This is a genomic window from Mesorhizobium sp. M0626 (genome assembly GCF_040320665.1).
Lineage (GTDB): Bacteria > Pseudomonadota > Alphaproteobacteria > Rhizobiales > Rhizobiaceae > Mesorhizobium.
Genome location: NZ_JAMYQD010000002.1, coordinates 282,142 through 337,164, shown reverse-complemented (window position 1 = coordinate 337,164; position 55,023 = coordinate 282,142). Strand labels below are relative to the sequence as shown.

54 protein-coding genes, 1 other RNA gene and 2 pseudogenes (2 of these 57 cut by a window edge) are annotated in these 55,023 nt (G+C 63.1%); 37 read left to right on the top strand and 20 right to left on the bottom strand.

The window, feature by feature from the left end; all coding sequences use genetic code 11:
- Positions 1-176: the end of a helix-turn-helix transcriptional regulator gene (locus tag NKI37_RS03705; RefSeq protein WP_023697054.1), read on the top strand. 697 nt of this gene lie to the left of the window's left edge; 176 of the gene's 873 nt are visible here — the last part of the coding sequence; its start codon lies off the left edge, out of view; the stop codon is at positions 174-176.
- A gap of 9 nt (positions 177-185) precedes the next feature.
- On the opposite strand, the gene NKI37_RS03700 is transcribed toward NKI37_RS03705, so the two are convergent.
- Positions 186-815, bottom strand: a complete 630-nt coding sequence (locus NKI37_RS03700) for a TetR family transcriptional regulator C-terminal domain-containing protein (protein WP_023705585.1) — start codon at positions 813-815, stop codon at positions 186-188.
- Positions 816-1,070: 255 nt separating this feature from the next.
- Between NKI37_RS03700 and aptA the strand changes: the two genes are divergently transcribed.
- The 7 genes from aptA (at position 1,071) to NKI37_RS03665 (ending at position 7,209) form a co-directional block, all read left to right on the top strand.
- Complete coding sequence (gene aptA, locus NKI37_RS03695) at positions 1,071-2,399, top strand: omega-aminotransferase AptA (protein ID WP_023687994.1); 1,329 nt, start codon at positions 1,071-1,073, stop codon at positions 2,397-2,399.
- A gap of 112 nt (positions 2,400-2,511) precedes the next feature.
- A complete protein-coding gene (locus tag NKI37_RS03690; RefSeq protein WP_352794372.1) occupies positions 2,512-2,958 on the top strand; it encodes an endonuclease domain-containing protein in 447 nt (148 codons plus the stop codon).
- 3 nt (positions 2,959-2,961) lie between these two features.
- On the top strand, positions 2,962-4,212 hold the full coding sequence (locus tag NKI37_RS03685) for a Zn-dependent hydrolase (RefSeq protein WP_023690832.1): 1,251 nt from the start codon (positions 2,962-2,964) through the stop codon (positions 4,210-4,212).
- A gap of 307 nt (positions 4,213-4,519) precedes the next feature.
- Entirely contained in the window at positions 4,520-4,897 is a 378-nt protein-coding gene (locus tag NKI37_RS03680) for an endonuclease domain-containing protein (RefSeq protein ID WP_352790682.1), read from the top strand.
- Positions 4,898-4,983: 86 nt separating this feature from the next.
- The gene (gene hydA / locus NKI37_RS03675) at positions 4,984-6,435 is read left to right on the top strand and encodes a dihydropyrimidinase (protein WP_023699634.1); all 1,452 of its coding nucleotides are present in this window, start codon (positions 4,984-4,986) and stop codon (positions 6,433-6,435) included.
- Positions 6,432-6,809 (top strand): hypothetical protein, encoded by a 378-nt coding sequence (locus NKI37_RS03670; protein WP_352790680.1) that lies wholly within the window; start codon positions 6,432-6,434, stop codon positions 6,807-6,809. The genes hydA and NKI37_RS03670 overlap by 4 nt, the downstream gene beginning before the upstream one ends.
- 16 nt (positions 6,810-6,825) lie before the next feature.
- A complete protein-coding gene (locus NKI37_RS03665) occupies positions 6,826-7,209 on the top strand; it encodes a hypothetical protein (protein WP_027050643.1) in 384 nt (127 codons plus the stop codon).
- 17 nt (positions 7,210-7,226) lie between these two features.
- Here NKI37_RS03665 and NKI37_RS03660 read toward each other — a convergent pair whose 3' ends face one another.
- A complete protein-coding gene (locus tag NKI37_RS03660) occupies positions 7,227-7,631 on the bottom strand; it encodes a cupin domain-containing protein (RefSeq protein WP_502896397.1) in 405 nt (134 codons plus the stop codon).
- A 110-nt stretch (positions 7,632-7,741) separates the two neighbouring features.
- Between NKI37_RS03660 and NKI37_RS03655 the strand changes: the two genes are divergently transcribed.
- The 5 genes and pseudogenes from NKI37_RS03655 to NKI37_RS03635 all read left to right on the top strand — a co-directional run bounded on the left by NKI37_RS03655 (position 7,742) and on the right by NKI37_RS03635 (position 12,099).
- The gene (locus NKI37_RS03655) at positions 7,742-8,533 is read left to right on the top strand and encodes an ABC transporter ATP-binding protein (protein WP_023733095.1); all 792 of its coding nucleotides are present in this window, start codon (positions 7,742-7,744) and stop codon (positions 8,531-8,533) included.
- Positions 8,523-9,059: an endonuclease domain-containing protein gene (locus NKI37_RS03650; RefSeq protein WP_023815590.1), complete on the top strand. Its 537-nt coding sequence runs from the start codon at positions 8,523-8,525 to the stop codon at positions 9,057-9,059. Before NKI37_RS03655 ends, NKI37_RS03650 begins: the two co-directional genes overlap by 11 nt.
- Positions 9,060-9,938, top strand: a pseudogene (locus tag NKI37_RS03645) (ABC transporter permease).
- On the top strand, positions 9,935-11,089 hold the full coding sequence (locus NKI37_RS03640) for an ABC transporter permease (RefSeq protein ID WP_352790673.1): 1,155 nt from the start codon (positions 9,935-9,937) through the stop codon (positions 11,087-11,089). The pseudogene NKI37_RS03645 and the gene NKI37_RS03640 overlap by 4 nt, the downstream one beginning before the upstream one ends.
- Before the next feature lie 38 nt (positions 11,090-11,127).
- Positions 11,128-12,099, top strand: a complete 972-nt coding sequence (locus NKI37_RS03635; protein ID WP_352790671.1) for an ABC transporter substrate-binding protein — start codon at positions 11,128-11,130, stop codon at positions 12,097-12,099.
- Positions 12,100-12,147: 48 nt separating this feature from the next.
- On the opposite strand, the gene NKI37_RS03630 is transcribed toward NKI37_RS03635, so the two are convergent.
- The gene (locus NKI37_RS03630; RefSeq protein ID WP_023668224.1) at positions 12,148-12,606 is read right to left on the bottom strand and encodes an Lrp/AsnC family transcriptional regulator; all 459 of its coding nucleotides are present in this window, start codon (positions 12,604-12,606) and stop codon (positions 12,148-12,150) included.
- A gap of 123 nt (positions 12,607-12,729) precedes the next feature.
- Between NKI37_RS03630 and NKI37_RS03625 the strand changes: the two genes are divergently transcribed.
- On the top strand, positions 12,730-14,013 hold the full coding sequence (locus tag NKI37_RS03625; RefSeq protein ID WP_023668225.1) for a cystathionine gamma-synthase family protein: 1,284 nt from the start codon (positions 12,730-12,732) through the stop codon (positions 14,011-14,013).
- Between the two features lie 246 nt (positions 14,014-14,259).
- Here NKI37_RS03625 and NKI37_RS03620 read toward each other — a convergent pair whose 3' ends face one another.
- The 3 genes from NKI37_RS03620 to NKI37_RS03610 form a co-directional block, all read right to left on the bottom strand.
- Positions 14,260-15,909, bottom strand: a complete 1,650-nt coding sequence (locus NKI37_RS03620; protein ID WP_023714796.1) for a thiamine pyrophosphate-binding protein — start codon at positions 15,907-15,909, stop codon at positions 14,260-14,262.
- A complete protein-coding gene (locus tag NKI37_RS03615) occupies positions 15,906-17,081 on the bottom strand; it encodes a CaiB/BaiF CoA transferase family protein (protein ID WP_023668227.1) in 1,176 nt (391 codons plus the stop codon). Before NKI37_RS03615 ends, NKI37_RS03620 begins: the two co-directional genes overlap by 4 nt.
- Before the next feature lie 82 nt (positions 17,082-17,163).
- Positions 17,164-18,096, bottom strand: coding sequence for an alpha/beta fold hydrolase (locus tag NKI37_RS03610; RefSeq protein WP_023735983.1), 933 nt, complete (start codon positions 18,094-18,096; stop codon positions 17,164-17,166).
- 140 nt (positions 18,097-18,236) lie between these two features.
- On the opposite strand from NKI37_RS03610, the gene NKI37_RS03605 reads away from it, so the two are divergent.
- From NKI37_RS03605 to NKI37_RS03590, 4 genes are all read left to right on the top strand, one after another.
- Positions 18,237-19,127 carry an alpha/beta fold hydrolase gene (locus NKI37_RS03605; protein ID WP_023735982.1) on the top strand — a complete coding sequence of 297 codons (891 nt, stop codon included), beginning with the start codon at positions 18,237-18,239 and terminating at the stop codon, positions 19,125-19,127.
- Positions 19,124-19,573, top strand: coding sequence for a MarR family winged helix-turn-helix transcriptional regulator (locus NKI37_RS03600; RefSeq protein ID WP_023714791.1), 450 nt, complete (start codon positions 19,124-19,126; stop codon positions 19,571-19,573). Before NKI37_RS03605 ends, NKI37_RS03600 begins: the two co-directional genes overlap by 4 nt.
- A 98-nt stretch (positions 19,574-19,671) precedes the next feature.
- Positions 19,672-20,685 carry a ribonuclease T2 family protein gene (locus NKI37_RS03595; RefSeq protein WP_023714790.1) on the top strand — a complete coding sequence of 338 codons (1,014 nt, stop codon included), beginning with the start codon at positions 19,672-19,674 and terminating at the stop codon, positions 20,683-20,685.
- Between the two features lie 70 nt (positions 20,686-20,755).
- Positions 20,756-21,370 (top strand): hypothetical protein, encoded by a 615-nt coding sequence (locus tag NKI37_RS03590; protein WP_031194875.1) that lies wholly within the window; start codon positions 20,756-20,758, stop codon positions 21,368-21,370.
- A gap of 5 nt (positions 21,371-21,375) precedes the next feature.
- Here the strand turns inward: NKI37_RS03590 and NKI37_RS03585 are convergent, their stop codons facing one another.
- Positions 21,376-22,662, bottom strand: a complete 1,287-nt coding sequence (locus NKI37_RS03585) for a GGDEF domain-containing protein (protein WP_352595291.1) — start codon at positions 22,660-22,662, stop codon at positions 21,376-21,378.
- 234 nt (positions 22,663-22,896) lie between these two features.
- Between NKI37_RS03585 and ettA the strand changes: the two genes are divergently transcribed.
- From ettA to NKI37_RS03570, 3 genes are all read left to right on the top strand, one after another.
- Complete coding sequence (gene ettA, locus NKI37_RS03580; protein WP_352790668.1) at positions 22,897-24,546, top strand: energy-dependent translational throttle protein EttA; 1,650 nt, start codon at positions 22,897-22,899, stop codon at positions 24,544-24,546.
- 49 nt (positions 24,547-24,595) lie between these two features.
- Positions 24,596-25,366 carry a trans-aconitate 2-methyltransferase gene (gene tam / locus NKI37_RS03575; RefSeq protein WP_023712413.1) on the top strand — a complete coding sequence of 257 codons (771 nt, stop codon included), beginning with the start codon at positions 24,596-24,598 and terminating at the stop codon, positions 25,364-25,366.
- 131 nt (positions 25,367-25,497) lie between these two features.
- Entirely contained in the window at positions 25,498-26,619 is a 1,122-nt protein-coding gene (locus NKI37_RS03570; protein ID WP_023668239.1) for a beta-ketoacyl-ACP synthase III, read from the top strand.
- On the opposite strand, the gene NKI37_RS03565 is transcribed toward NKI37_RS03570, so the two are convergent.
- The gene (locus NKI37_RS03565; RefSeq protein WP_023697037.1) at positions 26,620-27,186 is read right to left on the bottom strand and encodes a methyltransferase family protein; all 567 of its coding nucleotides are present in this window, start codon (positions 27,184-27,186) and stop codon (positions 26,620-26,622) included. It abuts the gene before it with no gap.
- A gap of 196 nt (positions 27,187-27,382) precedes the next feature.
- Here NKI37_RS03565 and NKI37_RS03560 point away from each other — a divergent pair, with 196 nt between their 5' ends.
- Complete coding sequence (locus tag NKI37_RS03560) at positions 27,383-27,994, top strand: MOSC domain-containing protein (RefSeq protein WP_023697036.1); 612 nt, start codon at positions 27,383-27,385, stop codon at positions 27,992-27,994.
- A gap of 59 nt (positions 27,995-28,053) precedes the next feature.
- Here the strand turns inward: NKI37_RS03560 and NKI37_RS03555 are convergent, their stop codons facing one another.
- Positions 28,054-28,896: an SDR family oxidoreductase gene (locus NKI37_RS03555; protein WP_023697035.1), complete on the bottom strand. Its 843-nt coding sequence runs from the start codon at positions 28,894-28,896 to the stop codon at positions 28,054-28,056.
- 145 nt (positions 28,897-29,041) lie between these two features.
- The gene (locus NKI37_RS03550; protein WP_023668243.1) at positions 29,042-30,004 is read right to left on the bottom strand and encodes a D-amino acid aminotransferase; all 963 of its coding nucleotides are present in this window, start codon (positions 30,002-30,004) and stop codon (positions 29,042-29,044) included.
- Between the two features lie 152 nt (positions 30,005-30,156).
- Here NKI37_RS03550 and NKI37_RS03545 point away from each other — a divergent pair, with 152 nt between their 5' ends.
- Positions 30,157-30,663, top strand: a complete 507-nt coding sequence (locus NKI37_RS03545) for a hypothetical protein (RefSeq protein WP_352790666.1) — start codon at positions 30,157-30,159, stop codon at positions 30,661-30,663.
- Positions 30,664-30,669: 6 nt separating this feature from the next.
- Here NKI37_RS03545 and NKI37_RS03540 read toward each other — a convergent pair whose 3' ends face one another.
- Both NKI37_RS03540 and tsaA read right to left on the bottom strand, forming a co-directional pair.
- On the bottom strand, positions 30,670-30,984 hold the full coding sequence (locus NKI37_RS03540; RefSeq protein ID WP_023668245.1) for a DUF2293 domain-containing protein: 315 nt from the start codon (positions 30,982-30,984) through the stop codon (positions 30,670-30,672).
- The gene (tsaA, locus tag NKI37_RS03535) at positions 30,981-31,487 is read right to left on the bottom strand and encodes a tRNA (N6-threonylcarbamoyladenosine(37)-N6)-methyltransferase TrmO (protein ID WP_352463551.1); all 507 of its coding nucleotides are present in this window, start codon (positions 31,485-31,487) and stop codon (positions 30,981-30,983) included. Before tsaA ends, NKI37_RS03540 begins: the two co-directional genes overlap by 4 nt.
- A gap of 167 nt (positions 31,488-31,654) precedes the next feature.
- On the opposite strand from tsaA, the gene NKI37_RS03530 reads away from it, so the two are divergent.
- A complete protein-coding gene (locus tag NKI37_RS03530) occupies positions 31,655-32,677 on the top strand; it encodes an ArsR/SmtB family transcription factor (protein ID WP_352463550.1) in 1,023 nt (340 codons plus the stop codon).
- On the top strand, positions 32,677-33,594 hold the full coding sequence (gene metF / locus NKI37_RS03525; RefSeq protein ID WP_352790663.1) for a methylenetetrahydrofolate reductase [NAD(P)H]: 918 nt from the start codon (positions 32,677-32,679) through the stop codon (positions 33,592-33,594). Before NKI37_RS03530 ends, metF begins: the two co-directional genes overlap by 1 nt.
- A 449-nt stretch (positions 33,595-34,043) precedes the next feature.
- Here the strand turns inward: metF and NKI37_RS03520 are convergent, their stop codons facing one another.
- Complete coding sequence (locus tag NKI37_RS03520) at positions 34,044-34,961, bottom strand: DMT family transporter (RefSeq protein WP_352790661.1); 918 nt, start codon at positions 34,959-34,961, stop codon at positions 34,044-34,046.
- Positions 34,962-35,172: 211 nt separating this feature from the next.
- Between NKI37_RS03520 and NKI37_RS03515 the strand changes: the two genes are divergently transcribed.
- A complete protein-coding gene (locus NKI37_RS03515; protein ID WP_023668250.1) occupies positions 35,173-36,393 on the top strand; it encodes an alanine racemase in 1,221 nt (406 codons plus the stop codon).
- Here the strand turns inward: NKI37_RS03515 and NKI37_RS03510 are convergent.
- Entirely contained in the window at positions 36,390-37,121 is a 732-nt protein-coding gene (locus tag NKI37_RS03510) for an SDR family oxidoreductase (protein ID WP_023668251.1), read from the bottom strand. The genes NKI37_RS03515 and NKI37_RS03510 overlap by 4 nt on opposite strands.
- A gap of 131 nt (positions 37,122-37,252) precedes the next feature.
- Here NKI37_RS03510 and NKI37_RS03505 point away from each other — a divergent pair, with 131 nt between their 5' ends.
- Complete coding sequence (locus tag NKI37_RS03505) at positions 37,253-38,152, top strand: LysR family transcriptional regulator (protein WP_352790660.1); 900 nt, start codon at positions 37,253-37,255, stop codon at positions 38,150-38,152.
- A 25-nt stretch (positions 38,153-38,177) separates the two neighbouring features.
- Here the strand turns inward: NKI37_RS03505 and NKI37_RS03500 are convergent, their stop codons facing one another.
- A complete protein-coding gene (locus NKI37_RS03500) occupies positions 38,178-39,407 on the bottom strand; it encodes a lytic murein transglycosylase (RefSeq protein ID WP_352790658.1) in 1,230 nt (409 codons plus the stop codon).
- A 32-nt stretch (positions 39,408-39,439) separates the two neighbouring features.
- Entirely contained in the window at positions 39,440-40,237 is a 798-nt protein-coding gene (locus NKI37_RS03495) for a glycoside hydrolase family 25 protein (protein WP_502896396.1), read from the bottom strand.
- Positions 40,238-40,520: 283 nt separating this feature from the next.
- Between NKI37_RS03495 and NKI37_RS03490 the strand changes: the two genes are divergently transcribed.
- Entirely contained in the window at positions 40,521-41,900 is a 1,380-nt protein-coding gene (locus tag NKI37_RS03490) for a serine hydrolase domain-containing protein (protein WP_352446332.1), read from the top strand.
- A gap of 123 nt (positions 41,901-42,023) precedes the next feature.
- Here NKI37_RS03490 and NKI37_RS03485 read toward each other — a convergent pair.
- From NKI37_RS03485 to NKI37_RS03475, 3 genes and pseudogenes are all read right to left on the bottom strand, one after another.
- Positions 42,024-42,680, bottom strand: a pseudogene (locus tag NKI37_RS03485) (class I SAM-dependent methyltransferase); the annotation flags it as partial.
- On the bottom strand, positions 42,677-43,975 hold the full coding sequence (locus tag NKI37_RS03480; protein ID WP_352446331.1) for a BtaA family protein: 1,299 nt from the start codon (positions 43,973-43,975) through the stop codon (positions 42,677-42,679). The gene NKI37_RS03480 and the pseudogene NKI37_RS03485, both read right to left, overlap by 4 nt.
- A gap of 31 nt (positions 43,976-44,006) precedes the next feature.
- Entirely contained in the window at positions 44,007-47,966 is a 3,960-nt protein-coding gene (locus NKI37_RS03475; RefSeq protein ID WP_352794370.1) for a hydantoinase B/oxoprolinase family protein, read from the bottom strand.
- Between the two features lie 177 nt (positions 47,967-48,143).
- On the opposite strand from NKI37_RS03475, the gene NKI37_RS03470 reads away from it, so the two are divergent.
- From NKI37_RS03470 to NKI37_RS03440, 7 genes are all read left to right on the top strand, one after another.
- Positions 48,144-48,341, top strand: a complete 198-nt coding sequence (locus NKI37_RS03470) for a hypothetical protein (protein WP_023668260.1) — start codon at positions 48,144-48,146, stop codon at positions 48,339-48,341.
- A 209-nt stretch (positions 48,342-48,550) separates the two neighbouring features.
- Entirely contained in the window at positions 48,551-49,270 is a 720-nt protein-coding gene (locus NKI37_RS03465; RefSeq protein WP_352790973.1) for a TerB family tellurite resistance protein, read from the top strand.
- A complete protein-coding gene (locus NKI37_RS03460; RefSeq protein ID WP_023682147.1) occupies positions 49,267-50,034 on the top strand; it encodes an N-acetylmuramoyl-L-alanine amidase in 768 nt (255 codons plus the stop codon). Before NKI37_RS03465 ends, NKI37_RS03460 begins: the two co-directional genes overlap by 4 nt.
- A gap of 184 nt (positions 50,035-50,218) precedes the next feature.
- On the top strand, positions 50,219-50,923 hold the full coding sequence (locus NKI37_RS03455; protein ID WP_023682146.1) for a lytic transglycosylase domain-containing protein: 705 nt from the start codon (positions 50,219-50,221) through the stop codon (positions 50,921-50,923).
- A gap of 50 nt (positions 50,924-50,973) precedes the next feature.
- Positions 50,974-51,371: RNase P RNA component class A (gene rnpB / locus NKI37_RS03450), an RNA gene on the top strand.
- A 178-nt stretch (positions 51,372-51,549) separates the two neighbouring features.
- On the top strand, positions 51,550-51,834 hold the full coding sequence (locus NKI37_RS03445; protein WP_023668264.1) for a type II toxin-antitoxin system ParD family antitoxin: 285 nt from the start codon (positions 51,550-51,552) through the stop codon (positions 51,832-51,834).
- A complete protein-coding gene (locus NKI37_RS03440; protein ID WP_023668265.1) occupies positions 51,831-52,124 on the top strand; it encodes a type II toxin-antitoxin system RelE/ParE family toxin in 294 nt (97 codons plus the stop codon). Before NKI37_RS03445 ends, NKI37_RS03440 begins: the two co-directional genes overlap by 4 nt.
- Before the next feature lie 8 nt (positions 52,125-52,132).
- Here the strand turns inward: NKI37_RS03440 and NKI37_RS03435 are convergent, their stop codons facing one another.
- Positions 52,133-53,248, bottom strand: coding sequence for a cystathionine gamma-lyase (locus NKI37_RS03435; RefSeq protein WP_027050624.1), 1,116 nt, complete (start codon positions 53,246-53,248; stop codon positions 52,133-52,135).
- Between the two features lie 402 nt (positions 53,249-53,650).
- On the opposite strand from NKI37_RS03435, the gene mraZ reads away from it, so the two are divergent.
- A complete protein-coding gene (mraZ, locus tag NKI37_RS03430; protein ID WP_023815575.1) occupies positions 53,651-54,124 on the top strand; it encodes a division/cell wall cluster transcriptional repressor MraZ in 474 nt (157 codons plus the stop codon).
- On the top strand, positions 54,121-55,023 hold the 5' portion of the coding sequence (gene rsmH / locus NKI37_RS03425; RefSeq protein ID WP_023682143.1) for a 16S rRNA (cytosine(1402)-N(4))-methyltransferase RsmH. The gene runs 114 nt beyond the window's last position; 903 of the gene's 1,017 nt are visible here — the first part of the coding sequence; its start codon is at positions 54,121-54,123; the stop codon falls past the right edge of the window. The genes mraZ and rsmH overlap by 4 nt, the downstream gene beginning before the upstream one ends.

Here is a 55,023-nt window from a genome sequence, read left to right as displayed (position 1 = left end):
TGAAACATGTCCGACATCCGAGCGCCGGCGCCATGACGTTCGAGCATATGAGCCTGTCGATCGACGACGGCTCGGACATGAAGCTGATCGTCTACACGCCGCTGGCCGAACAGAATTCGATCGAGAAGCTGCAGAATTTGCTTGAGGCGATGCCGGCGGAGCGCCGCAGCGCCTGACGCCCAAGGTCAGCCCTTCGGCTTCAGCCCATCAATGAACAACTGCTCCAGAAACCGCGCCGCATCCTCGAAGCGGCCGTCGCTGCCGCGGTCGGGCCCGAGCACCGCGCGGACCTGGACATCGAAATCGGCATAGTGCTGCGTCGTCGCCCAGATCGAAAAGATCAGGTGCCAGGGATCGGTGCGGGCGATTTTTCCGGCGCGCATCCAGCCCTTGATGACGTTGGCCTTCTCGTCGACCAGCGTTTTCAGCTCACCCGCCAGCAGCGGCATGATGCGCGGCGCGCCTTGCAGGATCTCGTTGGCGAACAGCCGGCTCTCCCTGGGAAAATCACGCGCCATTTCGAGCTTGCGCCGGATGTAGCTCCTGAGCTCGGTCAGGGGGTCGCCGATGTCGTCGAGTTCACGTAGCGGCGCCAGCCAGGTCGCCAGCAGCCGCTCCATCAGCGTTTCGTGGATGTCTTCCTTGCGGCGGAAATAATAGAGCAGGTTCGGCTTCGACATCCCCGCGGCCTCGGCGATCTGGTCGATGGTCGAGCCGCGAAAGCCGTTGGTGGAGAAGACTTCGAGCGCTGCTTCCAGGATCAGTTCGCGCTTTTCCTGCTGGATGCGGGTGCGGCGAGGGGCTGAGCCTTCCATGGCGCCGCTCACCCCTGCAAGCCTTGGCCGAGCGGGTCATCTGGACCAATTCTCTGGACCAGTTTTTCTCTTACCCGTGGAGCGCACTTCGCAGGCCGCATTTCCGCTAGTAATCCCTTGACCGCCGACAGGGCGGTGCTAACGTTTGTCCAATCGGTCAAAAATTTGCGTAGCATGAAAACGCAGCAAAGACCAAGCTTTGGAAAGACCAAGCGTTAGCCGCACCGAAACAGGTTACAAGGGGAAGTCTTGGTCATGTCCAACCGGCTGAAAGTCACGCCGAACGATCTCAGCGCATTCTGGATGCCGTTCACGGCAAACCGGCAGTTCAAACAGGCGCCGCGCATGTTCGTGTCCGCCAAGGACATGCACTACACCACCAGCGACGGCCGCAAGGTGCTCGACGGCACCGCGGGCCTCTGGTGCGTCAATGCCGGCCATTGCCGTCCCAAGATCACCGAGGCGATCCAGCATCAGGCCGCCGAACTCGACTATGCGCCGGCCTTCCAGATGGGTCACCCGATCGTGTTCGAACTGGCCAACCGCCTGGTCGACCTCGCGCCCAAGGGCATGGACCATGTCTTCTTCACCAATTCCGGTTCGGAATCGGTGGAAACCGCGCTGAAGATGGCGATCGCCTATCACCGTGTGAAGGGCGAGGGCGCGCGCACCCGCCTGATCGGCCGCGAACGCGGCTATCACGGCGTCAATTTCGGCGGCATTTCGGTCGGCGGCATCGTCACCAACCGCAAGATGTTCGGCACGCTGCTCGGCGGCGTCGACCACATGCCGCACACGCATCTGCCGGAAAAGAACGCCTTCTCCAAGGGCGTGCCGGAATATGGCGCCGAACTCGCCAACGAGCTGGAGCGCATCGTTGCCCTGCATGACGCCTCGACCATCGCCGCCGTCATCGTCGAACCGGTCGCCGGCTCCACCGGCGTCATCCTGCCGCCGAAGGGCTATCTGCAGAAGCTGCGCGAGATCTGCACCAAGCACGGCATTTTGCTGATCTTCGACGAGGTCATCACCGGTTTCGGCCGTCTCGGCGCGCCGTTCGCAGCGGATTATTTCGGCGTCACGCCCGACATCATGACCACCGCCAAGGGCGTCTCCAACGGCGTCATCCCGATGGGCGCGGTGTTCGTGAAGAAGGAAATCCACGACGCCTTCATGACCGGCCCCGAGCACATGATCGAGTTCTTCCACGGCTACACCTATTCGGGCAATCCGATTGCGTGCGCCGCGGCACTCGGCACGCTCGACACCTACAAGGAAGAGGGCCTGCTCACCCGCGGCGAGGAACTAGCGCCGTACTGGGAAGATGCGCTGCATTCGCTGAAGGGCGAGCCGCATGTCATCGACATCAGGAACATCGGCCTGATCGGCGCGATCGAACTGGCGCCGATCGCAGGCAGCCCGACCAAGCGGGCCTTCTCGGCCTTCGTAAAGGCGTTCGAGCGCGGCGCGCTGATCCGCACCACCGGCGACATCATCGCGCTGTCGCCGCCACTGATCATCACCAAGGGCCAGATCAACGAATTGATCGACCATGTCAGAGAAGTGCTGAGGGCGATCGATTGACAAACCGGGCGCGGATAGCCCTCCCCCTCGAGGGGAGGGTGGCCGCGAAGCGGTCGGGTGGGGTCGGTGCGACCGGACGCCGACCTGCTCTTTTGTTCCGAGGCCGCTCCTGATGCCCCGTACCCGCGTGAGCTTCGAAATGCGCCAAAAGGCGCGAGCGCTTCGAATTCACGCGACCAAGGGAGAATCGCTGCTGTGGTATGAACTGCGGGACCTGAAATCAGCCGGCATCAAGTTTCGCCGTCAGTGCCCGATTGGCCCGTACATCGTGGATTTTGCCTGCTTGGCGATGAAGCTGATCGTTGAGGTCGATGGCGACATGCACGAACACGACAGGGGTAGTCGGCACGATGCCGTTCGCGATGCTTATCTGCGATCGCTCGGATTTGAAGTCTTCCGTGTTGACGAGCCCGATGTCATAAACAGCGCTTGGCACGTCGCGCAGGTGGTCAAAGAGAAGGTCGCGCGCGTCGCGGGCGACCCCACCCGACCGCTTCGCGGCCACCCTCCCCTCGAGGGGGAGGGGGACGCCGCCGCCCCGCAACCGATGAGGTTTTAGAGCATGGCCGCCCCAGGCGAGAATCTGCGAATCAATTCAGACCGTTTGTGGGATTCCATCATGGAGATGGCGAAGATCGGCCCCGGTATTGCCGGCGGCAACAATCGCCAGACCGTGACCGACGAGGACGGCGAGGGACGGCATCTGTTCAAGCGCTGGTGCGAGGCGGCCGGGCTCGAAATGGGGCTCGACGAAATGGGCACCATGTTTGCCCGCCGGGAAGGCGCTGATCCCAGCCTGCCGCCGGTTTATGTCGGCAGCCATCTCGACACGCAGCCGACCGGCGGCAAATATGACGGCGTGCTCGGCGTGCTCGGCGGGCTGGAGATTATTCGCTCGCTTAACGATCTCGGCATCCAGACCAGGCATCCAATCGTCGTTACCAACTGGACCAATGAGGAAGGCTCGCGCTTTGCCCCGGCTATGATGGCGTCCGGCGTGTTCGCCGGTGTGCTCGATCAGGCGGACGTGTATCAGCACACTGATAAACAGGGCAGGAAATTTGGCGAGGAGCTGGAGCGCATCGGCTGGAAAGGCACCGAGAAAGTCGGTGATCGCAAGATCCACGCCTTCTTCGAACTGCATATTGAGCAGGGGCCGATCCTCGAGGACGAAGGCATCGACATTGGCGTCGTCACCCACGGCCAGGGCCTGAAATGGCTGCAGGTAACGCTGACCGGCAAGGAGGCGCATACCGGCTCGACCCCGATGCCCAAGCGCCGTAATGCCGGGCTCGGCATGGCTCGGGTCATCGAACTGGTGCACGAGATCGCCATGGACTACCAGCCCGACGCCGTCGGCGCGGTCGGCCACATGGAGGTGTTTCCGAACTCGCGCAACATCATCGCCGGGCGCACCGTCTTCACTATCGACATCCGCTCGCCCGAGAAGGAAGTGCTGGACGCGATGGATGGGCGCATACGCGAAGGCATCGACACAATCTGTGAGGCGCTCGACATCCAGTACAAGGTCGAGCAGGTCGGCGCTTTCGATCCGGTCACCTTCGATGCCGGCTGCGTCAAGGCGATCCGCGACGCCGCCGATCGGCTCGGCTATTCCCACCGCAACATCGTCTCCGGCGCCGGCCACGACGCCTGCTGGATCAACCGCGTTGCGCCGACCGCCATGGTGATGTGCCCCTGCGTTGACGGGTTGTCACACAACGAGGCTGAGGAAATCACCAAGGAATGGGCCGGCGCCGGCGCCGACGTGCTGTTCCATGCGGTGGTAGAGACAGCGGGGATCGTGGCGTGAGAGGTCGGCGCTGCACCCCCACCCCTAACCCCTCCCCACAAGGGGGAGGGGGACTCCCGCAGGCGCTGAACTCAGCTAACCACCGGGGTTCAACACTGAATATGAGGCGCGCGCCAGCGTTCCCTCCCCCTTGTGGGGAGGGCAGGGTGGGGGTCTTCTTCGCAAGAATCTTATATGCGGCGGCCCTGCCACGAGCGGGTATCGGACTAGCATCGCCGCCGCCATTGTCTTTGGCAGCTTGCTTTGACGATTGGACTATGAGAGCGCAACGCCAAGCCTCCCTCCCCCTTGTGGGGAGGGATTGAGGGTGGGGGTACTCTTGGCACCAACCTCTATCGGCCCGGCAGCCATCAAACGTGCCAGAGCTTTGCGGCGGAACATGACGGACGGCGAGCGCAAGCTCTGGTCCGAGTTGAAGGAATTCCGCCGGCTCTATGGGCTGCACGTGAGGAAGCAGGCGCCAATCGGGCCTTACATCGTCGACTTCGTTCTTCATGAAAAGAACCTCGTCATCGAGGTGGACGGAGAGCATCACTTCACGCCGGAGCGAATGGAGAAGGATCAAAAACGCGATGCATGGTTTGGTCGAGAGGGTTATCGTGTGCTGCGATTTTCTACCGGAGACCTAGCGAATTCTTTCGATGGTTGCATCGAGGAGATATTGCGGAAAGTTGGAGTGATGTAGCTGCGGTTCAAGGCTCCTCGATTCTGACCGATATGAATCAAGCAAAGCGCTCACAAGAAGCGCGAAGAGAACAAGGGAACACGACAATGACCAAAGTCATCCGAAACGGCACCATCGTCACCGCCGACCGCACCTGGAAGGCCGATGTGCTGATGCAGCACGGCAAGATCGTCGCCATCGGCTCGAACCTGCATGGCGACCATGAGTTCGACGCCAGCGGCTGTTACGTCATGCCGGGCGGCATCGATCCGCACACCCATCTCGAAATGCCGTTCATGGGCACCTATTCGGCCGACGATTTCGAGTCCGGGACGCGTGCGGCCCTTTCCGGTGGCACCACGATGGTGGTCGATTTCTGCCTGCCGGCGCCGCAGCAGTCGCTGCTGGAAGCGTTGCAGATGTGGGACAACAAGACCTCGAAGGCTGCCTGCGACTACTCCTTCCACATGGCGATCACCTGGTGGGGCAAGCAGGTGTTCGACGAGATGGCCACCGTCGTCGACAGAGGCATTACCTCGTTCAAGCATTTCATGGCCTACAAGGGCGCGCTGATGGTGGACGACGACGAGATGTACGCGTCGTTCCAGCGCTGCGCCGATCTCGGCGCGCTGCCGCTTGTTCATGCCGAGAATGGCGACGTGGTTGCGGCGCTGTCGCAAAAGCTGCTCGCCGCCGGCAATAATGGCCCCGAGGGACACGCCTATTCGCGGCCGCCGGAAGTGGAGGGCGAGGCGACCAACCGCGCCATCATGATCGCCGACATGGCCGGCGTGCCGCTCTATGTCGTGCATGTGTCCTGCGAGCAGAGCCACGAAGCCATCCGCCGCGCCCGCCAGAAGGGCATTCGGGTTTTCGGCGAGCCGCTGATCCAGCATCTGACGCTGGATGAAAGCGAGTATTTCGACAAGGATTGGGACCATGCGGCGCGCCGCGTCATGAGTCCGCCCTTCCGCAACAAGCTGCACCAGGATTCGCTGTGGGCCGGCCTGCAGGCGGGATCGCTGCAGGTGGTGGCGACCGACCACTGCGCCTTCACCACCAAGCAGAAGCGCAACGGCGTCGGCGATTTCACCAAGATCCCGAACGGCACTGGCGGGCTTGAAGACCGCTTGCCCGTGCTGTGGACGACGGGCGTCAACACCGGGCGGCTGACGATGAACGAGTTCGTCGCGGTGACTTCGACCAACATCGCCAAGATCCTCAACATGTATCCTAGGAAGGGCGCCATCGTCGAAGGCGCGGACGCCGACATCGTGGTGTGGGACCCCAGCGCCAAGAAGACCATCACCTCGAAGAAGCAGCAATCGGTGATCGACTACAACGTCTTCGAAGGTTTTGAGGTGACCGGCCTGCCGCGCTTCGTCTTTTCGCGCGGCGAATTGTCGGTCGAGGAAGCGGAGGTCAAGGCCAAGCCCGGCCATGGCGAATTCGTCGCCCGCGAGCCGAACGCGGCGGTCAACCGGGCTCTGTCGACCTGGAAGGACATTACCGCGCCGCGCAAGGTGGAACGCACCGGCATTCCGGCGACAGGCGTTTGACGTTGCGGAGCCCGGGGGCGCTCATTTCACTGGTCGTGGCGATGGTGGTCGCTGGTCCGGCAACAGGGGCCGAGAGGCTGGCCGGCTTCTGGGGCAACGATGCCGGTTGTGTCTTTGCAAAGGCCGGCTTTCAGGGCCGCGACGATTATATCGTGCTGACCGCCGAAGGCATCGAGACCTATGGCAGCGGCTGCCGGTTCGCGCAGCAATTGACGTGGGCGCCGGGCACGCAATCGCTTGATGCGACCTGTTCCGCCGAAGGCGAGGCGGGGACGACGGCTGAAACCGTTGTGGTCACCAACAAGGGCGAGGGTGGGTTCTTCGTGACCATTCCCGGTCTTGAAGAAATGGGGCCGTTGCAACCGTGTTCGTGACGTTGGAGCTGGGGGAATGAGCGCGCGCGGTTTGGGGCCGTCTGTTGCGATGATAGTCGTTCTGGCTGCGGGTCAGGCCCTTGCGGCAGGCATCGACCTGACGAAACCCTATGGGGACAAATATGGCTGCATCAACCGCAACGGCCAGGAAGTCGCCGCCGATCGGATGCTGCTTTTGACCGACGAGGCATTGGTCACCGCCGCCAGCGCCTGCACCTTCACGGAGAAGCAGGCGCAGGCTGATGGGTCGCTGGTGGTGACGGCAACATGCGAGGCGGAAGGCGAAGAAGGACAGGAGCCGACCAAATTCACCATCAAGCGCAGCGCCAAGAACGCCAAGAAGCTGACGGTCGCCGACGACGACGGCAATGTCATGGGCGAAGTGGCGCGGTGCAAATGACGGCAGTCCCGTCAGCGTCAGGCCACCAGCGCATCCAGTTCCGGCAACAGGACGACGCTTTCCTTTTCATTGGGATCGGTGCGGGCGATGACGGCCGAGGACGGGGCGTTGCTCAGATTGGCCGGCAGATGCGGTACGCCGGCCGGGATGTAGAAGAGGTCGCCGGCCTTGACGACGATGTGGTTGTCGAGCCTGTCGCCATACCATGTGTGGACCTCGCCCGAGAGCACATAGATCGCCGTCTCATGGCTTTCATGCAGATGCGCCTTGGCGCGGGCGCCAGGCGGCAGGGTGAGCAGATGCATGCAGATGCCGGACGAGCCGACCGTCTCGGCTGCAATGCCGGCAAAATAGGTCAATCCCTGCTTGCCTTCATAAGTGCTTTCAGGACGGATAAGGTGACAAGTGGGTTTGGGCGACATCGGCAAGGCTCCGGGCGTCGATTGGGTGGGATTGGACGAGTGGAAAGCAACATCAACGCGAATGCAACGGCATTTCATCCTGGGCGGCCGCGAGAAGCAGGCAGCAAGCGATGACGGGACGATCGCCAGCCGTCGTCTCGGCAAGCAAACTTGGCCTTACCTTTCAGACCAATGACGGTCCGGTAGAGGCGCTCTCCAATGTCGACCTGACCATCGGCAAGGGTGAGTTCGTCTCCTTCATCGGCCCATCGGGCTGCGGCAAGACCACCTTGCTGCGCGTCATCGCCGATCTGGAGAAACCGACATCGGGCACGATCTCGGTCAACGGCATGACGCCGGAACAGGCGCGCGAGAAACGCGCTTATGGCTACGTCTTCCAGGCGGCAGCCCTTTTCCCGTGGCGCACGATCGAGCGTAACGTGGCGCTGCCGCTGGAGGTCATCGGCCTTTCGAGAGCGGAGCAGGCCGAGCGCATCAAGCGCACGATGGAGCTCGTCAACCTCTCCGGCTTCGAGAAGAAATACCCTTGGCAGCTTTCCGGCGGCATGCAGCAGCGCGCTTCGATCGCCCGCGCGCTCGCCTTCGACGCCGACCTGTTGCTGATGGACGAGCCCTTCGGCGCGCTGGACGAGATCGTGCGCGATCATCTCAATGAACAGCTTCTGGAATTGTGGGCGCGCACCAACAAGACGATCTGCTTCGTCACCCATTCCATCCCCGAGGCGGTGTATCTGTCGACGCGCATCGTCGTCATGTCGCCGCGCCCAGGTCGGGTTACCGACATCATCGAATCGACGCTGCCAAAGGAGCGGCCACTGGACATCCGCGAGACGCCGGAATTTTTGGCGATCGCGGCCAGGGTACGCGATGGCTTGAGGGCAGGGCACAGCTATGATGATTGAGGGGGCGAACGACCGGCTGGCTCCTCTCCCCAACGGGGAGAGGGTGGCCGGAGCGAAGCGGAGGTCGGGTGAGGGGGCGGCGCCGACGGATCCGACCAAGAGAAATGTCGGGGCAACCGCTCGCGCCCGAAAGCTGCGGTTTGACGAGACCGAAGCTGAATACCGGCTTTGGGGGGAATTGAGAGGACGTCATCTCAACGGCTACAAATTTGTGCGGCAAGTGCCGCTCGGACCTTTCATCGCGGACTTCGTCTGCCGCGAGCAGGGGCTGATTGTCGAACTTGATGGCAGCCAACACGCGGAATCACTGACCGATCCCGCCAGGACAGCCTGGCTGAACGGACAAGGTTATTCGGTTCTGCGCTTCTGGAATCACGAAGTTTTGGCTGAGCGCCGAGCGGTCCTGGATACGATCTTGGCTTGTCTCGACGGAAAGATTTCTACCCCCTCACCCGACCTCCGCTTCGCTCCGGCCACCCTCTCCCCGTTGGGGAGAGGAGGGCGCCCCGCTGGCGAGGCGCGATAGATGGACACCTTCCGCGAAAAATTCATCCCCGTGACCTCCGTCCTCCTGGGCGTGGTGGTGCTCTGGTATGTCTTCGCCGTCATCCTAAACGCGCCCTTCCAGCGCGACCTCGACCGGCGCGCCGGGGAAACCCACGACACCGTCGAATTCATCGGCTAGACGCTGTCGCAGCCCAAGCCGACGCTGCCGGCGCCGCATCAGGTGGCGGTGAACTTCTTCGAGAACACCTTCCTGCGGCCCATCACATCGAGCCGAAGCCTCGTCTACAATGCTTGGGTGACCCTGTCGTCGACGTTGCTCGGCTTTGCCTTCGGCACGGCGCTCGGCATCGTCATCGCGGTTGGCATCGTGCATGTGGCGACGCTCGACCGCAGCCTGATGCCGTGGATCATCGCCTCCCAGACGATTCCCATTCTGGCGGTGGCGCCGATGATCATCGTCGTGCTGGGGGCGATCGGCATCAGCGGTCTGATCCCAAAGGCGATGATCTCGACCTACCTGTCGTTCTTCCCGGTGACGGTTGGCATGGTGAAGGGCCTGCGCTCGCCCGAACTCATGCATCTCGACCTGATGCACACCTACAATGCCAGTGTCTCGCAGACCTTCTGGAAGCTGCGGGTGCCGGCCTCGGTGCCGTTCCTGTTCACCTCGATGAAGGTGGCGGTGGCGGCGAGCCTGGTCGGCGCCATTGTCGGCGAACTGCCGACCGGTGCTGTCGCCGGCATCGGCGCCAAGCTTTTGGCAGGCGCCTATTACAGCCAGTCCATCGACATCTGGTCCGCCCTTGTGGCGGGCTCGGTGGTGGCGGCCCTTCTGGTCATGGTGGTCGGCATAGCCGGGAGCCTGGTTGACCGCGCGATGGGCGGGAGGCCGGCATGAACTGGCTGAAGCCCTCCTGGCAAGCCGTGCTGGCCATTGCGCTGTGTCTTGTAGCCCTGTCGCTCGGCGCGATGTCGAAGCCGGAAGCGGCCACCCTTGCAGACCCGACGGCAAGCTTCGACTACCCCTATTTCGGTATAAAGACCCCGATGATCGGCCTGGCCGTGCTGGCGGGGCTGATCTCGATGATCAGAATTTCGCCGCTGGCCGAGGCTGCGGTGCTGTTCATCGGCGCTCATCTCGTCGCCTGGATGCTGATCTCGGGCATTACAGGTTTCGAAGGCACGGCATTGGCGCCGTATTTCCTGCTGCTCGCCGCTGCCTGGCTGCTGGCCTGGCGCTGTGTGGCGGTGCTGTCGGGGCTTCGCCCGATGGCAAAAGGGGCGCGGATGGCGCTGCGCCTCATCATCCCGGCGATCTTCGGCGCCTGGATCCTGATCATATGGGAAGCGGTGACGCGTGGCGCCGGCATTCCCTTCATCCTTTTGCCGCCGCCGAGCGCCATCGGTGTGCGCATCGCCAGTTCCCTGCCGGTGCTCGGCGCCGATATCAGGCAGACCATCTTCAAGGCGGTGATCTTCGGTTATGTCATCGGCAGCGGCGCCGGCTTCCTGGTGGCGATTGCGGCCGACCGCGTGCCGTTCCTGCGCCGCGGTCTGCTGCCGATCGGCAATATGGTCTCGGCGCTGCCGATCATCGGTGTGGCGCCGATCATGGTGATGTGGTTCGGCTTCGACTGGCCGTCCAAGGCCGCGGTCGTCATCATCATGACCTTCTTCCCAATGCTGGTGAACACGGTTGCCGGTCTTGCCGCCTCCGGCCATATGGAGCGCGACCTGATGCGCACCTATGCGTCGGGCTACTGGCCAACACTCTTGAAGCTCCGGCTGCCGGCGGCAGCGCCCTTCATCTTCAACGCGCTGAAGATCAACTCGACGCTGGCGCTGATCGGCGCCATCGTCGCCGAGTTCTTCGGCACGCCTGTGGTCGGCATGGGCTTTCGCATCTCGACCGAGGTCGGGCGGATGAACATCGATATGGTCTGGGCCGAAATCGCAGTTGCAGCACTGGCGGGTTCGGTCTTTTATGGCGTGGTCGCTCTCGTCGAGAGAGCCGTCACGTTTTGGCATCCCTCTGTCCGTGGTGGATAGGGCGGTGGGTTCGGGTGTTAACTTCAGAGGGTAAAAACATGAAAAGACTGATCATTCCGATGCTGGCCGGCGCGATGTCGCTGGCCGCGTTCCAGGCAATGGCCGCCGACAAGGTGACCTTGCAGCTGAAATGGGTCACGCAGGCGCAGTTTGCCGGCTACTATGTCGCCAAGGCCAAGGGTTTTTATGAAGCAGAAGGCCTCGACGTCGACATCAAGCCGGGCGGTCCCGATATCGCACCCGAGCAGGTGATCGCCGGCGGTGGCGCCGACGTCATCGTCGACTGGATGGGCGGGGCGCTCGCCGCGCGCGAAAAGGGCGTGCCGCTGGTCAACATCGCCCAGCCGTTCAAGAAGGCCGGCATGGAGCTGGTCTGCCCGAAGGATGGCCCGATCAAGACCGAAGCCGATTTCAAGGGTCACACGCTCGGCGTCTGGTTCTTCGGCAACGAATATCCTTTCTACGCCTGGATGAACAAGCTCGGCCTGAAGACCGAAGGCGGCCCGGATGGCGTCACGGTTTTGAAGCAGAGCTTCGACGTGCAGCCGCTGATCCAGAAGCAGGCGGATTGCATTTCGGTCATGACCTACAACGAGTACTGGCAGCTGATCGATGCCGGCTACAAGCCGGACCAGCTCACCGTGTTCAACTACTCGGCGATGGGCAACGACCTGCTTGAGGACGGGCTCTATGCCTCGGAAGACAAGCTCAAGAATCCGGCTTTCGAAGACAAGATGGTGCGTTTCGTGCGCGCCTCGATGAAGGGCTGGAAATATGCCATCGACAACAATGACGAGGCCGCGGGCATTGTCATGGACGGCGGTGGCCAGGACGAAAACCACCAGAAGCGGATGATGAGCGAAGTCGCCAAGCTGATCGACAATGCCGACGGCAAGCTCGACCCGGCGACCTACGAGCGCACCGCCAAGGCGCTGCTCGACCAGAAGATCATCACCAAGGCGCCGACCGGCGCCTACACCACGGCCATCACCGACAAGGCGATCAAATAAGCCTGGCCAGGCAATTTCGACCTCGAGAGCGGCGCCTTTGACCAAATGTCAGAGGCGCCGTTCCTTTATGGTGTTCATGACGAAGCTGGTCTCGATCGAAGCGACGCATTTCAGCCGCGCGATCTTTTCCTTGATGAAGCGCTCGTACTGTTCGAGGCTGCCGGTCACCACCTTCAGCACATAGTCGCGCGCCCCGGTGACGAGGTGGCATTCCAGCACCTCTTCCCACCCGCGGATGGCGTCCTCGAACATGACGATCTCGTCCTCGTTCTGGCGGCTGAGCCGGACGGTGGCGATGGCGACCATGTTCCACCCGAAGGCGGCCGGGTCGACCAGCGTGGTATAGCCCCTGATGATGCCGGCCTCCTCCAGCCGGCGTACCCTCCTCAAACATGGCGACGGCGACAGGCCGATGCGCTCCGCCAGCTCATTGTTGGTGATGCGGGCGTCGGCCTGCAGCTCGCGCAGGATCTTGCGGTCGAAATCGTCGGCTATCTTCTGTTGCACTTTTGCTCTCGCTCGGCAATTTGTTGCCGGAATGCAGCCATGCGAGGCCGAAAATAGCAAGGACTGGTGGACCGGGATCGCATAAATTGCTGGACGAGACTCCTCCAGAACGCAGGAAAAGCCATGACCGCGCCGCGCCCGTCGAAAACCCACATCGGCAACCACAAGCTCCATCCGGAAACGTTGATGTTGAGCTATGGCTTCGATCCGCAACTGTCGGAAGGCGCCGTCAAGCCGCCGGTGTTCCTGACCTCGACCTTCGTGTTCAAATCGGCGGAGGAGGGACGCGACTTCTTCGACTACACATCCGGCCGCAAGGAGCCGCCGAGCGGCACGGCGTCCGGCCTGGTCTATTCGCGCTTCAATCATCCCAACTCGGAGATCGTCGAGGACCGGCTGGCGGTCTATGAGGGAACGGACGCCTGCATCCTGTTCTCGTCGGGCATGTCGGCGATCGCCACGACGCTGCTCGCCTATGCCCGGCCGGGCGATGTCATCCTGCATTCGCAGCCGCTTTACGGCGGCACCGAGACGCTTTTGACGCGCACGCTGTCCGGCTTCGGCATCGGCGCTGTCGGCTTCGCCGACGGCGTCGACGACAAGGCGGTGCGGGCCGCTGCTGATGCAGCGGTGGCGAAGGGGCGTGTCTCGGTCATTCTCATCGAAACGCCGTCGAATCCGACCAACAGCCTGGTCGACATCGCACTGATCCGGAAGTTTGCCGACGAGATCGGCGCAAGCCAAGGATCAACGCCGATCATCGTCTGCGACAACACGCTGCTCGGCCCGGTGTTCCAGCGACCGATCGAACATGGCGCGGATGTCTCCGTCTATTCGCTGACCAAATATGTCGGCGGCCATTCCGACCTGATCGCCGGTGCGGCGATGGGCAGCAAGGCGGTGACCAAGCCGATCAAGGCGCTGCGCGGCGCCATCGGCACGCAACTCGACCCGCATTCCTGCTGGATGCTCGGCCGCTCGCTGGAGACGCTGTCCATCCGCATGGAGCGCGCCAACGACAATGCGCGGCTCGTGGCCGAATTCCTGCGCGATCACGCCAAGGTCGAGAAGGTGCATTACCTGCCGTTCCTGGGCGAGGATACGGCAGCGGGACGGGCCTACAAGGCGCAATGCAGCGGCGCCGGGTCGACATTTTCTTTCGATATCAAAGGCGGAGAGAAGGCGGCCTTCGCATTTCTCAACGGGCTGCAAATATTCAAGCTGGCGGTGAGCCTCGGCGGCACGGAGTCACTCGCCAGCCACCCGGCGGCGATGACGCACTCCGGCATTCCCTTCGACGTGCGCCAGCGCATTGGCGTGCTGGAGACCACGGTCAGGCTGTCGATCGGCGTCGAGCATCCGGACGATCTTATCGCCGACCTGACGCAGGCGCTGGCAGCGGTCTGATAGCTCGCTTGTAGATATCAGGAAAGGGGCGATCGTCTTGGCAGCGTCGGCGGGACAGCACCCCCCTCTGTCCTGCCGGACATCTCCCCCTCAAGGGGGGAGATCAGCAGCTCTGACCATAGCGCCCTGTCTGCAACGCTGCAGATTGGCGAAGGGCGACATGACATCCAATCTCCCCCCTTGAGGGGGAGATGTCCGGCAGGACAGAGGGGGGTGTGACGGAACTCGGCTTTCGCTGCTAACTTCTCAGCTCTTGTCGCGGATCTGCGTCATCGTCCGCGTCGGCGTGATCGCCTCGGGGTCGAGCCTGATTTCGACGATCGCCGGCTTGCCGCTGGCGCGGGCACGCTCGAAGGCAGGGGCAAAATCTGCCGTGTTCTCGACCGTCTCGCCGTGGCCGCCATAGGCGCGGGCAAGAGCGGCAAAGTCAGGGTTCTTCAGATCGGTGGCGACGACACGGCCGGGATAGTCGCGCTCCTGGTGCATGCGGATGGTGCCGTAGATGCCGTTGTTCACGACGATAACGATGATCGGCAGGTCGTATTGCACGGCGGTAGCGAATTCCTGTCCGTTCATCAGGAAGCAGCCGTCGCCGGCAAAGGCGATCACGGTGCGGTCGGGATGGAGCGCCTTGGCGGCGACCGCAGCCGGGGTGCCGTAACCCATCGAACCGGAGGTCGGCGCGCCTTGGGTGGCGAAGCGGCGGAAGCGGTGGAAGCGGTGCACCCAGGTGGCGTAATTGCCGGCGCCGTTGGTGAAAATGGCGTCATCGGGCAAAATCTTTTCCAGATAGTTCATGATCGGCCCCATCTGGACCGGGCCGGGGCCGGTCTCAGGCGGCGTCGACCAGTCGAGGTAGGCAGCGTGTGCTTTCGCTGTCTCATCCGCCCAGGCTGGCGTGGAGGTTGGCTTGCGCTTGGCAAAAGCCTCGACGAAGGCCGAAGGCGAAGCGTTGATCGCCAGGGTCGGCCGGTAGACGCGGCCGAGTTCGCCGGCATCGGCATGGACATGGACCAGCGTCTGGTCGGGGTAAGGGCTCTTCAGCAACGTATAGTCGGAGGACGGCATCTCGCCCATGCGGCCGCCGATCAGCAGCACCAGGTCGGCCTGCTTGATGGCGGTGGCCAGCTTCGGGTTGATGCCGATGCCGACATCGCCGGCATAGTTCGGGTGCAGATGGTCGAACAGCATCTGGCGGCGGAAGGAGCAGCCGACCGGCAGCGACCAGGCCTCGGCAATGGTGCGCATACGTGCCACCGCTTCCTCGTCCCAGCGTGTGCCGCCGAGGATGACGAAGGGACGCTTGGCTTTGGCCAGAAGCTTTTCCAAAGCATCGAGTTCGGCTTCGCCGGGCCGGGTTTCGACCGGCGTGTGCGGCAAGGCCGCGGGCGCGTCGACAAGACTGGTCAGCATGTCCTCCGGCAGCGAGACGACGACGGGGCCGGGGCGGCCCGATGTCGCGACAGCAAAGGCGCGGGTGACGAGTTCGGGGATGCGCGCGGCATCGTCGATCTCCACCACCCATTTGGCGATGTCGCCGAAGAAGCGCTTGTAGTTGACCTCCTGGAAAGCCTCGCGCTCCTTGGCGTGGCTGGCGACCTGGCCGATGAACAGGATGACGGGTATCGAATCCTGCATGGCAATGTGAATGCCGGCCGACGCATTGGTGGCGCCGGGGCCGCGGGTGACGAAGCAGATGCCGGGCTGGCCGGTCAGCCGCCCCTGGCAGTCGGCCATCATGGCGGCGCCGCCTTCCTGTCGGCAGACAATGGTGCGGATGGGCGAGTCATGCAATGCGTCGAGCACCGCGAGATAGGATTCGCCGGGCACGCAGAAGATGCGGTCGGTGCCGTTCGCCTCGAGTGCGTCGACAATCAGTTGTCCACCGGTCTTCATCGTCCAGACTTCTCCAGTTCGGCAAGAATTTCTTCGGTATGTTCGCCAAGGCGTGGCGAAGGGCGTTCATAGACCAGCGGTGTGCCGGACATCACCATCGGCGCGCGCACCGAGGGCAGACGATTGCCATGGCCATCGTCGAGGTCGAGGCGCATGCCGCGTGCGATCGTCTGCGGGTCGGCAAACATCTGGCCGATATTGTTGATCGGGCTCGCCGGCACGCTTGCCGCTTCGAGCTTGGCCAGCAACGGGTCTCGGTCCCAGTTCTTCAGCGTCTCGATCATGTGCTCGCGCAATTTCACCCGGTTGGCGACGCGGGCCGGATTGGTGGCGAAATCGGGATTCGCTGAGAGATGGTCGAGTCCGACGGCGGCGCAGAATTTGGCGAACTGGCCGTCATTGCCGACCGCCAGGATGATATGGCCGTCCCTGACCGGGACAACCTCATAGGGCGCAATGTTCATATGCGCATTGCCCATCTGCACCGGCGCCTTGCCGGAGACGAGATAGTTGAGGTTCTGGTTGCCGAGTGCGGAAATCTGCGTGTCGAACAGCGCCATGTCGATATGCTGTCCCTGGCCGGTCTTTTCGGCATGGCGAAGCGCTGCCTGGATGGCGATCACCGAATAGAGGCCGGTGAAGATGTCCGATATGGCGACGCCGGCTTTTTGCGGCTCGCGCCCGACCTCGCCGGTGATCGACATCATGCCGGCCATGGCCTGGATGATGAAATCATAGCCGGCGCGGGGTGCGTAAGGCCCATCCTGGCCGAAGCCGGTGATCGAGCAGTAGACGAGCTTTGGATTGATCGCCTTCAGGCTCTCGTAATCGAGCCCGTATTTCTTGAGGCCGCCGAGCTTGAAGTTCTCGATCAGAATGTCGGCCGTGGCAACCAGCCGGCGCACCGTCTCGGCCCCTTCGGGCGTCGAGAAATCGACGGCGATGGAGCGCTTGCCGCGATTGCAGGAGTGGTAATAGGCGGCCGACAGGTTCTCGCCATCATGGCTCATGACGAAGGGAGGACCCCATTTGCGGGTATCGTCGCCGCCATCGGGGCTCTCGACCTTGATGACATCGGCGCCGAGATCGGCCAGCAATTGTCCTGCCCAGGGGCCGGCCAGGATGCGGGCGAGTTCGACGACGCGGACGCCTTTCAGCGGAGGTTCAGCCATAAATCACCAAAAACGGGTCGGAACCGCAGCCTCTATCAACCCGGGATGCCGCTGTCACGGGCCTTGCGGTGGGCCAGCGATGTCAGCGTTTGAGCACGCTATCGGCCCAGGCAGCGAAATCGTCCATGACGACATCGCGGTTCACCTCGTTCAAGCTTTCGTGGCGGGTGTCGGCGTAAACCTTTGAAACCAGATTCGAAAAGCCCATCGCACGCATGCGCTTGGCGAGATGGTCGATGCCCTTGCCATAGTCGGAGGCCGGATCCTTCTCGCCGCCGACGATGCTGACGGGCAGGTCGCGCCTGATGCCGGCAAAGCCCGCATCCTTGCCGCCTTTCTGCGCCATCTCCACGACATCGCGCCACATCGAGATCGAGGCATCCCAGCCGCACAGCGGGTCGGCAATGTACTTGGCCACTTCAGCCTCGTCGCGCGACAGCCAGTCGAACGGCGTCTTGTGGTTGGGCACCGCCTTGCCCCAGGCCTGGAAGGTCAGTTTGGGCAAGACGCGTGAGGGGACATCGGAGCCGAGCCTGAAGCGCTCATAAGCGAGGATGGCGAGCGCAAGCCGGCCGAGCAAGCCTTGTGAGAAATTGCCGTTCCAGATCGCCGCGGCGTGGACGCGCGGCGAGTGCGCCAGCAGGTAGTTGAGCGCCACCGACGCACCCATCGAATGGCCGAACAGGATGACGGGCAGGCCGGGCTGCTCCCTTGCGATCAAATCGTGGACGGCATCGACATCGGCGATCACCTTGGCCGGGCCGCCTGTGCCGGCGAACCTGCCGAGCGGGGCATCGGGCGCCTTGGTCGCGCCATGGCCGCGATGGTCGTGGACGTAGACATGAAAGCCGCGGGTGCTGAGGTAATCGGCGAAGCGGGCATAGCGCGCCGCATGTTCGGCCAGGCCGTGATTGACCTGGACTACCGCGCGTGGAGAGCCCCCCGCGTGCTTCACATAGAGGTTGAGCGTGGCCCCGGTCGGAGAGGCCAGCGTCGTCTGCTTGTCAAATGCCATGTCTCGCTCCTCGGCGACTGTTGGGCGACGGCGGGACCGACGTCAAGGGGAGGTCGAAATCAGCCGGGGTCACTATTGACAGCTTGCTGTCAATTTGGTTATATGACAGCATACTGTCAAATTACATCGGGAACATGAGTATGAAAACCGTTTCGACCGTTTCGCGCCGCGCGTTTCTGCTGGCGAGCCTTTCATCCGCAATGCTCCTGCCCGGCATTGCTTCCAGCCAGACCAGGGAGATGACCATGAAGACCTCAACCATTGCCGGCCCGCAGGGCCAGCTTGCCGGCTACGACATCAAATCCGGCGACGGCCTGCCGATCCTGTTCGCGCATGGCGACTGCAGCCGCGCCACACAGTGGAACCGGGTGATGCAGCTCACCGCAGGTGGCCGTGAGGCGGTCGCCTTCGATTTTCGCGGCCATGGCGCATCGGCGCCTGCAGCTGATGCCGACTACGGCTATGACGGCCGTGCCGACGATATTGGTGCGGTGGCCGATGCGTTCGGCCTGAAGCGGTTTGTCCTCGTTGCACATAGCGGCGGCAGTGGGGCCGCGCTCGCCTATGCCGCCGGCCATGCCGACCGTGTTGCCGGCATCCTGCTGGTCGATCCGGCGACCGATCCGCGCGCCCTGCCCAAAGAGATTCGCGACGGGTTCGTGCGCGATCTGGCGGGGCCAAACGGCGGCGATGTCCTGAGCGCTTATTACACCTCGATCGCCGGCTCCAACCCAGATGTCCGCAAACAGGTCATCGCCGATGCGGCGGTGGTCGATCCGGCGGCTCGGGCAGGCGTCGGCAAGGCGCTGGCGGAATGGAATCCCGAACCGACGCTCGACGCCTATCACGGGCCGATCTTCGTGCTGGCCACGGAGGCCAATGACAATGCGGCGGCCCTGTTTCGGCTGCGCAGCGGAATTGGCCACAGAACCGTCGCCGGTTCCGGCCATTGGGTGATGCTTGACAAGCCGGAGGCGGTGGCTGAAGCCGTCAACACTTTCGTTTCCACCATCGAGGCCGGCCAGAAATGACAAGCAGGACCGAAGCCGGAGATGTGCTCACCGAACTGGTGCTTGCCGTGTTCCGGCTGAATGGCGGGTTTCTCGACGCGGCCGACCGGCTGGCGGAGCCTGCCGGGTTGACGGCGGCGCGCTGGCAGGTTCTGGGCGCGGTGCTGAAGGAGCCGAAATCGGTGGCCGACATTGCCCGCCACATGGGGCTTGCCCGCCAGAGCGTGCAGCGCCTTGCCGACATTCTGGCCGCCGAAGGGCTCGCCGCCTATGCGGACAACCCGGCGCACCGCCGCGCCAAGCTCCTGGCGATGACCGATGCGGGCCGGGCCGCGATCAGGGATATCGGCACGCGCCAGCATGTCTGGGCCAACCGCATCAGCGAGGGCATCGAGCCTCGCGTGCTTGAGACCGCGCTTGATCTGCTGCGTATGTTGACGAAGCGGGTCGAGGAGGGCGGGGTCTGATCGACCGAGCGATTGTTTTTTGCGGCGGACGAAAGAAATCGTAATTCTGACATGTCACACGTTTCTAGCTTGCGCTATGAAACGCTAGGAGTGCTGGAATGCGGATATCGGCGATATGGGGTGCGGTGTTGGTGGCGCTGGCCGGTGTCGGCCTAGCGCGCGCCGATGTGAAGATGAGCGGCTCCTTCGTGGCCGATGCTGCCTGTCCAGCAACGCAGGCAATCAAGAGCGGCAAGAACCCCGGCAATATCGCGACAACGGCTGGACAGAGCTACGACCTCCTGGCCGGCAACAAGGATGCGCCGACGCATTACCTCATCCGCGTGCCGGGCGCCGATCCTGAGCGTCGCTGGGTCAAGATCAGCTGCGGTCATGTCACCGGCGGCAGCGCAGCCGCCCAGCCGGCCGCGCCCGCCGATCAGGGCAAGCCTGCGGCGCCGGCTTCAGGAAAACCCGAATATGTTTTCGCGCTGAGCTGGCAGCCGGCCTTCTGCGAAACCAAGTCGAGCAAGCCCGAATGCCAGGCGCAGACGGCGGGCGGCTTCGACGCGTCGCATTTCACATTGCATGGGCTCTGGCCGCAGCCGAACGGCAATTTCTATTGCCAGGTGCCGGCGAGCGACAAGGCCAATGACAATCCGGCCCATTGGGCAGACCTGCCGCCGGTCGATCTCGATGCCGCTACGCGCGCCGAGCTCGACCAGGTTATGCCGGGCACCGCCTCCAAGCTCGAACGGCATGAATGGATCAAGCACGGCACCTGCTACGGCAAGAGCCAGCAGGAGTATTTTGCCGAGGCGCTGAACCTGATGCGGGCGGTGAATGCCTCGCCGGTGCGCGAGCTCTTCACCAGGAATGTCGGCAAGCAGCTGACTTCGGACCAGATCCGCAGCGCCTTCGACAGCGCCTTCGGCGCCGGGTCGGGCGCGCGGGTGCGTGTCTCCTGCCTGGTCGATCCGTCGAGCGGCAGGCGGCTGATCGGCGAGCTGACGCTCGGCCTGACCGGCCCGATCGGCCCCGACAGTTCGCTGAGCACTCTCATGCTCGCCTCGGCGCCGACGACCAAGGCGGGCTGTCCGAAGGGCTCGGTCGATGCGGCCGGGTTCCAGTAGGATATCCGTCTGTCGCTTGGCAGTGACGCGGTGATATGGTCTGGATGTGTTTCATTCGGCGGGGGTGGCGATGAGTGGCATGACATCAGGCGCGCTGGCGCGGCTGGCTTTCTGGGCCAGGGGGATGACCGCCATTAAAGACGGCCGCATGGAATGGCCGGGCTTTTCCTATACCGATGCCGAGTGGGCGCGCATGCGCGTGCTTGCCGCGCCGATCGGGGCAAGCCGCTACCAGCTGTTCACTTGGGTCAATGCCGCGATCTTCATCGCCATTGCCGCGCTCGGCATCGTCTGTGTCTTCCTGCCGCTGGCGACACTTTTGTTTCCGGTGCCGGCCGACACCAGCGCGCTCAAATTCTCGGCTCTGCTGGCGGCGTGTGCCTTCCTCATAATCGGGCTCGGCTTGCCGATCTCCATGCGCCTGTCGAGCGCGTTGGCCATCTCTCGGGAGATGCGCGCCGGTCTTGTCGGCGAAGCCGGTGACGAAGCGCTGGCAGCAAAAGTGTCTTGGCAGATCAACCGCATCATGCTGGTCATGTGCGGCCTGCTGGTGCCCGGCATTCTGTTGTTCATCGCTTATGACATCGATGCCAGTCCGATCATCACCGTGCTGAAATGGCTGGCCATCGCGCTGATAGCCGTTTCAGTTGCGGTCGGCGCGTTGCAGCAGCGCAAGCGGAGCTGACAGCCTTATCCGCTGACGCCACGCGTGGGCAATGTCCACGCAGTTAGGTCTTCGGCATCGTCATGCGCTTCGCCGACGACGCGGTCACGCCCGGTGGACTTGGCCCTGTAGAGACGCTCGTCGGCAAGGGCGAAGAGATCGGCAAGCGAGCCTACGGTCTCATCGACAGTGGCGATGCCGGCGCTGACGCTGATGTCGAACCGGTTTACGCACGCTTTGACGGCCTGGCGGAGGTTTTCTCCGAGCAACCTGGCGACCGCATGCGGCTGCGAGCAAAGGATGGCGAACTCCTCGCCGCCGATCCTGAAAACCTGATCGTGTGCGCCGGCCGCCTGGGTCAGCACCTGGGCGATCGATCTCAGCACCCTGTCGCCCTCGGCATGGCCGAAGCGATCGTTGATCGACTTGAAATGGTCGACGTCGACGATCAGCAGGCTGAGCGGTTGGGCCGTGCGCAGGCTGACGGCAACCAGACGTTCGCCGTCGCTGTCAAAGCGTCCCCTGTGCAACAGGCCGGTGAGGCCGTCGCGGCCGACATGTTCGACCAGGGCTTCGTAGCGCTCGCGATAGGTCAAGGTGTCGAAGACGTCGGACAGCCCGCGCGGTGCCACGACCTGACGCGTTTCGAACCATCTGAGGTAGGCGACAAGCATGGCGCTGTAGGCAAAAGCGGCACCCATCTTCGCGAACCAGCCGCCGAAGAAGACCGCGATCGGTGCGCCGGCGACGAAATGCAGGGCGGTGAAAAATCCGGCCTGGTCGAAGGTGAGCACGCAGGCGACGCAAATCAGGATGCGGGAGAACGGCGCCTTGCGCAGATAACGCCCGAGCTTTTCGTAAAGCAGGATGATCAGGATGGCGTCGATGAAGAGCAGCGTCGTGCCCCATACCATCAACCAGCCCATCTGGTCGATGAAGCCGATATCGGGAAGCTTGCCGTCGGAAAGAGCTGAAATATCGTGCAGGCGCAGGATCAGGACCAGCCCGATCATCAAGGCGTTGCCGAGCAGCAGGCCATAGATCGGCTGGCGCACCGTGGCCGCATCTTCCTTCATGTAGAGCAGAAGCAGCATCACCAGCTTGCCGGAGAACAGCACCGCCGAGCCTGGCGAGACCATGCCGAAGGGCAGGGCGACATAGAAGACGCTGGCGAGATAGGTTTCGAGGAAATGCATGGCGCCCAGCGCGCAGACGAAGACGCCGAGGCCGATGCGATCCCTGAAGCGGAACAGCGTGACCATGACGCTGAAGTAGACGACCGCTTCGGCAAGGAGCAGGAAACTGTTCAGCACTACCTTCGGTCCGATCTTTACTTTCGATCGCGACAGGCCAGCGATCAATCCTGTTTTGACGCTGAAGGGTTAACCGGGGATTTCAACGCTCCCTACAACCGGCGGAAAACTTAACGTGCGGTGTACACCCGGCTTGAAATGGCAAAAGCGATTGCCGTTCGGCCCGGCATCGCCTACATAGCGGCCAACCTCCATTCAATCCGACATTTCGGTCAATCATCAAGGAAAGCGCGCGTGGCACGCCAGTTCATCTATCACATGGCCGGCCTCAACAAGGCCTATGGCACCAAGAAGGTGCTTGAGAATGTCCATCTCTCCTTCTATCCCGACGCCAAGATCGGCATCCTCGGCCCCAACGGCTCGGGTAAGTCGACGATCCTCAAGATCATGGCCGGGCTCGACAAGGAGTGGAACGGCGAAGCCTGGCTCGCCGAAGGCGCCACCGTCGGCTATCTCGCGCAGGAGCCGGCGCTCGATGCCAACAAGACGGTGTTCGAGAACATCATGGAAGGTGTCGCCGCCAAGACCGCCATCATCGAGCGCTACAACGAATTGATGATGAACTACTCCGACGAGACGGCTGACGAGTCGGCCAAGCTCCAGGACGAGATGGACCGGCTCAATTTGTGGGATCTCGAACAGCAGGTCGAGATGGCGATGGAAGCGCTGGGCTGCCCGCCCAAGGATTCCGAGGTCACCAAGCTTTCGGGCGGTGAGCGCCGCCGCGTCGCGCTCTGCCAGCTGCTGCTGCGTCAGCCCGACCTCTTGCTGCTCGACGAACCGACCAACCATCTCGACGCCGAAACCACGGCGTGGCTCGAAAAGCATCTGCGCGCCTATCCGGGCGCCGTGATGATCATCACCCACGATCGCTACTTCCTCGACAATGTCACGGGATGGATCCTCGAGCTCGATCGCGGCCGCGGCATTCCCTATGAGGGCAACTACACCAAATACCTCGAAGCCAAGGCCAAGCGCCTCAAGCAGGAAGGTCGCGAGGACGACGCCCGCCAGCGCGCCATCGGCCGCGAGCGCGAGTGGATCCAGTCCAGCCCGAAAGCCCGCCAGACCAAGTCCAAGGCGCGTATCCAGGCGTTCCAGGAGCTGCTGGATGCAGCCGACAAGCGGCGTCCGAGCGATACGCAGATCGTCATTCCGCATGGCGAGCGGCTCGGCAATGTGGTGATCGAGGCGGAAGGCTTGTCGAAGGGCTTTGGCGACACGCTGTTGATCGAAGGCCTGGAATTCAAGCTGCCGCCAGGCGGCATCGTCGGCGTCATCGGCCCGAACGGCGCCGGCAAGACGACGCTGTTCCGCATGATCACCGGCCAGGAAACGCCGGATGCCGGCTCTGTCCGCATCGGCGAAACGGTGAAGCTCGGCTATGTCGATCAGAGCCGCGATGCGCTCGATCCGTCAAAGACCGTCTGGGAAGAAATCTCGGGCGGCGCCGAAGTGGTCAAGCTCGGCAAGTTCGAAGCCAACACCCGCGCCTATTGCGCATCGTTCAACTTCCGTGGCGGCGACCAGCAGCAGAAGGTCGGCAAACTCTCCGGCGGCCAGCGCAACCGCGTGCATCTGGCAAAAATGCTGAAGACCGGCGGCAATGTGCTGCTGCTCGACGAACCGACCAACGATCTCGACACCGAAACGCTGGCGGCGCTCGAAGACGCACTGGAAAATTTTGGTGGCTGCGCGGTCATCATCTCGCACGATCGTATGTTCCTCGACCGCCTGGCCACCCACATCCTCGCCTTCGAGGGCGACAGCCATGTCGAATGGTTCGAGGGCAATTTCGAGGACTACGAGCAGGACAAGATCCGTCGTCTCGGCCCCGAAGCCGTCAACCCGCACAGGATGACCTACAAGAGGCTGACGCGGTAAGGGAGCAACCGGGGCGGCGAATTTCTCAACTGATACGAGGAAAGCTTGAATGACCGACTGGTCCGCCGCCCAATATCTGAAATTCGAGGATGAGCGGACGCGGCCCGCGCGCGATCTTGTTGCGCAGGTGCCGGTGGATTTCCCGCGCCGGGTGGTCGACATCGGCTGCGGCCCGGGTAATTCGACCGAGCTGCTGGTCGAGCGCTGGCCGGGCGCTGAGGTGAGCGGCTTCGACACCTCTCCCGACATGATCGAGAAGGCGAAGGCGCGCCTGCCCAGCGTCAATTTCGACCTCGCCGATGCCTCGACATGGCGGCCGGCCGAGCCGGTCAACGTCATCTTCGCCAACGCGGTATTCCAGTGGCTGCCCACCCATCCCGCTGTGTTTCAGCGGCTGATGGGCTTTCTCGCCCCCGGTGGCGCGCTCGCCGTCCAGATGCCCGACAATCTGCTTGAGCCGTCGCATCAGGTGATGCGCGAGACGGCCGCCGAAATGCCGTTCGCCGCCAAGATGGCAGGTGCTGCGCGCGGACCGCTGCCGGCGGTGTCGTTCTATTATGATCTCTTGTCGCCGCTCTCCGACCGGGTGGATATCTGGCATACGGCCTACAATCATCCACTGACCGACGCCGAGGCGATCGTCGAATGGGTGAAGTCGACGGGGCTGAAGCCTTTCCTCGATCCGCTGGACGCCGGCGAGCGCAAGATCTTCCTCGACAGCTACACGGCCAAAATTGCCAAGGCCTATCCGAAGACCGCAAACGGCAAGGTGCTGCTGCGCTTCCCGCGCATTTTCATCGTCGCCAAGCGGGCCGGCTAGCACTCCCGATGACATCCGGCCACAGCCTATGGTTTAAGCCGGCGTAAACCGGTGGGGTGAGAAAAGTGTTGTGTCGCGCCCCTTCGTCGTTCACATGAGAACGACAACGCCTGCGCATGGACGGACTGGATATGCATCGCGTCATCATCAGCGGCATTGGCGTTGAAATCCCTGAAGCCAAGATCACCAATGAAGAACTGGTCGCCAGCTTCAATGCCTGGGTCGACACCGAGAATGCGCGCCGGCAAGGCACGGATGAGACGCTGCTGCAGAAATCCGACAGCGCCTTCATCGTCCATGCCTCGGGCGTCCAGACCCGCCATGTGATCGAGCGCGAAGGCATTCTCGATCCGACCCGCATGGCGCCGCGCATTCCGGCGCGGCCCGATGATGCGCTGTCGCTGCAGGCCGAGTTTGGAGTGGCCGCGGCCCGGAAGGCGCTCGACCATGCCGGCCTGAAGCCGTCCGACATCGACCTGGTGATCTGCTCGGCCTCGCACCAGCAACGGCCCTATCCGGCGATCGCTATCGAAATGCAGGAGGCGCTGGGCACCAAGGGCGCCGGCTTCGACATGGGGCTTGGTTGTTCATCGGCCGCGGCCGCCTTGCACATTGCGGCCAATCTCGTGCGGGCGGGTGCGCACAAGCGCGTGCTGGTGGTCACGCCGGAGATCATCACCGGCCATCTCAATTTCCGCGACCGGCAGACGCATTTCATCTTCGGCGATGCATCGGTGGCGATGGTGGTCGAGGGGCTGGGCGAGGGCGAGAGGCGGCCGGGGCGTTTCGAGGTGCTGGACACGCGCACCTGGACGCAGATGTCGAACAATATCCGCACCAATCTGGGCTATCACACCCGCACCGCCCAGGACGATCCTTACATGATCAACCTCGAAGGCAATCTGATCAAACAGGTCGGCAACAAGGTGTTCAAGGAAGTCACCGTCGCCGGCCACAAATTCATTGTCGAATTCCTCGCCGAGCACGGGCTGACGCCGCAAGCCATCAGGCGATTCTGGCTGCATCAGGCCAATGCGCGAATGAACGCCATGATCCTGAAACTGGCCTTCGGCCACGAGGTCGACCATGACCGCGCGCCGATGGTGCTGGAGCGGCTCGGCAACACCGCCGGCGCTGGCGCCATCATCGCGCTGTCGGAAAACCACGCCGACATGAAGCCCGGCGATTTCGGCGTGCTGTGCGCCTTCGGCGCCGGCTATTCGATCGGCGGCGCGCTTTTGCGGATGCTGTAATCAGGCCGGCATGAACGGCACCAGCATCGGTACGCTGCGGGCATAATCGTCATAGGCGTTGCCGAGTTCTCCGCGCAGAAAGCGTTCCTCCAGCCTTGCCTTCATGACGATGCCGATGGTGAGAAGAATCGCGCCGGCGATGCCCCAGACCGTGCCTTTGGCCGCCATTGTGGCAAGCATCGCCAGAAGCAGTCCGGTATAGATCGGGTGGCGGACCATTCTGTAGGGACCGGTGTCGACGACACGGTGCTCGGCCTTGGCCGTCACCGAAGCCGACCAGAGACGGCCGAGATGCAACCGCGCCCACCAGGCGAACAACAGGCCAACGGCAACAAGCCCTGCGCAGATCCACGCTTCGGCAAGGGTCGGAAACCAGAATCGCAGCCGGCCGGCATAGCCATGCGCGGGAATGAACAGCAGCACCGCGCCGAACAACCACAAAGCGCGATAGCGAAGCTCCTCCTGGATGCCGGCACGCTTTTTCGCCGGGTCGGCCCAGAAGGCGGCTAGAAACCAGGACACGACCCAGATCAGCCAAAGCAGCGCGATTGCAGTCCCGGGACGCATGGAAACCTCCGCAGACTTGTCTCACCATGAGGCCGGTGCAGCACGGCTGCAATGCGGCGCAGTACGATAGGATATGCGATCCGCGGTAAGAAGATCGTGATCGGCTGCCATCAGCCCGCTTGATCGGATCATCATTGCTTTGGACTGGACCGGGCTCATGGCTATCGCTAATGCGATCTTGCACAAGGAGTAAGCCATGCTGGATCTTTTCCCTGAGGCTCCGATCGAGATCATTTCAGCGCGAAAACTCGTAGCCAGGGTGACGGCGCTCTACGCCGCACCGTCGAATCACTTTCAGACGCGCCCAGTGGAAGCATTGCAGCTCGGTTTCGAAGGCATCGACGGCGACTTCCACGCCGGCGCCACCCGTCGTTCGGGCGGTCGCGAACCCTGGTATCCGCGCGGCACCGAAATCCGCAACGAGCGGCAGATATCAATCGTAGCAGCGGATGAACTCGCCGTCGTTGCCGAGCGGATGGGGCTGGCCGAGATCAAGCCGGAATGGATCGGCGCCAATCTGTTGATCGAAGGCGTGCCGCATCTCTCGATGCTGCCGTCAGGCACGCTGCTGTTCTTTAGAAGTGGCGTGACGATCAAGGTCGATGCGCAGAACGGGCCTTGCCGGCTTGCTGGACGTTCGATCGCCGAAAACGCCGAGATGGCCGATCGGGAGGCCGGCGCGCTGGCCTTCCCGAAGGCGGCGAAACGGCTGCGCGGCCTCGTTGCTTGGGTCGAGAAACCGGGTCGTATGACAACAGGGGAAGAGATCTCGGTGCGCGTGCCCGAGCAGTGGATTTATCGATCCTAGTACCGGGCTAGGGCACGGGCTGCGCCGCCGGGGCGACGCAGCCGGATTTCAAGACGCGCTCAGGCCGCCTTGCGGTTCTTCTTGGCGCCCTGCGCCTCGACGGAAACGTGGTCCCACTTTTCCCACAGCGCGATGCGGTTGGCGTATTCCTGCTTGATCATCGGTAGGCCGCCATCGCCGAAGAAGACGCGCAGCGGCGGCTCGGCCGCGTCGACGATTTCAAGCATCGCCGGTCCGGTGGCCTTGGGGTCGCCGGCGACCGAGTTGGCGCGGCGTTCCGCCATCTTGGCACGGGCCGGCGCGTAAGCCTCGATCGCTTTGGAGACCTTGGCCGAAGCGCCGGACCAATCGGTGGAGAAGCCGCCCGGCTCGACAAGCGTCACATGGATGCCGAATTCGGCGACCTCGATGCTGAGCGACTGGCTGAAGGCTTCGAGCGCCCATTTCGAGGCATGGTAAAGGCCGAGCGAGGCAAAGGCGTTGACGCCGCCGATCGACGAGATCTGGATGATATGGCCGGAGCCCTGCGCCCGCATGATCGGCAAAGCCGCCTGGGTGACCCAGAGCGCGCCGAACACATTGGTCTCGATCTGGTCGCGGGCTTCCTGTTCGCTGACTTCCTCGATGGCGCCGAAATGGCCATAGCCGGCATTGTTGATGACGACGTCGAGCCGGCCAAAGCGCTTGTGCGCCTCGGCGATGGCCGCATCGACAGCCTTCTTGTCGGTGACGTCGAGCTTGATCGCGGCGACATTATCGCCGTATTTCGCGACGAGATCGGCGAGCGTGCCGGCATCGCGCGCGGTTGCGGCGACACGGTCGCCGCGAGCGAGTGCGGCCTCGGCCCAGACTCGGCCAAAGCCTTTCGACGATCCGGTGATGAACCAAACCTTGCTTGTCATGACGTGGAATCCTTGCCCATGCGGGCCGTGAACTGGGAAGCGGAGGCTTCTCCGCTTCCGCGATATACGGTGCGTCGAGCGATTTTCCAGAGGCGAGGGGGAATCTTTTTGGTCACGTCATCGTGTGGAGCAGGACCTTCGCCGGTCAGGGATAGCGCACCGGGCTCGACCAGGCCGGGTCGTCATGCTTTTGCCAGTAGAGCGCCATCAAGCGCTTTGTGATCCCGCCTATCTTGCCGTCGGCGACAGCAGCGCCGTCGATCACTGTCACCGGCATGATGCCGCCGGCGGTGGAAGTGATGAAGACTTCGTCGGCAGCCTTCAGCGCGGCAACGCTGACGTCGACGGCCGTGGTGGGAAGCGCTGCCTCGGCGCAGAGGTCGAAGACGGTGCGCCTGGTGATGCCGGGCAGCACGCCGGCGGCTGGCGTCGACAGCCTGCCGTCCTTGACGCAGAACACGTTGAAGCCGGGGCCTTCGGCGACATTGCCGTTGAAGTCGAGAATCAATGCGGTTTCGGCCCCACGGTCATAAGCGTCGTAGAGGCCGCGCACGAGGTCGAGCCAGTGGTAGTTCTTGATCGCCGGATCGATCGAGACCGGCGGAATGCGCACCTTGTCGCTAATGGCGACATGCAGGCCGCGCCGCAACTGCTCGGCATTGGCGACCGAGCCGAAGGGAACTGCGAAGGCCATGAAGCGGTTGACCGCCTGGCGCGGATCGCGGCTGAAGGTCGGCGAGGCGCCGCGTGTGCACAGCATTTCGACATAGGCGGCGCGATGGCCCGACAGCGCCACGCAATTGTGCAGAATCTCGGCCACACCATCGCGGTCGGACGGGATCGTCATGCGCAGTTTTTGCAAGCCGGCGAAGAAGCGGTCGAGATGCAGGTCGAGTCGGAAGAAGCTCCCGTCCCAGACATGCACGGTGTCGTAGGTGGCGTCGGAATGCAGAAAGCCCCAATCCAGCACCGAGATCTTGGCTTGCGACATCGGCAGATACTGACCATCGAGAAAGGCGATGCCGTCGGGATAGGAATGCGGATCGATATGGCGATCCGACAAAGCCGGCAATGGCACAATGCTACCGGCTGCTGCGCTTCGGTTCATGGCGATTGGTCCCTTCGGCTTGATGCGGCAGATTCAAGCTAGTGGTCCCCTGCAGGCGGCATAGGGCCACCCAACCATCGCTGTTTGTCCTAGGTAGCACATTCGATATGCCCTATGGTCCGGCTTGAAAATATCCGGCCGGGAGGGGCAAAATGGGCAGATCTTTTCGGACCATCAGCTTTGCAATTTTCCTCGTCTTCGTCACTGGCCATGCCTTCGCGCAATGCGCTCGCGAGGGCGAGGCGCTGTGCCAGAACGGCCAGACCTATCGTTGCGAGAAGACGGGCAGCGAGCTGACGCCGATCTTTCAGAACGTGCCTTGCGTGGTCAACGCGGCGGGGCTCAACGGCGTCTGGACCGGCAGCGGTCATCAAAGTCCGGCCGGTGCTGCCGGCGCCGATTGGGCGATCGCAATGACAATCGGCGATGGCGCCGCGTCGATCGACTATTCGTCGCTCGGCTGCGGCGGATCGTTGACCCAGATTTCTCGCGACGACAGTTCGGCGGAATACCGGGAAAGCATCAGCTACGGCCAGGACAAGTGCATCGACGGTGGCGGCATCACCGTCCGGTTCTTCAAAGGGAACCTGTCCTGGACCTGGGTTGGGCAGGCGGACGGCCAGCCCTACAATGCGGTTGCCGTATTGAAGCGACGGTAGCTGAAGTTATTCCTCTTCGTCCTCTGCATCGAGCAGGCGCGTGGCGCGCCAACGGGTCAGCACCATGTTTGTTTGCTCGATGACGAAGAACCGCGCCGAGTCGCGGTCATAGCCCTCGGCCAGCAGCTTTTCATAGTCGGTATGGCCGTGCCTGATATGGGCGATCGTCGCCAGCCAGACCGCGATGCCCGGCGGCAGCGTCTTCATGTGCACGGCGCCGGCCTCGGTGCGGATTTTCTCCATATCGGCATAGGGCGCCAGGGGCAGCAGTGCGGTCAGCGCCTTGGCGATGGCGCGGCGGCGGCCGGTGGGCGCGCTCATTTTTCGTCACGCCCGGCAATGGTCGCCTCGGGAAAGGCGTCGGTCGAGGCGAAATAGGGCTTGATGTCGATCACCGGGGTGCCGTCGAGCACATCGATGGCGTCGATGGCGATGCGGCCGTGGTCGATGTCGACGGCGATCAGCCTGGCGATATGCAGCCCGACTGGGTTCGGCCGGGCAGGGGAGCGCAGCGAGAAAACGCCTTTCGGCTCAGCCGCATGGCGGGGTCTCTGGACAATCAGTGCCCGCGGCGCGTGATGCAGCCAGGACAGGATGACGATGTGGCTGGCCCGCTCCAGCGCAAGCAGGCCGTCGCGATAGGCAGGGTCGATGAGAACCGTGGTCGCCTGTCCGGCCTCGCGCGCCGCGCGCATGTTCTTTGGGCAGGTTTGCCTGGATGTCCATGGCGAGGCGATGCGGCCGATGAACACGATATGGCCATCCGCCGGCATGTCAGCCGGGTCAGTCTGCAGGAGCTTTTCGCCGTCGCGCTTCTCGAACATGGCTTTCGCCCTAGCACAAGTTTCCAGCCGATCGTCAGGGAAAAGCGGTTCTCTCAGGCGGGGATCATGTGTGCGGCATTTTCTTGTCAGGAAGCGACATAGGCCTTGCCATGTCGTCAAAGCTGACATAAACATATGTTTATATCTTTTTCAACGAGAACGCGCCGATGCATGTTTCGCTCGATACGATGGTTGATACGTTGAAGGCTGCGGCCGAATCGAGCCGGCTCCGCATCCTGGCGCTGCTGTCGCGCGGCGATCTCACCGTGTCCGACCTCACCGAGATCCTCAGCCAGTCGCAACCGCGGGTGTCGCGGCATTTGAAGCTGCTGCTGGAGGCCGGGTTGATCGGCCGCTACCAGGAGGGCTCCTGGGCCTTCTTCCGGCTGTCGGATACGGATTCCGCGCGCGACTTCGTGCTGCGGCTGGTCTCCGGCATTCATGGCGCCGATCCGCAGGTCGAGCGCGATCTCGAGCGGTTGGCATCGGTCAAGCGCAAGCGGCAGGACCGTGCCGCCGAGTATTTCTCCGAGAACGCCGCCAGCTGGGATCACATCCGCTCGCTGCATGTGCCGGACCGCGCCGTGGAAGCCGCACTCCTCAAGCTGGTCGGCAAGCGGCCATTCCAGTCGATGCTAGACCTCGGCACCGGTACCGGGCGGCTGCTGGAGATATTTTCGCCGCTCTACCGGCGCGGCGTCGGCATCGACATGTCGCGCGAAATGCTGACGGTGGCGCGGGCCAATCTCGACAAGGCAGGCATCGCCAATGCGCAGGTCCGCCAAGGCGACATTTTCGCGCCGCCGGTCGAGCGCGACGCCTTCGACCTCGTCACCATCCATCAGGTGCTGCACTATCTGGACGATCCGGCACGCGCCATTCGCGAGGCGGCGCGGCTGCTGCGCCCGGCGGGCCGGCTGGTGATCGTCGACTTCGCGCCGCATGCGCTGGAGTTCCTGCGCGACCAGCACGCGCATGTCAGGCTGGGCTTTTCCGACCGGCAGATCTCCGAATGGTTTGCCGAGGCCGGGCTCGATCTCGAGGATGCCCAGGAATTCGAGCCGCGCGGCGGCAACGAAGCCAGGCTGACCGTCAAGCTGTGGCTCGGCCGGGACCGCCGCATGCTGATGGCCGAGCCTTCCAATGATACCCAACCCACCAAAGCGTACCCTATGGGGGAAATCGCCTGATGAACCAGTTCCGCTTTTCCCGCCGTCCCGACATCGGCGACAAGGTCCGCGTCTCCTTCGAGTTCTTCCCGCCGAAGACCGATGAGATGGAAGCCAGGCTCTGGGACACCGTCACCAGGCTGGAGCCGCTGAGGCCGAGATTCGTCTCGGTGACCTATGGCGCCGGCGGTTCGACGCGTGAGCGCACGGCCCGCACGGTCAAGCGCATCCTGAACGAGACGACGCTGACGCCGGCGGCGCACATGACCTGCGTCGACGCTGCCCGCCATGAGGTCGACGCCGTCGTCCGCGAATTCGCCGATATGGGCGTGAAGCGCTTCGTCGCCTTGCGTGGCGATCCGGCGGCCGGCGTCGGCACCGCCTACCGGCCGCATCCCGATGGCTATGCCAATGGCGCCGAACTTGTCGGAGCGCTGAAGGACGCCGGCGATTTCGACATCTCGGTCTCGGCCTATCCCGAAAAGCATCCGGAAAGTCCGGACTTTGCCACCGACTTCGACATGCTGGAGCGCAAGGCCGACAATGGCGCGACGCGGGCGATCACCCAGTTCTTCTTCGACAACGATCTCTACGAGCGTTATGTCGAGAAGGCGCGCCGTGCCGGCATCTACATCCCGATCGTGCCTGGCATCCTGCCGGTGCACAATTTCACCCAGGTCGCCAATTTCTCGGCGCGCTGCGGCGCGCTGGTGCCGGCATGGCTGGCCGAGCGTTTCGAAGGGCTGCACAACGATCCGCAGACGCATGCGCTCGTGGCGTCTGCCGTGGCGGCCGAGCAGGTGCTCGATCTCGTCGAGCGCGGCGTCAGCGACTTCCATTTCTACACCATGAACCGGGCCGACCTGGTGTTTGCCATCTGCCATATGATCGGCATCCGCTCCCACGAAACAGAGGCAGCTGGATCCGCCGCCGCCTGAGCTTCATCGTGGTATGAAATCTGAAATGCAAAAGGCCGGGCGAAACACCCGGCCTTTCGAATTTGTGGGCTATTGCTGCTGTTCTTCCGCTCCGGCGGTTACGGAAGAACACCTATGATAAGGGCGCCAATGAAGGCAAATGCAGCACAGATCATCAATGCGTTGATTGGCCTCGTAAGTCCCATGTCATAGTCTCCTCTTCAAGAGCTATGGGTGGAGTCTAGGGGCATTTGTGCCACAGGCAAGCGGAAAATATGCTGCAATGCGACGCGATTGTGGAATTTGCGACCTGCCACCTGCCGTTAAGCGTTGAAACTCTTCGGCAAAAGCCGCTGGCAGCCTGTGAATAAATTGTGACGCGGCCGTGGCGAAACCGAGGCATGGCAGCGCTACCAGACCTAAAGCGCGTCGTTGTCCCAAAACCGCTGCGCACTTTTGGTCGACAGGCATTAGCGCCGACCAAACAACCGCCCGTCGATCGTCAACAGGCCAAGCGCGATCAGTGCCATGCCGCAGAACTCAAACAGAGCGAGCCGCTCGCCGAGGAACAGGAGGCCGAGCAGGATGGCGCTGGCCGGGACGATGAGCGTGACCAGCGAGGCGTTGGTGGCGCCGGCCGAGGCGGCGACGTTGAAATAGAGGATGTAGGCGAAGGCGGTGGAGAGCAGCGCCAGCGCCAGCACCGCCGTCCAGACCGGCGGCGAGGCCGAGAACAGGCCGGCCGGGCCATAGGTGAGCAGCACCACCGGGATCATGATGATGGTCGACGCCGTCAATTGTCCGGTGGCGATGACCGGCGAGGGCACGCCCTTGAAGCGGCGGGCAATCATCAGCGCGACGGCGTATGACAGCGAGGCGCCGATCAGCGCGAATTTCGCCCAGACCGGGCCGCCGAGCCCGGCCAGCAGGCCGGGGCCGATCATGACAGCGGTGCCGGCGATGCCGAGCCCGATGCCGGCAAGCTTGTTCCAGGAGAGCTTTTCGTCCGCTGTCAGCGCGTTGGCGAGGATCAGCGTCCAGAACGGCGTCGTCGCATTGAGCACCGAGGCGACGCCGGCGCCAAGCGCGGTCTGGCCGGCAAAGATCAGCGAGAACGGGACGACATTGTTGGCGAGCGCCAAAAGGAAAAACAGGCCGGCATGCGGGAAGGCGAGGCGGAAGGACGGACCGCGAATGCCGAGATAGAGCTGCAGTGCAATGGCCGCAATGGCAACGCGAAACAGCACCAGCACCAGCGGGTGCATTTCGGCAACGGCGATGCGGGCAAAGAAGAACGAGCCGCCCCAGATGGCGCCGAGCAGCAGAAGCTGTCCCCAGTCCCTCAGCGTCATCGGTCCGCGCTGCACGGCTGTCGTGGCTATTGCCATCGTGAACGTCCTTCCCCGCGGCATCAATGCCAGCCACTCAGGCAGAAGGCATATCGGGTCCGGCGACAAGAGCCACCCGAAACCTGATTGCTGGCAACAGTGCTGCCAGGAGGATGCGCCGCTGGGTCAGTGCCCGCCAGACACAGAATTGTTTTCTTTGGCCGCTAGCTTGGATTAATTGTGCGCAGCCGAGAAGTCAGGGGATTCGTCCATGCAGCGATTCGAGAATGCCCGCGAGGCGGCGCTGGCGCTTCGGCCGGACGATCCGGTCTACTGCTTTCGCCCGCAGGTGCTGAAGGCGGATGCCAAACAGTTCATGGGCATGTTTCCCGGCAAGACCGCCTACGCAGTCAAGACCAATGGCGAGCAGATCGTGCTCAAGGCGCTGGTCGAAGCCGGCGTCACCGCCTTCGATGTGGCCTCGCCCGGCGAGTTCGCCGCCGTGCGCGCCGTCTCACCCGACGCCGAGATGCTCTACATGCATCCGGTCAAGGCGCAGTCGGACATCAAGCTTGCGCTGGAAAAATACGCCATCCGGGTCATTTCGCTCGACCATGAGGACGAGATCACCAAGCTGACGCGGGTGGTGCGGGCGCTTGACATCGATCCGGGCTCCATCAGCGTGTTCGTGCGAATCCAGACCAAGGGTTCGGCGGCCTATGAACTGTCGAAGAAATTCGGCGCCGGGCCGGCCTATGCGGTGGAACTCGCCGAGCGGCTCAACCGCACCGGCTACAAGGTCGGCCTGTGCTTCCATGTCGGCAGCCAGATCGAGGATCCCGACACCTATGAACGGGCGCTGGCCTCCGCCGATTGGGTGCGCAACCGGCTGACCTTCGACATTGCGGGCCTCGATGTCGGCGGCGGCTTTCCCGCCGAGTACGGCCATGACCCCAATCGCAAGCAGATCGAGATGCCGTCGCTCGGCCAGATCATGTCGCGGCTGTCGGGCGACCTGAGGGAATACCAGTTCGACCAGATCCCGTTGGTGGCCGAGCCCGGCCGGGTGATCGTGGCGCGCTGCCTGTCGCTGATCGTGCGGGTGCTGCTGCGCAAGGGCAAGCGGCTCTACATCAATGACGGCATCTGGGCGTCGCTGTCGGATTCTTGGACCGGCAAGATCACACTGCCGGCCCGCTTCATCCCCGATCCGGCGATCCGCTCGCGCAATGGCGAGGAGAAGAACATCGTGCCGTTCAAGGTCTGCGGCGCGACCTGCGATTCCGTCGACATCCTGTCGCGGCCGTTCTGGCTGCCGGAAACCGTCGACACCGGCGACTGGATCGAGATCGGCCATATCGGCGCCTATTCGCTGTCGCTAAGAACCCGCTTCAACGGCTTTTATCCCGATACCTTCGTCGAGGTGACGACACCCTTCGATGAAGGCGATGCGCCGCAGGGATTCGCCAGCCTAGAGACGATGGCGGACTAAGCGACCCCGCCACCGGCCTGGATATTCTCGCCGGTCAGCCAGCGGGCCTCGTCGCTGGCCAGGAAGACCGCGACATCGGCAACGTCGCGGGGCGCGCCGATCCTGCCAAATGGAGACATGCCGGCCGCCACGGCGCGATCGCGCTCGGGAAGCAGGTCCGTGTCGGTGAAGCCAGGCGACAGCGCATTCACGGTGATGCCGCGCGGTCCGAGTTCACGCGAGAGCACACGGACGAATTGTTCGACGGCGCCCTTGCTGCCGAGATAGAGCGCCGTTTGCGTGAAGAACATCTTGGTGCCGCCGGTGGAGACCGCGATGATGCGGCCGCCGTTTCGCACACGGCGCGCTGCTTCCTGAAGCACGAAGAACGTGCCCTTGGCATTGGTGCCGAAGACATGGTCGAAATCGGCTTCGGTTGCCTCGGTCAGAGGCTTGATGACGGCGACGCCGACATTGGCAACCACGATGTCGATCGCGCCGAACTCACTCTCAGCCTCGTCAAACAGGCGATGAATATCCGAGACGCTTGATATGTCGGCCTGGACGGCCATCGCCTTTCCTCCCTTGCCGGCGATGGCGGCCACGACCTCGTCAGCGGCTTCGTGGTTGCCGACATAGTTGACGACGACGGCAGCGCCCTTGGAGGCGAGGCCTTCGGCGATGGCTCGCCCAATGCCGCGCGAACTGCCGGTGACGAGTGCGGTTTTGCCTTGCAAGGACTTGGGCATGATACGTTTCCTTCAATCATTCAGGCCCGTGCCGGTTTCATCCGACGGGTCTGCTAGTCGAGAAATAGGGCCATGCAACTGATCAGATAATGGCCTATTATCTGACTAGCTTGTTAATCTAGGGATACACAATGCGCGGTTCTGAATTCGCCGAGCTCAAGGCATTTGCCGCAATCGTGGAAGAGCGTAGTTTCGTCCGCGCCGCCGCCCGGCTGCGTGTTTCCCCGCCGGCGCTCAGCCAGTCGATCCGGCAACTGGAGGCTCGCATCGGCGTCAGGTTGCTGAATCGCACGACGCGTAGTGTTTCACCCACTGGTGCCGGCGAGACGCTGTTTGCGCGCCTTGCCGTTGCGTTCGAAGAGCTAGAGGGCGCCGTAGCGGACATTCATGCCGCGCGTGATCGACCGGCGGGTTCGCTACGAATAAACGTGCCGCGTGTTGCCGCGGTGCGGTTCATCGGCCCGATCCTTGGCGACTTCCAACGCGCCTATCCTGATATCGCGCTGACCGTCATCGTCGACGATACGCTGACCGACATTGTTCGAGGACGGTTCGATGCCGGAATCAGGCTTGGCGAGCGGCTGGAGAAGGACATGGTGGCAGTGAAACTGAGCGGGGATTTGCAGATGGCGGCGGTGGCCGCTCCCGTCTATCTCGAAAATCGGGCCATACCGCGCCATCCGCAGGAGTTGCATCAGCACAAATGCATAAAATTCCAATGGCCTGGTGGCGGCAACCTCTATCGATGGGAGTTCGCGCGCGGCAAACGGTCTCTGGAAATCGCCGTCGAGGGCAGCCTGACTGTCAACGACACCGAGCTGATGCTGAACGCGGCGCTGGGTGGAGCAGGCGTTGCCTACATGATCGACTATCAGGTCCAGTCCTGGATCGATGCGGGCAGGCTGATGAGATTTCTAGAGCCCTGGTCGCCCAGCTTTCCAGGCTTCTTCCTGTATCACCCGAGTTCGAGGCACGTCCCCCCGGCTTTGCGGGCATTTATCGACTTCGTCCGGGCAAGGAGTAGGGAATAAGGAACCCAGCTTGGGCAGATTCTACTCACAGTTTCCCCAAAAGCTCCGGCGTCGGCCAGCCGTCGACCGGCATGCCGAGCCGCATCTGTTCCTTGCGGATGGCTTCGCGGGTGTTGGTGCCCAGAATGCCGTCGACGGTGCCGACGTCATAGCCCCTGGCTTCGAGCTTGGTCTGCAATTCCTTCATCTGGTCGCCATTGAGCCCGGTTTCGGGATTGCGCGGGTCGAACTGCTTTGCCCCGGCCAGCCGGCTGGCGAAGTTGGCGGCGGTCAGCGCGTAGGTGAAGGACTGGTTCCATTCGAGATAGACGTCGAAATTGTCGTAGGCGAGGAAGGCCGGACCTTTGCGGCCCATCGGCAGCGCCAGGCCGGCCTTCAGGCCATTGTCGATCAGCGGCGTGCCATCGGGATTGGTGACGCCCCACGCGGCCCATTGAGACAGCGGCAGCTTGTTGGTGCGGCCGGTCTGCTCCCAGGGCATGTCCTCGGGCACGCGCACTTCCTCGATCCACGGCTGGTCGCGTTTCCAGCCGCGCGACAGCACCTTGTTGGCCGTGGTCATGATCACGTCGGGTACGCTGCGCCTGAGGTCGACGATGCCGTCGCCGTCGCCGTCGACGCCGCGCGCGAGATAGTCGGAAGGCAGGATCTGCGTCTGGCCGATCTCGCCGGCCCAGGCGCCGGTGACGTCGGCCGGAACGACGCCGCGATCGATCAGCGTCAACAGCGGCAGCAGTTGCGGCCGAAACAGCTGCGGGCGGCGGCAGTCATGCGACAGCGTCACCAAGGCGCTCAGCGTGTGGAAATCGCCCTGTACGGCGCCGAAATCGGTCTCCAGCCCCCAGAAGGCGGTGATGATCGGCGCCTGGACACCGAACTGCTGGTCGGCGCCCGCAAAGATTTCGGCGTATTTCTTCAGATTGGCCGCGCCCTGCTTCAGCCGGTAGGCCGAGATCATGCGGTTGGAGAACTGAATGAAGGTCTGGGCGAAGACGCCCTGGGCGCGGTCACGCGCGAGCACCTTGTCGTCGATGGTGGCGGCCTCCAGCGCGTCAAGGCCGACAGCGCCGACACCGGCTGCCTTGGCTTCCGCCGCCACGCCTTGCTTCCAGGTTTCGAAGTCGCCGCCGCATTCCTGCGCCGCCGCCGGCATCGCCGTAGCGCCGAGCAGCAGGGCCGCGAGCAGCCCGGAGCGCAGGCGGCTCTTCGACTGTTTCCGGCGTGGATATCCCAGTGGCTGCAGGTAGGTGCGCATGGGACGTCGAAAAGCAGGCGGTAGAGCCGGTGTCAACGGGTGTTCTGCCGCAGCCACTTTTTCCAGGCTGCCTCAGTGCCGTTGAAGACGTTGATATCGGACTTGCCGGTCATGCCGGGCACGATACCGGTTCCGGTGTATTGCCAGAAGGTGAAAGGGTGGCTGCCGTACCTCTGGCGGGGGTGGCCGGCCACCGAGCGCAGCCAGTAGGGATAGCCGCGGAAGGTCGCAAGGTCGTTATCGTCGAAGAAGTCGACCGAGGTGTAGATGATCGGCTTCTTGCCATAGTGCCGCTCGATCATCTCGAGAAAGGTGGTCATTTCGGCCCGCACCGTCGCTGAATCCGGGCGCAGCCGGCAGGTCGGCGATTGCGGGTTCCACTCCATGTCGAGCACCGGCGGCATGGCCGAGCGGTCGACGGGCACGTTCTGGATGAACCAGCGCGCCTGGGTGGCGGCAGGCGTGCAGAAATAGAAGAAATGGTAGGCCGCGCGCGGAATGCCATTGGCCTTGGTGCGCGACCAATGCTCGTTGAAATACTCGTCGAAACGGTCGCCGCCCTCGGTCGCCTTGATGAAGGCGAAGGAGATGCCGCTGGCCTTGGCCGTCGGCCAGTCGACCGAGGTCTGGTATTTGGAGACGTCGGTGCCGTGAACGGCATAGTTCCAAGGCGCGCCGCTATCCCATTCATGCGGCTTGGAGTCTTCGAAACGCGGTGCGCGCACGGCAACCGTCGGGCTGCTGGATGGCGACATCGAGGGCACGAGATCGCCGGCGATCGAGCAGGCGGCCAGCAGCGTCAACGTGATGAGGGCCGCGAAACGGCGCATCGCATTTCCCGAGCCGGAATCAGCCGGTCGCTGTTGGGTTGTCGTTGCAGGTGCCCCTCAGGCGATCGCCCCACAGCATCGCCTGATACGCTATTTTCGTGCATGTCGTTGTTCCAAAACCGCTGCGCACTTTTGGGCGACATGCACCAGTGATCGCCGATCATGGTTGATAACAGGTTGACGGCGCTCGACAAGAACACCGATTTTGCGGAAGCAATGGCGGCAAATCGATGACATAAATCGGGCCGCAAGCCACGGGCAGCGGAAAAGCAGGGACGGAAAGATGCGGATCGCCGTGAAGATCATCAAATGGCTGCTCGGCCTGGTCGTGTTGGCCATAGCCGCCCTGTTTACCTGGCTCTACGTCGCGCCGCCCGAACTGATCCGCGTCGGTTCCGGCTATTCCGCCAAGATTGTCTGCTCGAATGTTTTTATCGCCGGCCGTGATCCCAATGAGGTGCTTGCCATCGACGTGCAGGCGCCCGGCCATCCGCTTCTCAGGCTGATGAAGGTGTCGGTCGACAAGAACAGGGGGACCGTCTCGGCCGGGCTGCTTGGCTTCCTCGGCAAGAGCGTTGCTGTTGCGCGCGCCGGCCTGGGTTGCGCCTCGGTTCCTGATGGCGACGTCGGCAAGGCACGGCGCACGTCAATCCCTGCCGAGGCGTCGGCGGCCACCAAGGGCGATCTGTGGCCCGAGGGAGATCGAGTCGATGCCTCGCAAAATCCCGAAATCAACAAGATCCTCGACGGTGCGGCGATGACCGGCATCGGCATGCGCGCCGTGGTGGTGGTCAAAAATGGCCGCATTGTTGCGGAGCGTTATGGCGACGGCTTTTCGGCGAAAACGCCGCTGCTGGGCTGGTCGATGACCAAGACAGTCAACGCCGCGCTCGTCGGCACGCTGGTCAAGGACGGCAAGATGGCGGTGACCAATCAGGGCCTGTTCGGCTCATGGAAGGCGGACGGCCGCGCCGCCATCAGCCTTGCCGATATGATGGCGATGTCGAGCGGACTCGAGTTCAACGAGGATTATGGCGACGTTGCCGATGTGACGCGCATGCTCTACCTCGAACCGGATATGGCGGGCTTCGCCGAGGCCAAGCCGCTGACCGGCGACGTCGGCAAGGTCTTTTCCTATTCGAGCGGCACGGCGGTGATGCTGTCGCGGCTGTGGCAGGATGCTATCGGCGACAAGGACAAGGCGCTGATGTGGCCAAGGGCAGCGCTGTTCGGGCCGCTCGGCATGCAAAGCGCGGTGCTCGAAACCGACGAGGAGGGTACCTTTGTCGGCTCATCCTACCTCTATGCCACGGGGCATGACTGGGCGCGGTTCGGCCAATTCCTGCTGCAGGGCGGCGTCTGGAACGGCAACCAGATCCTGCCGGCCGGTTTCGTCGACTGGATGTGCGAACCGGCACCGGCCTCGAAAGTCTACGGCAAGGGGCAACTTTGGATCGAAGCCCCGGGGGACGAAGGAAATCCCGGCGCCGGCGTCGCCGCCGGCCTGCCCAACGATACCTACTGGATGGAGGGCCATGACGGCCAGACGGTCGCCATCATCCGGTCGGAGCGACTGGTGGTGGTGCGGCTGGGGTTGACGCCGGCCAAGCTCGGCTACCGGCCGCAGGTGATGGTCGGCGCGCTGATGAAGGCACTGCGCTAGCTCCCTTTACCCTCCCCTTGATGGGGAGGGTCGGCGCGTAGCGCCGGGGCAGGGTGCCTGGCACTTCACCCCCACCCGCGCCTTCGGCGCGACCTCCCCCATCGAGGGGAGGTAAGAGTGCGCGATCTTGACGACCGCCAGCCAGGCATAGCCGCGATAAAGCGTACGGAAACGGAAGCTTGCGCCGGTTCGCCGAGACTCCGATTCCAAGACTTCGCGCAATGATTCACGCGGCGTGACATGGAATTTCTTGAGCCAGCCGCGCAGCAATGTCCGGAACCAGTTGGGCAAGCCTTCCTGCTGGCCGAAATCGACGACATGCAGCGAGCCGCCGGGCGCGAGTGCCGCAAGGGCTGCCGAAACCGTCTTTTCCCAACCGGGGATCATCGACAGCGAATAGGACACGAAGATGCGGTCGAAGCGCTCGACGCCGAACAGCGTCTTGGCGTCGAAATCGGTGGCGTCGCCGCGCGCCAGCACGGCGCGGCCGGACAGGCCGTCGCGGCCGATCGCCTTGCTCGCCGTCTCCAGCATCTCGGCCGAGATGTCGAGGCCGTAGAGGCGGGCGTCGGGATAGCGGCGGGCTACAAGCGCGATGTTGCGGCCGGTGCCGCAGCCAAGTTCGAGCACTCTGCCATTCGCCGGCACATCCAGCCCGACTATCATCTGGTCGCGGCCAAGCAGATAGTATTTGCGGGTCAGGTCGTAGATGTGGCGCTGCCAGCGGTAGACGCCGTCCATCAGTTCGGCATGATCGGCCGGCAGCCCGCTCGCGCTCATGCCGCGCGCTTCACATAGAGGTGGAAGCCGCCATAAATCGCAGAGCGGTCGCGGGCCGAACAGTCGCGCGAGGCCTCGTCCTCGTAGGTCCACTGGTCGAGCAGCGAGATCGAGACGCGGCCCGGCAGCAGGCTGGGCTCGGCGGCGGTACGGAAGATGACTCGGGCGCCGACCGAGGCGGTGCGGGTGATCTCCGACCAAAGGGCATTGAGCTGGTCGTCCGTCATCCAGTCCTGCGCGTCGAGCAGGACGAAACGGTCGACGGTGCCTGCGTCCTTGCCGGCCAGAAATTCGATCAGATTGGCGTGGTGGATGCCGACGCGATCGACATTGTTGCGGATCGCCTTGTAGTTGGCCTCTTCTAGATAGGCGGGCAGGGCGGCCTCACCCGGATTGGGATAGCGACGGGCGAAGGCTTGCCAAGCGAAGTAGTTGTTCTTCAGCGGAAAATCGCAAGCGAGCTTTTCCAGCCGGGCCTTCAGCACGCTGGCCATCGAACCATCGCCCGAGGTGATCAGCGAATCGTACTGCGCCGGCGGAATGCCGAGGCCGAACAGCGAAGCCTTGCGCGAGGTAGCCCAGCGCAACAGCTTCTTGTCGAAGACCGGCGCCAGCTCTTCGTTGAAGAAGCGGCGCTGGTCGGCGAGGCTCTTCGACGCCATGATACCGGCGGGATCGACGCCGAAGAATTTGGCGATGCGGTGGCCCATGGCGATGAACAGGCCGAGCAGGCCGGTCTGGTAGAAATTGCGGTCGAAGACGGTGATGCGCCGGCGGCCGCGCCAGCTGCGACGCTCCCAATAGTGGCGGCTGACCGGGTCGAGATGCGGCGCGATGAAGCGGTCATAGGCTTGCGAATTGTGGTTGGTGTCGGCGGCGCCGAAGAAACGGAACAGATCGCCCTGCGAGGGCAGATGCCGCACCGCCTCCAGCTTCATCCGGTTCAAGGCGATGTGGGCGGCGTTGAGATCGACCGCATCGACGCGTTCAGGCGAGCGGGTGAGGTAGGCGAGGATGTTGCAGCCGCCCGACGCTATGGTGACGAGGCGGTGGCCCTGGCCAAGCTGCATGGCCTCCATGTCGACTTCAGGGTCTTCCCAGATCTGCGGATAGACAAGGCCGGAAAACAGCAGCGCAAACAGTCGTTCGGAAAGGCCGGCCTGCGAAAGCGGGCGGTTCTGGTAGACGGCTTTTCCAACTTCCTTGCCGCGGCGAAAAACGAGATCCGAGGAGACGTCCGTCATGGCAAAGTGATTCCCCATTTGCTTTGCCGCAAGCGGGTAACTCAGGGGCATGACAGGCGGGTGACAGCCTGTTGACGCGAGTTCAGGCCTTGCCAAACCCGCCCGGCGTCGGCGTCGTCAGGATGACGGCGTCGCCGGCGTCGAGCACGGTCTGGTCGCAGGCCTTCAGCGTCTCGACGCTGCCGTCCTGGCGGCGGACCTTGGTCGAGCCGACCTCGCCGTCACCGCCGCCATCAAGGCCTTGCGGCGGGCGGTTGCGGTGCGAGGACAGGATGGCGCATTCCATCTTTTCGAGGAAACGGATCGTCCGCCTGGTGCCGTCACCGGCATCCCATTTGCCTTTGCCGCCGGAGCCTTCGCGAATGTGAAAATCCTCGAGCAGCACGGGAAAGCGCAATTCCAGCACCTCCGGGTCGGTCAGGCGCGAATTGGTCATGTGGGTGTGGACGCCGGATGTGCCGGCAAAGCCGCGGCCGGAGTTCATCTGTCCGGCCGGCGAACCGGAGCAGATCGTCTCGTAATACTGGTACTGCTTGTTGCCGAAGGTCAGGTTGTTCATCGTGCCTTGCGCATTGGCCATGGCGCCCATGGCTCCGAACAGCGCGTTGGTGACATGCTGCGAGGTCTCGACATTGCCGGCGACGACTGCTGCGGGGTAGGCCGGCTTCAGCATCGAGCCGTCGGGGATGATGATGTTGATGGGCCTGAGGCACCCGGCATTCATCGGGATCATGTCCTCGACCATGACGCGGAAGGCATAGAGCACGGCGGCGCGGGCGACGGGCTCGGGCGCGTTGAAATTGTTCTTCATGACAGGCGAGGTGCCGGTGAAGTCGACGGTCGCTTCGCTCTTTTGCCGGTCGACCGTGATCTTCACCTTGATCACCTGGCCGGTGTCGGTCGGGTATTCATACTGCGAGCTGTCAGGCAGCCTTTCCAGCACGCGGCGCACGCTTTCGGCGGCATTGTCCTGGACATGGCCCATATAGGCCTCGACGACATCGAGGCCGAAATGGGAGACCATTTTGCGCAGTTCCGCCACGCCCTTTTCATTGGCGGCGATCTGCGCCTTTAGGTCGGCGATGTTCTGGTGCGGGTTGCGGGCGGGGTAGGGGTGGTCGGTGAGCAGCGTTTGCAGCTCCGCCTCGCGGAATTTTCCGCGATCGACGACGCGGAAATTGTCGAACAGCACGCCTTCCTCGTCGACCGTGGTGGCAAGTGGTGTCATCGAGCCAGGTGCCGTGCCGCCAATGTCGGCATGATGGCCGCGTGAGGCCGCCCAGAACAGGATTTCCTCCCCCCTTGAAGGGGAGGTGGCGGCGGAGCCGCCGGAGGGGGTCGCTGCGGCAGTGCTCGACGCCCTTGCGGTGCCTTCTGAGAGGACCCCACCCGGCCGCTGCGCGGCCACCCTCCCCTCGAGGGGGAGGGAAAAGACCGGCGTCACCACGGTGATGTCGGGCAGATGCGTGCCGCCATTGTAAGGTGCGTTCAGCGCAAAGACGTCGCCGGGGTGGATGTCGCCGGAGTTCAGCCGGATGATGGTTTCGACCGAGCGGTCCATTGAGCCGAGATGCACCGGCATGTGCGGCGCGTTGGCGACCAGCGCGCCGTGGCGGTCGAAGACGGCGCAGGAGAAATCCAGCCTTTCCTTGATGTTGACGGAATAGGCGGTGTTCTGCAGCGTAACGCCCATCTGTTCGGCGATCGACATGAAGAGGTTGTTGAAGACCTCCAGCATCACCGGATCGGCTTCGGTACCGAGGGCAGCCGTGCGAACTTTCCGTTCGGTGCGGCGGATGACGACGTGATTGAGGTTGGTGATTTCGGCCCGCCAGCCCGGCTCGACGACGATGGTCTGGTTCGGCTCGATGATCAAAGCGGGGCCTGCGATCAGGTTGGATGGGCGCAGATTTTCGCGACGATGGATGCCGGCCTCATGCCAGCGGCCCTCGGTGTAGATGCGCCGCGTTCCGGACGCACCCGCTTCAACCCTTGCCGGTCCGGCGGGCGCAACGGCTTCGGCCGTGGTCTCGACGATCTCGGCGCCTTCCACGCCAACGGTCTCGACGATCATCGGCTTGTCATCATAGACGAACCCGAACTGCGCCTTGTGGGCGATTTCGAAATCGCGCCTGGCCTGGAAGATCGAGTCGCCTTCGAAATTCACCGGCAGCGTGGTGTCGGTGCCGTCATAGCGGATGTGCAGCACCGGCTTTGCCGCAATCTTGTCCTCGGCGATGCCTTGCGCTACCAATTCGGCGATGACGGCTTTTTTCAACGTGCCGATGAGGCTGCCCATCTGGGTCCTGGATTCTTCGGCAAGCGGCTTCAGGAGCGCCTGCTGGCGCGACGCGAAAACCGACGACAGGCCGATACCATAGGCTGAGAGCAGACCGGAGAAGGGGTGGATCAGTACCGCCTCCATGCCGAGCGCGTCGGCAACCAGGCAGGCATGCTGGCCGCCGGCGCCGCCAAAACAGTTCAAGAGATATTCAGTGACGTCATAGCCGCGCTGCACGGAGATCTTCTTGATGGCATTGGCCATGTTTTCCACCGCGATGGTGACGAAGCCTTCGGCGACGGCTTCCGGCGTGCGGCCATCGCCGATTTCGACGGCCAGCGCAGCGAATTTTTTGCGCACGGCGGCCACATCGAGCGGCTGGTCCTGGCCTGGGCCGAAAATTGCCGGGAAGAAATCGGGCTGCAGCTTGCCCAGCATGACATTGGCGTCGGTGACGGCCAGCGGGCCGCCGCGCCGGTAGGCGGCGGGGCCAGGATTGGCGCCGGCGGAATCCGGGCCGGCGCGGAAACGGCCGGCTTCGTAGTGCAGGATCGAGCCGCCGCCGGCAGCGACGGTATGGATGCGCATCATCGGCGCACGGATGCGCACGCCGGCGACCTCGGTGTCGAAGGCGCGCTCATACTCGCCGTCATAATGGGCGACGTCGGTCGAGGTGCCGCCCATGTCGAAACCGATGACTTTCTCGAATCCGGCGAGTTTCGCCGTCTCGACCATGCCGACGACACCGCCGGCCGGGCCGGACAGCAGCGCGTCCTTGCCCTGAAACATGTCGGCGGCGGTAAGCCCGCCCGACGACATCATGAACATCAGGCGAGGGTTCTCCCTCCCCCTCGAGGGGAGGGTGGCGGCGAAGCCGCCGGGTGGGGTCGCCGCGGCAGTGCTCGACGCTTTGGTGGTGCCTCCTGAGAGAACCCCCTCCGTCGGCTTTGCCGACTGCCCTTCGCTATGGCTCCGGGCGTTCGTCGCTGAAAAAGCCAAATCGTTGGCTTTTTCTCGGCCTTTGGCCGACCGCTCCTCACCCCCCACAAGTGGGGAGATTGGCGTCGCGCCCAGTTCTCCCGCCACCCTTTGCACATAGCGCGACAGGATCGGCGACAGATAGGCATCGACCACGGTGGTGTCGCCGCGGCCGACCAGTTTGATCAGCGGCGAGACTTCATGGCTGACCGAGACTTGGCTGAACCCGATCTTGCGGCAGACTTTCGCCACCGCCTTCTCGTGGTCGGGATATTTCCAGGCATGCATGAAGACGATGGCCACCGCATCGATGCCGTCGGCCTTCGCCTGTTCGATGGCGGGCCGGCAGGCGGCGATGTCGAGCAAGCGCTCGACCTCGCCATTGGCGCGCACACGCTCGTCGATCTCGATGACTCGCTCGTAGAGCTGTTCGGGAAGGATGATCTCCTTGGCGAAGATGTCCGGCCGCGCCTGATAGGCGATCTTCAGCGCGTCGCGAAAGCCCTTGGTGATGAGCAAAAGCACACGGTCGCCCTTGCGCTCCAGCAGCGCATTCGTGGCAACGGTGGTACCCATCTTGACGTCACCGACCAGGCCCGGAGGAATAGCGGTGCCGGATTTCAGCCCCAGAAGCTCGCGGATGCCGGCTATGGCCGCGTCGGGATAGGCTTCGGGATTTTCCGACAGGAATTTCCTGGGATGCAAACCGCCTTGCGGATCACGTCCGATCACGTCGGTAAAGGTGCCGCCGCGGTCGATCCAAAAATCCCATTTCTTGTCCACGCAGAACTCCGGCATTGCATTTGGGTCCAGACTGTTAGTTCGGCATCGCCCGGCCCACAATCGGTAGTGCGCGGATGTTACATCAGGAAACGCAACGTTACGAAACTCATGGCCGTTTGATGCATTTTGCCTTCGACCGTTCACCGCAACGTGAGCGTGTGTTGAAGGAGAGATGTCATGAAAAAGCTCATTCTTGCTTCCGTTTCCGCCCTGGCCCTGTTCGGCGTTGCCGCCTGCAGCGACAGCGGTACGGATAACACCACCACCCAGAGCACCAATCCGCCAGCCGCCGAGCCCATGAAGCCGGCGACGCCGGATGCACCGAAGCCTGCAGAACCGGCTCCGGCAACACCTGCTCCTGCCCCCGCGCAGTAGCAGCAGTCTCGGTCACTTTGACGTGACGAGAGAGGAGGCCGGCTTCGCGCCGGCCTTCCTGCGTTTAGGTCGATTCGGGGCTCAAGGGCCTTGAACCGGCTCTTTCCTACGGTTTGGGATCTGGCGCGTCGGTTGCTTGCGTAAATTCGGTCCACTCTGCGGCGCTGTCTTGGCTTGATAGCAATGGCCGGCGGCCCTAATAAGCGCTCATGTCGATTTGGGATCGCCTCGGCGACTTCATCACCCGCGTTTCATCTTCAGCCACGTCCGGCGTAGCCGATGTGGTTGAGGCCGTGCGCACGGTTTTCTCCGGTGACGCTGATCTGCGCCGGCGTGTTGCCTTCTCTGTGGCGATGATTGCGCTGTCAGCCAAGATGGCCAAGGCCGATGGCATCGTCACCCAGGACGAGGTTCGCGCGTTCCAGGAAATATTCGAGGTGCCGCGAGAACAGACCCGCAATGTGGCGCGGCTTTACGATCTGGCCAAGCGCGACGTCGCCGGGTTCGAGACCTATGCCGAGAGTATGGCGCAGATGTGCGGCTCGGGCCATTCGAACTGCGTCATGCTGGAAGACATACTCGACGGTCTGTTCCATATCGCCAAGGCGGATGGGCTGGTGCATGAGCGCGAAGGGATTTTCCTGCACCGTATTGCCGAGATTTTCCGCATCGACGAGGTGCACTACGAGGCCATCATGGCCAGGCACGTCAATCTCGGCGCCGGCGATCCCTATATCGTGCTCGGCATTGAGCGCGGCAAGCCGTTCGAGGAGGTCAGGAAGCGATACCGCAAGCTGGTCTCCGACAATCATCCGGACCGGCTGATCGCGCGCGGCCTGCCGCAGGAATTCATCAAGATTGCAACGACCAGGGTCGCGGCGATCAACGCGGCCTATGAAGTGATCGAGCGGGGCCTCAGGCACGCATGACCGGCTTCTCGCCCGACGAGCCAAGCGCGGAGGTCAGGGTATCGCCGAATTTCGGCCCGCGGCGCGAAACGCTCAGGCCCGACATGATCGTGCTGCACTATACCGGCATGGCGACTGGTGCTGCCGCGGAAGCCTGGTTGTGCAACCCCGCAAGCGAAGTCTCGTCGCACTACCTCGTCCATGAGGATGGCCGCATCATCCAGATGGTGCGCGAAAGCGACCGCGCCTGGCATGCCGGTGCAAGTTCCTGGTTCGGTCGTCGCGACATCAACTCCTGTTCGGTCGGCATCGAAATCGTCAATCCCGGCCATTCGCTCGGCTATTCGGCCTTTCCCAAGCGGCAGGTGGAAGCGGTGATCGGGCTTTGCCTTGGTATCATCGAACGCCATTCCATTACGGCGCAAAGGGTGCTTGCCCATTCCGACATCGCGCCGGGGCGCAAGATCGACCCGGGCGAGAAATTCCCCTGGAATGCGCTGTTTGCGGCCGGGGTCGGCCATCTCGTGCCTGCGGCGCCGGTCCGGCGCGGCGCGGTGCTGAAAGCCGGCGATACCGGCGCCCAGATCGAGGCACTGCAGTCTATGCTGGCGCTCTATGGCTATGGCGTCGAGATATCAGGTGTCTTCGACCGCCAGACCGAAATCGTCGTCGAAGCTTTTCAGCGGCATTTCCGACCACGCCTGGTGGATGGCGTCGCCGACGGCTCTACGTCTAGCACGCTGCAAAGCCTGCTGACTTCCCTTAGGTCAGTTGCGTCTAAATAGTCTTTTCCTGATATTCAAGTTACAGCCTGTCACTGAAAGTGAATTGCCTCGCCTTGTTCGACACAAATTCCGCCCTCAAAGGCAGTTCGTGCAAGTTATCGGACCTCCAGCCCCCCGGATGCTCCGATATTGATTAGGCGTTGCTGCGTGAAGATCTTCGCACGGCCAAACAGAACAGGACCACATGCAGAAATTGACCGTTGTAACGGCAGCTATTGCTGCCGGAGTAATGACTTTTGCCTTCAGCACGGCCGATGCCGCACCACTGAGCCAGAGGGCAGACCAGGGCTTCATCGCCGCACCCGCCAAGGCCACCATGACGAAGGCAAACCCGAAAGCAAAAAGGGCAACCACCGCGAAAGTGCGCAAAGCAGCCGTGGTGAAGGCCAGAAAAGCCACGGCCAAGAGGCATTTTAAGCGCAACAGGAAGAGCGTCGACCTGACGACGACCGCATCGATCCGCCCAAGCACCGCTGCGGAGTCGACTGCGGCAGCCGCGCTTGGCGGCCAGTATTCGGCAATCATTGCCCGCTATGCCGCGGCCGAAGGCGTGCCGGTGTCGCTGGCCCAGGCGGTCATCAAGATCGAGAGCAACTACCGGCCGAACATCGTCGGCGGCGCGGGTGAAATCGGCCTGATGCAGATCAAGCCGGCAACGGCGCGGATGATGGGTTATAGCGGCTCCGCCAAGGGTCTGTTCGATCCCGACACCAACATCAAATACGGCATGAAGTACCTTGCCATGGCGCGCAATCTCGGCGGCGGCACCACCTGCGGCACGATCCTGAAATACAATGCCGGCCATGCCGCGACGAGGATGAACCCGGTGTCGGCGGCCTATTGCGGCAAGGTCAAGGTGCAGTTGGCGGCATTGGGATCGCCGGCATAAGTCTGCTTTTTCATTTGCGTTTTGGAACGTGAACCCCTTTATACGCTCTGCCAGCTGGCCGGGCGGCCGCACCCGCAAAGCCGAAAGGCTGCGGGTGAGGAAAGTCCGGGCTCCATGGAAACACGGTGCCGGTTAATGGCCGGCGGGGGCGACCCCAGGGAAAGTGCCACAGAAAGCAAACCGCCACGATTTATCGGGGCAAGGGTGAAAGGGTGGGGTAAGAGCCCACCGCGCGACTGGCAACAGGAGCGGCACGGTAAACCCCACCGGGAGCAAAACCGAATAGGGACGGTGCGAGGGGAAACCTTCGAGGGCTGTTTCCGGCTCACCGTCCGGGTAGGTTGCGTGAGGCGCATGGCAACATGCGCCCAAGATGAATGGCCGCCACGTTCTCGCCCCGAAAGGGGCGAGGGCCATACAAAACCCGGCTTACAGGCCAGCTGGCAATTTCTCCCCCATATCGCGATTAATCCTTTGGATCAGCAGTCTGCGCCTTCGGGCGCAGCTGGCGATTCAGGTGCTTGAGCGATTGAATCAAGTACGCATGCTGGGGTCGAGACAAACGCATTTGAAGCTGGTACGATTTAATCGTACCATGATTGTCATGGTTTGATCAGGAGCGCATCATGGGTCACGTCGACAAACGCAGCATCACGCTTTCGCCGGAACTGGCGGCGGCGGTCGACGATGTCGTGGCCGCCGGCGAATATGCCTCGGCCAGCGAAGTCATCCGTGATGCGCTGCGGCAATGGAAAGACCGCCGCGATCTTCTCGGCTACACGGTCGAGGAATTGCGCAGGCTGGTTCAGGAGGGGATCGACAGCGGACCGGCGGTGGACGGCCAGCCCTTCATGGACCGGCTGCGAGCCAAATATCACAGGATGTCGGAAGCTGCAGGCTCGGAAGAGTGAAATATCGGCTGCTTCCTCAGGCGATATCAGATGTCGAAGGCATCGGTGACTACATTGCGGAACATAGCCCAAAGGGAGCCATGCGCCTTGTGGACGCTTTGGAGAGGCGCTGGACACTGCTCACCTTGCACCCGTTCTCAGGTGCGCCGCGCGATGATATCGCGCCCGGCATTCGTCATCTGATCGTCGGCGAATATGTCACTCTGTATCGCATGGGCGAAGACGCGATCGAGATCGTCCGCGTTTTGCACGGCAGGCGCGATATTGGCGCCGACGACTTGGTGACCTAACCGCCAGCTCAGATGCCGATCTTGTCCAGCGATGCCTCGATCGCCTGCCAGAGTTCTTCCACCGGCTCGCAGCCCACCGACAGGCGCACGAAGCCGGGCGGAACCGAATCTCCTCGCTTGGCCCGCCGCTCGGCGGAGGTGTGGACACCCCCGAACGACGTTGCCGCCTGCATCAGCGTGCAGTTGTTGATGAAATCCTCGGCCTTCTCCTGGGAAGCGAGTTCGAAGGACACGAGGAAGCCGAAGCGCTCCATCTGCGCCCGGGCGAGGTTGTGCGACGGGTCGCCCTCCAGCCCGGGGTAGCGCAAGCCGCTAACGGCGCGATGGTTTTTCAGGCGCTTCGCGATCACCTCGGCAGAAGAACACATGCGGTCGAAGCGTACCTCCAGCGTCTCCAGGCCGCGATGCACCAGCCAAGCCTCGAACGGGCCGGGAATGCCGCCCGCGGTCTCGCGCCAGCCGGTGACGTCCGCGATGATGTCTGGATTGCGGCTGGCGACATGGCCGAACAGCACGTCGGAATGCCCATTGGCCGCCTTGGTGTCGGCAGCAACGACAATGTCGGCGCCGAGATCGAGCGGGCGCTGGCCGAACGGCGTCATCGTGGTGTTGTCGACGACGACGATCGCGCCCGCTTGGTGCGCGGCCTCGGTGACGGCTGTGATGTCGCAAATGTCCAATCGCGGATTTGACGGGGTTTCAACGTAGACAAGGCGGTAGCCGCCGAAGCCGCCATCGAGGAATGTAGCTGTCGGCCGCAGATCATAGGCGACGCCGAAGGGCTTGAGGAAGCGTTCGGCCAGCGCGCGTGTGGCATGGTAGCCGTCCGAAGGCAAAAGCACGCGGTCGCCGGATTTCAACAGGCCGAAAAACACCGCCGAGATTGCCGCCATTCCGGATGGGAAGCCGACGCATGGCGCGTCTTCGAGATGCGCCAGCATGTGCTCGACTGCATCCCAGGTGGCGTTGCTGTAGCGGCCGTACTGGCTGTAGCCGGCGCCGTCGCCCGGGTTGTGGAAAATAGCGGCCATGGTCAGCGGCAATGGGATGGGGTCGCCTTTGGCAAGTCCGTCGCGCCGCAGATGGGCAAGGGAGGCCGCGCGGGACCTTGCTGTTTCGGACATGGATTTCTGACCTTGTTGCTCAGCGAAAAGACTGACGACGCTATTCGCGGCAGTGATGCGCGGCAAGCCGCTTCCGCTTGGGCCAGCCCGCTCTAAACGGTTCGTTAGGCTTAATGGGAGATAAAGACGGGAGTGTTGTCAGAGCTGCTCTCACCGGTTGTGGCGCGCGCGTTTGTGAAGCCTGTTCCCGTTGACGCCCATAGTGCCCCATGATATCCCATTTCGATACCAAAGCCTTCGTTCCGCGTCAGGGTAAAGCGTACGCCAATCGGGCAGCCGCGGCGGCTGTGCGTTTGCGGGGTTTTGCCGCTGGGATCGAAGCGGATTTTCGGCAGGGGACGCGCTTCGGCGCGGACGAAAACATGGAGAGGGGTGCGGCGGCGGAAGCGGCTGCAGCGTGTCATGGACCGGTTTCTGTCAAGCGCGGTGAACAGGATCGATGCGAAGGGGCGGGTCTCCGTTCCGGCGCATTTCCGCGCGGTCGTGCAGAAGCGCGGCTATTCGGAACTCTATGCGCTGCGCGGCCTGGACGTGCCTGCGATGGATGTCGGCGGGCTCGATCTGCTCGACCGCTACGAGCAGCGCATCGCGGTGGAAGACCCTTTTTTGCAGACGGCGGACGATATGTCGTTCTTCTGCCATGGCGACGGGACGTTCCTGAAGCTCGATCAGGATGGCCGCATCACGATGAGCGATTTCATCCGCGAGCATACGGGCATCACGAGCGAAGTGGCCTTTGTCGGCCGTGGCAATTTCTTTCAAGTTTGGGAGCCTGGACGGCTGGCCGCCTATGGGGCGCAGGCGCGCGCTCGGCTTTTGCAGCTTCGGCAGGGGACGAAGGCTCACGAGGCCAAGGCTGGGGAACGGCCGGAATGATGGCGGATCACGGCGATGATCTCAGCGCCGTTGGCGGACCGGTCCGCCACATTGCGGTCCTCCTCGCCGAAGTGCTGGAGGCGCTCTCACCCAAAGCCGGCGATGTGATCGTCGACGGCACGTTTGGCGCCGGCGGCTACACCAAGGCGATCTTGGCGAGCGGCGCCTCGGTGGTGGCGATCGATCGCGATCCCGATGCGATTGCCGCCGGGCGCGGCCTGGAACAGCAATCCGGCGGCAGGCTAAGGCTGGTGCAGGCGCCATTTTCGACGCTGGACGAGCAGGTCGAAAGCGCCGACGGCGTTGTCCTCGACATCGGCATTTCCTCCATGCAGGTCGACCAGCCCGAGCGCGGCTTTTCGTTCCGCACCGACGGGCCGCTCGACATGCGCATGGCGCAGGCGGGCTTGAGTGCTGCCGACGTCGTCAATTCGTTCAAGATAGGCGACCTTGCCCGCATCTTCGGCTTCCTCGGCGAAGAGCGGAATGCCGGCCGCATTGCCCGCATGATCGAGTCACGCCGCGAAAAACGTCCGTTCGAGCGCACGCTCGATCTCGCCGACGCCATCGAGACGCATATCGGCCGCGCGCCGAAGGACAAGATTCATCCGGCCACCCGCGTCTTCCAGGCGCTGCGCATTTTCGTCAATGACGAGCTGGGCGAATTGGCCAAAGCCCTAATGGCATCCGAGCGGGTATTGAAGCCCGGCGGGCGGCTTGCCGTGGTGACGTTCCATTCGCTGGAAGACCGCATCGTCAAGCGGTTCATCGCCGACCGCGCCGACGTCGCCACCGGCTCACGTCATTTGCCCGAGGCGCACGCGCGCACTGCGACCTTCCGCAAGGCTGGTGGCGGCGTGACGGCAGGCGATGCCGAGGTCGCTGCCAATCCGCGGGCG

What these genes read in the sequence shown, in the direction of transcription:
- NKI37_RS03455 (WP_023682146.1), top strand. Translation starts at nt 50,219, where the DNA reads ATGCAGAAATTGACCGTTGTAACGGCAGCTATTGCTGCCGGAGTAATG.
- NKI37_RS03540 (WP_023668245.1), bottom strand. Translation starts at nt 30,984, where the DNA reads ATGAGCGCGCCCACCGGCCGCCGCCGCGCCATCGCCAAGGCGCTGACC.
- NKI37_RS03550 (WP_023668243.1), bottom strand. Translation starts at nt 30,004, where the DNA reads ATGAACCGAAGCGCAGCAGCCGGTAGCATTGTGCCATTGCCGGCTTTG.
- NKI37_RS03465 (WP_352790973.1), top strand. Translation starts at nt 48,551, where the DNA reads ATGTCGATTTGGGATCGCCTCGGCGACTTCATCACCCGCGTTTCATCT.
- metF (WP_352790663.1), top strand. Translation starts at nt 32,677, where the DNA reads ATGAACCAGTTCCGCTTTTCCCGCCGTCCCGACATCGGCGACAAGGTC.
- hydA (WP_023699634.1), top strand. Translation starts at nt 4,984, where the DNA reads ATGACCAAAGTCATCCGAAACGGCACCATCGTCACCGCCGACCGCACC.
- NKI37_RS03690 (WP_352794372.1), top strand. Translation starts at nt 2,512, where the DNA reads ATGCCCCGTACCCGCGTGAGCTTCGAAATGCGCCAAAAGGCGCGAGCG.
- NKI37_RS03445 (WP_023668264.1), top strand. Translation starts at nt 51,550, where the DNA reads ATGGGTCACGTCGACAAACGCAGCATCACGCTTTCGCCGGAACTGGCG.
- NKI37_RS03625 (WP_023668225.1), top strand. Translation starts at nt 12,730, where the DNA reads ATGACCGCGCCGCGCCCGTCGAAAACCCACATCGGCAACCACAAGCTC.
- NKI37_RS03565 (WP_023697037.1), bottom strand. Translation starts at nt 27,186, where the DNA reads ATGCGTCCCGGGACTGCAATCGCGCTGCTTTGGCTGATCTGGGTCGTG.
- NKI37_RS03570 (WP_023668239.1), top strand. Translation starts at nt 25,498, where the DNA reads ATGCATCGCGTCATCATCAGCGGCATTGGCGTTGAAATCCCTGAAGCC.
- NKI37_RS03545 (WP_352790666.1), top strand. Translation starts at nt 30,157, where the DNA reads ATGGGCAGATCTTTTCGGACCATCAGCTTTGCAATTTTCCTCGTCTTC.
- NKI37_RS03435 (WP_027050624.1), bottom strand. Translation starts at nt 53,248, where the DNA reads ATGTCCGAAACAGCAAGGTCCCGCGCGGCCTCCCTTGCCCATCTGCGG.
- NKI37_RS03590 (WP_031194875.1), top strand. Translation starts at nt 20,756, where the DNA reads ATGAGTGGCATGACATCAGGCGCGCTGGCGCGGCTGGCTTTCTGGGCC.
- NKI37_RS03605 (WP_023735982.1), top strand. Translation starts at nt 18,237, where the DNA reads ATGAAAACCGTTTCGACCGTTTCGCGCCGCGCGTTTCTGCTGGCGAGC.
- NKI37_RS03520 (WP_352790661.1), bottom strand. Translation starts at nt 34,961, where the DNA reads ATGGCAATAGCCACGACAGCCGTGCAGCGCGGACCGATGACGCTGAGG.
- NKI37_RS03635 (WP_352790671.1), top strand. Translation starts at nt 11,128, where the DNA reads ATGAAAAGACTGATCATTCCGATGCTGGCCGGCGCGATGTCGCTGGCC.
- tsaA (WP_352463551.1), bottom strand. Translation starts at nt 31,487, where the DNA reads ATGTTCGAGAAGCGCGACGGCGAAAAGCTCCTGCAGACTGACCCGGCT.
- NKI37_RS03460 (WP_023682147.1), top strand. Translation starts at nt 49,267, where the DNA reads ATGACCGGCTTCTCGCCCGACGAGCCAAGCGCGGAGGTCAGGGTATCG.
- NKI37_RS03650 (WP_023815590.1), top strand. Translation starts at nt 8,523, where the DNA reads ATGATGATTGAGGGGGCGAACGACCGGCTGGCTCCTCTCCCCAACGGG.
- NKI37_RS03555 (WP_023697035.1), bottom strand. Translation starts at nt 28,896, where the DNA reads ATGACAAGCAAGGTTTGGTTCATCACCGGATCGTCGAAAGGCTTTGGC.
- NKI37_RS03470 (WP_023668260.1), top strand. Translation starts at nt 48,144, where the DNA reads ATGAAAAAGCTCATTCTTGCTTCCGTTTCCGCCCTGGCCCTGTTCGGC.
- NKI37_RS03505 (WP_352790660.1), top strand. Translation starts at nt 37,253, where the DNA reads ATGCGCGGTTCTGAATTCGCCGAGCTCAAGGCATTTGCCGCAATCGTG.
- aptA (WP_023687994.1), top strand. Translation starts at nt 1,071, where the DNA reads ATGTCCAACCGGCTGAAAGTCACGCCGAACGATCTCAGCGCATTCTGG.
- NKI37_RS03530 (WP_352463550.1), top strand. Translation starts at nt 31,655, where the DNA reads ATGCATGTTTCGCTCGATACGATGGTTGATACGTTGAAGGCTGCGGCC.
- tam (WP_023712413.1), top strand. Translation starts at nt 24,596, where the DNA reads ATGACCGACTGGTCCGCCGCCCAATATCTGAAATTCGAGGATGAGCGG.
- NKI37_RS03615 (WP_023668227.1), bottom strand. Translation starts at nt 17,081, where the DNA reads ATGGCTGAACCTCCGCTGAAAGGCGTCCGCGTCGTCGAACTCGCCCGC.
- NKI37_RS03510 (WP_023668251.1), bottom strand. Translation starts at nt 37,121, where the DNA reads ATGCCCAAGTCCTTGCAAGGCAAAACCGCACTCGTCACCGGCAGTTCG.
- NKI37_RS03665 (WP_027050643.1), top strand. Translation starts at nt 6,826, where the DNA reads ATGAGCGCGCGCGGTTTGGGGCCGTCTGTTGCGATGATAGTCGTTCTG.
- NKI37_RS03515 (WP_023668250.1), top strand. Translation starts at nt 35,173, where the DNA reads ATGCAGCGATTCGAGAATGCCCGCGAGGCGGCGCTGGCGCTTCGGCCG.
- NKI37_RS03620 (WP_023714796.1), bottom strand. Translation starts at nt 15,909, where the DNA reads ATGAAGACCGGTGGACAACTGATTGTCGACGCACTCGAGGCGAACGGC.
- NKI37_RS03595 (WP_023714790.1), top strand. Translation starts at nt 19,672, where the DNA reads ATGCGGATATCGGCGATATGGGGTGCGGTGTTGGTGGCGCTGGCCGGT.
- NKI37_RS03480 (WP_352446331.1), bottom strand. Translation starts at nt 43,975, where the DNA reads ATGCCCCTGAGTTACCCGCTTGCGGCAAAGCAAATGGGGAATCACTTT.
- mraZ (WP_023815575.1), top strand. Translation starts at nt 53,651, where the DNA reads ATGGACCGGTTTCTGTCAAGCGCGGTGAACAGGATCGATGCGAAGGGG.
- NKI37_RS03700 (WP_023705585.1), bottom strand. Translation starts at nt 815, where the DNA reads ATGGAAGGCTCAGCCCCTCGCCGCACCCGCATCCAGCAGGAAAAGCGC.
- NKI37_RS03660 (WP_502896397.1), bottom strand. Translation starts at nt 7,631, where the DNA reads ATGTCGCCCAAACCCACTTGTCACCTTATCCGTCCTGAAAGCACTTAT.
- NKI37_RS03610 (WP_023735983.1), bottom strand. Translation starts at nt 18,096, where the DNA reads ATGGCATTTGACAAGCAGACGACGCTGGCCTCTCCGACCGGGGCCACG.
- NKI37_RS03560 (WP_023697036.1), top strand. Translation starts at nt 27,383, where the DNA reads ATGCTGGATCTTTTCCCTGAGGCTCCGATCGAGATCATTTCAGCGCGA.
- NKI37_RS03655 (WP_023733095.1), top strand. Translation starts at nt 7,742, where the DNA reads ATGACGGGACGATCGCCAGCCGTCGTCTCGGCAAGCAAACTTGGCCTT.
- NKI37_RS03495 (WP_502896396.1), bottom strand. Translation starts at nt 40,237, where the DNA reads ATGCGCCGTTTCGCGGCCCTCATCACGTTGACGCTGCTGGCCGCCTGC.
- NKI37_RS03600 (WP_023714791.1), top strand. Translation starts at nt 19,124, where the DNA reads ATGACAAGCAGGACCGAAGCCGGAGATGTGCTCACCGAACTGGTGCTT.
- NKI37_RS03685 (WP_023690832.1), top strand. Translation starts at nt 2,962, where the DNA reads ATGGCCGCCCCAGGCGAGAATCTGCGAATCAATTCAGACCGTTTGTGG.
- NKI37_RS03490 (WP_352446332.1), top strand. Translation starts at nt 40,521, where the DNA reads ATGCGGATCGCCGTGAAGATCATCAAATGGCTGCTCGGCCTGGTCGTG.
- NKI37_RS03500 (WP_352790658.1), bottom strand. Translation starts at nt 39,407, where the DNA reads ATGCGCACCTACCTGCAGCCACTGGGATATCCACGCCGGAAACAGTCG.
- NKI37_RS03640 (WP_352790673.1), top strand. Translation starts at nt 9,935, where the DNA reads ATGAACTGGCTGAAGCCCTCCTGGCAAGCCGTGCTGGCCATTGCGCTG.